General features: G+C 42.0%; 52 protein-coding genes and 2 pseudogenes (2 of these 54 only partly in view). 26 read left to right on the plus strand and 28 right to left on the minus strand.

Annotated features, from left to right (window positions below; translation table 11 throughout):
• Positions 1-2,624, minus strand: the 5' portion of a protein-coding gene (locus CSQ79_RS18225) for an EAL domain-containing protein (RefSeq protein ID WP_099702578.1). The gene continues 406 nt to the left of window position 1, outside the view; only the first 2,624 of its 3,030 coding nucleotides appear in the window; its start codon is at positions 2,622-2,624; the stop codon falls past the left edge of the window.
• 689 nt (positions 2,625-3,313) lie between these two features.
• Between CSQ79_RS18225 and CSQ79_RS18230 the strand changes: the two genes are divergently transcribed.
• Together CSQ79_RS18230 and galE are read left to right on the plus strand one after the other, a co-directional pair.
• Positions 3,314-3,829 carry an SET domain-containing protein gene (locus tag CSQ79_RS18230; RefSeq protein WP_099702579.1) on the plus strand — a complete coding sequence of 172 codons (516 nt, stop codon included), beginning with the start codon at positions 3,314-3,316 and terminating at the stop codon, positions 3,827-3,829.
• Positions 3,830-3,978: 149 nt separating this feature from the next.
• Positions 3,979-4,974, plus strand: coding sequence for a UDP-glucose 4-epimerase GalE (gene galE / locus CSQ79_RS18235; protein WP_099702580.1), 996 nt, complete (start codon positions 3,979-3,981; stop codon positions 4,972-4,974).
• A gap of 108 nt (positions 4,975-5,082) precedes the next feature.
• On the opposite strand, the gene CSQ79_RS18240 is transcribed toward galE, so the two are convergent.
• Positions 5,083-5,751: a sugar transferase gene (locus CSQ79_RS18240; protein ID WP_099702581.1), complete on the minus strand. Its 669-nt coding sequence runs from the start codon at positions 5,749-5,751 to the stop codon at positions 5,083-5,085.
• A 403-nt stretch (positions 5,752-6,154) separates the two neighbouring features.
• Between CSQ79_RS18240 and pgsA the strand changes: the two genes are divergently transcribed.
• Complete coding sequence (pgsA, locus tag CSQ79_RS18245; RefSeq protein ID WP_099702582.1) at positions 6,155-6,733, plus strand: CDP-diacylglycerol--glycerol-3-phosphate 3-phosphatidyltransferase; 579 nt, start codon at positions 6,155-6,157, stop codon at positions 6,731-6,733.
• On the opposite strand, the gene CSQ79_RS18250 is transcribed toward pgsA, so the two are convergent.
• Entirely contained in the window at positions 6,652-7,596 is a 945-nt protein-coding gene (locus CSQ79_RS18250; RefSeq protein WP_099702583.1) for an NAD-dependent epimerase/dehydratase family protein, read from the minus strand. The two genes, pgsA and CSQ79_RS18250, sit on opposite strands and share 82 nt — an antisense overlap.
• A gap of 153 nt (positions 7,597-7,749) precedes the next feature.
• Between CSQ79_RS18250 and CSQ79_RS18255 the strand changes: the two genes are divergently transcribed.
• From CSQ79_RS18255 to CSQ79_RS18280, 6 genes are all read left to right on the plus strand, one after another.
• Complete coding sequence (locus tag CSQ79_RS18255) at positions 7,750-8,907, plus strand: glycosyltransferase (RefSeq protein ID WP_099702584.1); 1,158 nt, start codon at positions 7,750-7,752, stop codon at positions 8,905-8,907.
• 132 nt (positions 8,908-9,039) lie between these two features.
• Positions 9,040-9,816, plus strand: a complete 777-nt coding sequence (locus CSQ79_RS18260) for an undecaprenyl-phosphate galactose phosphotransferase family protein (RefSeq protein WP_099702628.1) — start codon at positions 9,040-9,042, stop codon at positions 9,814-9,816.
• 386 nt (positions 9,817-10,202) lie between these two features.
• Positions 10,203-11,279 carry a GDP-mannose 4,6-dehydratase gene (gene gmd, locus CSQ79_RS18265; protein ID WP_099702585.1) on the plus strand — a complete coding sequence of 359 codons (1,077 nt, stop codon included), beginning with the start codon at positions 10,203-10,205 and terminating at the stop codon, positions 11,277-11,279.
• 25 nt (positions 11,280-11,304) lie between these two features.
• Complete coding sequence (locus CSQ79_RS18270; RefSeq protein WP_099702586.1) at positions 11,305-12,246, plus strand: GDP-L-fucose synthase family protein; 942 nt, start codon at positions 11,305-11,307, stop codon at positions 12,244-12,246.
• Positions 12,247-12,683: 437 nt separating this feature from the next.
• Positions 12,684-13,235: a 5-formyltetrahydrofolate cyclo-ligase gene (locus CSQ79_RS18275; protein WP_099702629.1), complete on the plus strand. Its 552-nt coding sequence runs from the start codon at positions 12,684-12,686 to the stop codon at positions 13,233-13,235.
• 477 nt (positions 13,236-13,712) lie between these two features.
• Positions 13,713-14,516, plus strand: a complete 804-nt coding sequence (locus tag CSQ79_RS18280; RefSeq protein WP_289501302.1) for a carbohydrate ABC transporter permease — start codon at positions 13,713-13,715, stop codon at positions 14,514-14,516.
• A 3-nt stretch (positions 14,517-14,519) separates the two neighbouring features.
• Here CSQ79_RS18280 and CSQ79_RS18285 read toward each other — a convergent pair whose 3' ends face one another.
• From CSQ79_RS18285 to glyA, 6 genes and pseudogenes are all read right to left on the minus strand, one after another.
• Positions 14,520-15,353: an ADP-ribosylglycohydrolase family protein gene (locus CSQ79_RS18285; protein ID WP_289501292.1), complete on the minus strand. Its 834-nt coding sequence runs from the start codon at positions 15,351-15,353 to the stop codon at positions 14,520-14,522.
• A gap of 162 nt (positions 15,354-15,515) precedes the next feature.
• On the minus strand, positions 15,516-15,959 hold the full coding sequence (gene aroQ, locus CSQ79_RS18290; protein ID WP_099702589.1) for a type II 3-dehydroquinate dehydratase: 444 nt from the start codon (positions 15,957-15,959) through the stop codon (positions 15,516-15,518).
• A gap of 30 nt (positions 15,960-15,989) precedes the next feature.
• Complete coding sequence (locus CSQ79_RS28065; protein ID WP_193930083.1) at positions 15,990-16,130, minus strand: hypothetical protein; 141 nt, start codon at positions 16,128-16,130, stop codon at positions 15,990-15,992.
• A gap of 299 nt (positions 16,131-16,429) precedes the next feature.
• A pseudogene (locus CSQ79_RS18295) lies at positions 16,430-17,682 on the minus strand (competence/damage-inducible protein A).
• A gap of 63 nt (positions 17,683-17,745) precedes the next feature.
• Complete coding sequence (locus tag CSQ79_RS18300; RefSeq protein ID WP_099702590.1) at positions 17,746-18,789, minus strand: glycosyltransferase family 4 protein; 1,044 nt, start codon at positions 18,787-18,789, stop codon at positions 17,746-17,748.
• A gap of 285 nt (positions 18,790-19,074) precedes the next feature.
• Positions 19,075-20,358, minus strand: a complete 1,284-nt coding sequence (gene glyA / locus CSQ79_RS18305; protein WP_099702591.1) for a serine hydroxymethyltransferase — start codon at positions 20,356-20,358, stop codon at positions 19,075-19,077.
• A 252-nt stretch (positions 20,359-20,610) separates the two neighbouring features.
• Between glyA and CSQ79_RS18310 the strand changes: the two genes are divergently transcribed.
• Entirely contained in the window at positions 20,611-20,808 is a 198-nt protein-coding gene (locus CSQ79_RS18310) for a hypothetical protein (RefSeq protein WP_099702592.1), read from the plus strand.
• A 121-nt stretch (positions 20,809-20,929) separates the two neighbouring features.
• Entirely contained in the window at positions 20,930-21,424 is a 495-nt protein-coding gene (locus CSQ79_RS18315; RefSeq protein ID WP_099702593.1) for a Tic20 family protein, read from the plus strand.
• On the opposite strand, the gene CSQ79_RS18320 is transcribed toward CSQ79_RS18315, so the two are convergent.
• Positions 21,421-22,227 carry a fumarylacetoacetate hydrolase family protein gene (locus CSQ79_RS18320; protein ID WP_099702594.1) on the minus strand — a complete coding sequence of 269 codons (807 nt, stop codon included), beginning with the start codon at positions 22,225-22,227 and terminating at the stop codon, positions 21,421-21,423. The genes CSQ79_RS18315 and CSQ79_RS18320 overlap by 4 nt on opposite strands.
• A 295-nt stretch (positions 22,228-22,522) precedes the next feature.
• On the opposite strand from CSQ79_RS18320, the gene rpsF reads away from it, so the two are divergent.
• A complete protein-coding gene (rpsF, locus tag CSQ79_RS18325) occupies positions 22,523-22,867 on the plus strand; it encodes a 30S ribosomal protein S6 (protein ID WP_099702595.1) in 345 nt (114 codons plus the stop codon).
• A 423-nt stretch (positions 22,868-23,290) separates the two neighbouring features.
• On the opposite strand, the gene CSQ79_RS18330 is transcribed toward rpsF, so the two are convergent.
• Entirely contained in the window at positions 23,291-23,641 is a 351-nt protein-coding gene (locus CSQ79_RS18330; protein WP_099702630.1) for an STAS domain-containing protein, read from the minus strand.
• Between the two features lie 784 nt (positions 23,642-24,425).
• On the opposite strand from CSQ79_RS18330, the gene CSQ79_RS18335 reads away from it, so the two are divergent.
• Positions 24,426-25,058 carry a DedA family protein gene (locus CSQ79_RS18335; RefSeq protein ID WP_099702596.1) on the plus strand — a complete coding sequence of 211 codons (633 nt, stop codon included), beginning with the start codon at positions 24,426-24,428 and terminating at the stop codon, positions 25,056-25,058.
• A 150-nt stretch (positions 25,059-25,208) separates the two neighbouring features.
• Here CSQ79_RS18335 and CSQ79_RS28070 read toward each other — a convergent pair whose 3' ends face one another.
• Both CSQ79_RS28070 and CSQ79_RS18340 read right to left on the minus strand, forming a co-directional pair.
• Entirely contained in the window at positions 25,209-25,331 is a 123-nt protein-coding gene (locus tag CSQ79_RS28070; protein ID WP_289501293.1) for a hypothetical protein, read from the minus strand.
• Between the two features lie 62 nt (positions 25,332-25,393).
• A complete protein-coding gene (locus CSQ79_RS18340; protein WP_099702597.1) occupies positions 25,394-26,596 on the minus strand; it encodes an argininosuccinate synthase in 1,203 nt (400 codons plus the stop codon).
• Between the two features lie 237 nt (positions 26,597-26,833).
• On the opposite strand from CSQ79_RS18340, the gene CSQ79_RS18345 reads away from it, so the two are divergent.
• From CSQ79_RS18345 to CSQ79_RS18370, 6 genes and pseudogenes are all read left to right on the plus strand, one after another.
• Positions 26,834-27,784 (plus strand): glycosyltransferase family 2 protein, encoded by a 951-nt coding sequence (locus CSQ79_RS18345; RefSeq protein WP_289501294.1) that lies wholly within the window; start codon positions 26,834-26,836, stop codon positions 27,782-27,784.
• A 115-nt stretch (positions 27,785-27,899) separates the two neighbouring features.
• Entirely contained in the window at positions 27,900-28,709 is an 810-nt protein-coding gene (rpsB, locus tag CSQ79_RS18350; RefSeq protein WP_099702599.1) for a 30S ribosomal protein S2, read from the plus strand.
• Between the two features lie 61 nt (positions 28,710-28,770).
• A pseudogene (tsf, locus tag CSQ79_RS18355) lies at positions 28,771-29,429 on the plus strand (translation elongation factor Ts).
• 165 nt (positions 29,430-29,594) lie between these two features.
• Positions 29,595-30,443 carry a hypothetical protein gene (locus tag CSQ79_RS18360; RefSeq protein ID WP_099702600.1) on the plus strand — a complete coding sequence of 283 codons (849 nt, stop codon included), beginning with the start codon at positions 29,595-29,597 and terminating at the stop codon, positions 30,441-30,443.
• 140 nt (positions 30,444-30,583) lie between these two features.
• A complete protein-coding gene (recG, locus tag CSQ79_RS18365; RefSeq protein WP_099702601.1) occupies positions 30,584-33,079 on the plus strand; it encodes an ATP-dependent DNA helicase RecG in 2,496 nt (831 codons plus the stop codon).
• 237 nt (positions 33,080-33,316) lie between these two features.
• On the plus strand, positions 33,317-33,733 hold the full coding sequence (locus CSQ79_RS18370) for a hypothetical protein (RefSeq protein WP_289501295.1): 417 nt from the start codon (positions 33,317-33,319) through the stop codon (positions 33,731-33,733).
• Positions 33,734-33,889: 156 nt separating this feature from the next.
• Here the strand turns inward: CSQ79_RS18370 and argB are convergent, their stop codons facing one another.
• The 3 genes from argB to CSQ79_RS18385 all read right to left on the minus strand — a co-directional run bounded on the left by argB (position 33,890) and on the right by CSQ79_RS18385 (position 37,099).
• Positions 33,890-34,783, minus strand: a complete 894-nt coding sequence (gene argB, locus CSQ79_RS18375; protein WP_099702602.1) for an acetylglutamate kinase — start codon at positions 34,781-34,783, stop codon at positions 33,890-33,892.
• Positions 34,784-34,869: 86 nt separating this feature from the next.
• The gene (locus CSQ79_RS18380) at positions 34,870-35,448 is read right to left on the minus strand and encodes a shikimate kinase (protein ID WP_289501296.1); all 579 of its coding nucleotides are present in this window, start codon (positions 35,446-35,448) and stop codon (positions 34,870-34,872) included.
• A 130-nt stretch (positions 35,449-35,578) separates the two neighbouring features.
• Positions 35,579-37,099, minus strand: coding sequence for a helix-turn-helix transcriptional regulator (locus CSQ79_RS18385; RefSeq protein ID WP_099702603.1), 1,521 nt, complete (start codon positions 37,097-37,099; stop codon positions 35,579-35,581).
• 348 nt (positions 37,100-37,447) lie between these two features.
• Between CSQ79_RS18385 and CSQ79_RS18390 the strand changes: the two genes are divergently transcribed.
• Entirely contained in the window at positions 37,448-37,660 is a 213-nt protein-coding gene (locus CSQ79_RS18390) for a hypothetical protein (RefSeq protein WP_099702604.1), read from the plus strand.
• A 93-nt stretch (positions 37,661-37,753) separates the two neighbouring features.
• Here CSQ79_RS18390 and CSQ79_RS18395 read toward each other — a convergent pair whose 3' ends face one another.
• The 3 genes from CSQ79_RS18395 to CSQ79_RS18405 form a co-directional block, all read right to left on the minus strand.
• Positions 37,754-38,434, minus strand: a complete 681-nt coding sequence (locus tag CSQ79_RS18395; protein ID WP_099702605.1) for a LapA family protein — start codon at positions 38,432-38,434, stop codon at positions 37,754-37,756.
• Between the two features lie 38 nt (positions 38,435-38,472).
• Positions 38,473-39,126 carry a flavin prenyltransferase UbiX gene (locus tag CSQ79_RS18400; RefSeq protein WP_099702633.1) on the minus strand — a complete coding sequence of 218 codons (654 nt, stop codon included), beginning with the start codon at positions 39,124-39,126 and terminating at the stop codon, positions 38,473-38,475.
• 91 nt (positions 39,127-39,217) lie between these two features.
• The gene (locus CSQ79_RS18405) at positions 39,218-41,602 is read right to left on the minus strand and encodes a ribonuclease R family protein (protein ID WP_099702606.1); all 2,385 of its coding nucleotides are present in this window, start codon (positions 41,600-41,602) and stop codon (positions 39,218-39,220) included.
• A 755-nt stretch (positions 41,603-42,357) separates the two neighbouring features.
• Between CSQ79_RS18405 and CSQ79_RS28075 the strand changes: the two genes are divergently transcribed.
• A complete protein-coding gene (locus CSQ79_RS28075) occupies positions 42,358-43,191 on the plus strand; it encodes a slr1353 family protein (protein ID WP_289501297.1) in 834 nt (277 codons plus the stop codon).
• 1 nt (position 43,192) lies between these two features.
• On the opposite strand, the gene clpP is transcribed toward CSQ79_RS28075, so the two are convergent.
• A complete protein-coding gene (clpP, locus tag CSQ79_RS18415) occupies positions 43,193-43,840 on the minus strand; it encodes an ATP-dependent Clp endopeptidase proteolytic subunit ClpP (protein ID WP_289501303.1) in 648 nt (215 codons plus the stop codon).
• 186 nt (positions 43,841-44,026) lie between these two features.
• Between clpP and CSQ79_RS18420 the strand changes: the two genes are divergently transcribed.
• Positions 44,027-46,138 carry a thioredoxin domain-containing protein gene (locus CSQ79_RS18420; RefSeq protein WP_099702608.1) on the plus strand — a complete coding sequence of 704 codons (2,112 nt, stop codon included), beginning with the start codon at positions 44,027-44,029 and terminating at the stop codon, positions 46,136-46,138.
• 47 nt (positions 46,139-46,185) lie between these two features.
• On the opposite strand, the gene CSQ79_RS18425 is transcribed toward CSQ79_RS18420, so the two are convergent.
• Positions 46,186-48,042: a peptidoglycan D,D-transpeptidase FtsI family protein gene (locus CSQ79_RS18425; RefSeq protein WP_099702609.1), complete on the minus strand. Its 1,857-nt coding sequence runs from the start codon at positions 48,040-48,042 to the stop codon at positions 46,186-46,188.
• Between the two features lie 141 nt (positions 48,043-48,183).
• A complete protein-coding gene (locus CSQ79_RS18430) occupies positions 48,184-48,720 on the minus strand; it encodes a hypothetical protein (RefSeq protein ID WP_099702610.1) in 537 nt (178 codons plus the stop codon).
• Positions 48,721-49,154: 434 nt separating this feature from the next.
• Between CSQ79_RS18430 and CSQ79_RS28080 the strand changes: the two genes are divergently transcribed.
• From CSQ79_RS28080 to glgB, 3 genes are all read left to right on the plus strand, one after another.
• Positions 49,155-49,310 carry a hypothetical protein gene (locus tag CSQ79_RS28080; protein WP_289501298.1) on the plus strand — a complete coding sequence of 52 codons (156 nt, stop codon included), beginning with the start codon at positions 49,155-49,157 and terminating at the stop codon, positions 49,308-49,310.
• A 421-nt stretch (positions 49,311-49,731) separates the two neighbouring features.
• Positions 49,732-50,043, plus strand: a complete 312-nt coding sequence (locus CSQ79_RS18435; RefSeq protein ID WP_099702611.1) for a hypothetical protein — start codon at positions 49,732-49,734, stop codon at positions 50,041-50,043.
• A 163-nt stretch (positions 50,044-50,206) separates the two neighbouring features.
• Complete coding sequence (glgB, locus tag CSQ79_RS18440; protein ID WP_099702612.1) at positions 50,207-52,498, plus strand: 1,4-alpha-glucan branching enzyme; 2,292 nt, start codon at positions 50,207-50,209, stop codon at positions 52,496-52,498.
• Positions 52,499-52,829: 331 nt separating this feature from the next.
• On the opposite strand, the gene accD is transcribed toward glgB, so the two are convergent.
• Positions 52,830-53,762 (minus strand): acetyl-CoA carboxylase, carboxyltransferase subunit beta, encoded by a 933-nt coding sequence (gene accD / locus CSQ79_RS18445; RefSeq protein ID WP_099702613.1) that lies wholly within the window; start codon positions 53,760-53,762, stop codon positions 52,830-52,832.
• A 181-nt stretch (positions 53,763-53,943) separates the two neighbouring features.
• On the opposite strand from accD, the gene CSQ79_RS18450 reads away from it, so the two are divergent.
• Positions 53,944-54,489, plus strand: a complete 546-nt coding sequence (locus tag CSQ79_RS18450; RefSeq protein WP_099702614.1) for a protein-tyrosine phosphatase family protein — start codon at positions 53,944-53,946, stop codon at positions 54,487-54,489.
• A gap of 113 nt (positions 54,490-54,602) precedes the next feature.
• Here the strand turns inward: CSQ79_RS18450 and CSQ79_RS18455 are convergent, their stop codons facing one another.
• From CSQ79_RS18455 to leuB, 5 genes are all read right to left on the minus strand, one after another.
• On the minus strand, positions 54,603-54,833 hold the full coding sequence (locus CSQ79_RS18455; protein ID WP_099702615.1) for a putative signal transducing protein: 231 nt from the start codon (positions 54,831-54,833) through the stop codon (positions 54,603-54,605).
• A 169-nt stretch (positions 54,834-55,002) separates the two neighbouring features.
• Positions 55,003-55,455 carry a DUF29 domain-containing protein gene (locus CSQ79_RS18460; RefSeq protein WP_099702616.1) on the minus strand — a complete coding sequence of 151 codons (453 nt, stop codon included), beginning with the start codon at positions 55,453-55,455 and terminating at the stop codon, positions 55,003-55,005.
• Positions 55,456-55,471: 16 nt separating this feature from the next.
• Positions 55,472-56,293, minus strand: a complete 822-nt coding sequence (locus tag CSQ79_RS18465; protein ID WP_502693940.1) for a prepilin peptidase — start codon at positions 56,291-56,293, stop codon at positions 55,472-55,474.
• 80 nt (positions 56,294-56,373) lie between these two features.
• Positions 56,374-56,604: a hypothetical protein gene (locus CSQ79_RS18470; protein WP_099702618.1), complete on the minus strand. Its 231-nt coding sequence runs from the start codon at positions 56,602-56,604 to the stop codon at positions 56,374-56,376.
• A gap of 75 nt (positions 56,605-56,679) precedes the next feature.
• Positions 56,680-57,671 carry the 3' portion of a 3-isopropylmalate dehydrogenase gene (leuB, locus tag CSQ79_RS18475; protein ID WP_099702619.1) on the minus strand. Its footprint extends 100 nt past the window's final position, so the window shows 992 of its 1,092 coding nt (coding positions 101-1,092); its start codon lies off the right edge, out of view — the gene reads right to left on this strand; the stop codon is at positions 56,680-56,682.

A 57,671-nucleotide genomic window follows, 5' to 3' on the forward strand; every position in this document is an offset into this window, starting at 1 on the left:
CTCTGCCCAGGCAAGCTAGTCTCCTGTAAAATTCGGTCAATTTGTTTAATTAAATCTGGTTGAGCAAATTGTTTGCCAGAAAAATTAATATTGATTGATAAAGGTGAAGCTGTGAATTTTTCTTGCCAAATATGTGTTTGATGACAAGCTTCGTGTAGCACCCAGTAGCCAATAGGAATAATTAAGCCAGTTTCTTCAGCTACAGGAATAAACTCTAGTGGTGAAACAATACCATGAACTGGGTGATGCCACCGCAGTAGTGCCTCAAATCCAGTAATTTGGTTGCTACGTAGTGAGACAATTGGTTGGTAGTAAATTTGCAACTCCTGGCGTTCTATAGCACGTCTTAGGTCATTCTCTAATTGCAATAATGATACTGCTCGTGTATGCATTTCTTTATCAAACACTGCATGACGGGCTTTACCAAGTGATTTAGCACGATACATAACGGTGTCAGCATCACGGAGGATATCTTCGGGTTGATTGTATTCACTTGTACTTAGAGCAATACCAATACTTGTTGTAATGAACACTTCGTAACCATTAAGATTAAACGGCGATGTCAGTTCTTTTTGAATTCGTTCTGCTATTAAAGTTGCATCTTTAACATCTTTTATATCATCAAGTAAAATTACAAACTCATCGCCACCTAAACGGGCGACTGTATCTGTAGAACGTAAGCAAACTTCTAACCTACGGACAAAAGCAATCAGTAATTGATCTCCAACTAAATGCCCAAGACTGTCATTAACTAATTTGAAGCGATCTAAGTCTAAAAATAGGACAGCAAATAAGTAACTATGACGCCTTTTAGTTCGTACTAAAGCATGCCCTAGTCGCTGCATAAATAGTGCTCGATTAGGTAAACCTGTCAGAGAGTCATGAAAAGCTTCGTAGAGTAATTTTTCTTCAGCTAAGGTTCGTTCAGTAATTTCTGCTTGCAACTCTTTATTGATTTGTGCTAGTTCTGCAGTTCTTTGTTTGACACGAATTTCCAAGTCATCGTGGGCTTTGCGTAATGCTTCTTGCGATCGCTTGCGTTCACAAGCCTCAATTGAGACAGAAACCAAGTCAGCAATTGAAGCTGCAAAATTCTTCTCTTCAATACTCCAATGACGGTTAGAGCCTAGGTGTTCGTGACAGACTACACCTACCATAGAACCTCCTAGCCAAATTGGTGCATCCAACATTGATGTAATGTTATTGGCGTAAAGATACAGTTGGGTTAGTTCTTTTGTTCTAGGATCAGTGTGAGCATCATAAGCTGCAATGGTTCGTTCTTCTTGTAGTGCTTCAAAGTAGGTAGGATAGTGGGCTGCTGCTAATTCTGCACCTTGAGAATGCTCGTCTGTACTTTTGCGATATAAGTCAACACAAAGTAATTTTTTGTACAGTTCATCGTCGTATAACCATACTCCGACACGTTCTACTTCTAAAGTATGTGCTGCTGCTTCTGTAATTTCCTGTAAGTTAGTGTGTAAATCGCTACAGTCTAATATTTTATGTTTTGCGAGTTCAGCGAGGACTCTATTGTATGTGTGATAGCGTTCTTCGCTTTGGCGTTGCTCTTCAATCGAGTGTTCCAACGCTTCTAACATTTCATTAATTGTACCAGCCAAGCTAGAGAGTTCATCTTGTCCACTAATGGAAAATACTCTTGCTGCAAGATCGCCACTTCTACCAATTCCTTGAACATCAGCGCTTAATCGAGATAGTCGTGACAAAATGAGTTTTTCAATCAACAATAGCGTGGCAACAACAAACACAACACCCACAATCAACAAAGATGACAGCAAATGACGAATACTAGCTTGACCTTGTTGATAAATTAATCTTGGTGTATCTACGCGCAGTAGCAGCGCTGGTTTGTTATAAATATCCTCAATGACAGTGTATCCAGCAATTTGTTGATCTAACGGTCTGACGAAGATTGATCCTTGAGCCGAAGAACTGAGGGCAAAACGCACTCGGTGAATATCCTGCGGTAGTTGTGTATCATCAAAACGATACACCTTTACAGATAAATGAGTTTGTTCAGCAAGTTTGGCGATCGCTGAATCATTCAAATAACGACCCATGATCAATGTCCCTCGAATCGGACCACGACTCTCACTATTGAGAATTGGTCTTGAGGCAATCATCATTGGACCTTCTGGTAGCATTACCAGACCTGATATAGAACTTTTTATATTTGAGTGCTGTAAAACTGTTTTAGCTGTAAGATGCTTCTGAAAGTTAGGCAAAAGAGAAATTTCTTGTCCGCGTTCTAAGTCATAGCCTTTATCAAAAACAATCTTCCCAGAAGCATGAACATAAAGCATCAAATTTAACTTTAATCGATTAATGCTGACATTACTAAGATATGCGGTAATGTATTCTTGATTAGAATTTTCTACGAACGAATAAGTTTCATCCCATTCAGCCCAATCGCGTGTTGTTAATCTCAATTTGGCAATTTCATCAGACAAGGCATCATGAACTCTTTTAACATTAGAACGACTATCTTCTTGCTCTAATTTCGAGAAACCACGTAACAAAATAGTTGACGAGGTAGCGTATATAACCCCAATTAAACTGATAAGAGTGACGCCGATTAGTAACAGTGTTTTCTTTCGCAGTGTCATGTGTGCAATCTCAGGGGTTAAATCAAACGCTGGTAAAACACATCCTCGTTTTCCAATATAATTTTGAAACTTCTAATACTCAAAGAACCATCAAAGCTTCTTCTTTACTACCGTACATCCACTACAATTCTCTCAAGCTTGCATTTGAGCTTAATCATATTTCCGTAGAATTACGATTGTTCCTCTCGGTACCCGATTTGTTATACTTGCATGACTTATAGTATTTAATAATATTTTAATATTTACATGACTTTATAGCTTACTCTGGCTTAGATGTAGGTGAAGTAGGTACGAGTAGCTCTGCATTATCACTCGGCGCAATAAATTAGACAAATCTTTATTAATCAACAGTAAATACACTGAACCGAGCTAATACTGAGTTCACCTCTATCAGTGAAACTACCATAGCACCTCAGTAAAGTTAGCGTTAAATTAAGCTTGTTTAGCAAAAATACTTTGTAAAGCATCCTAGCTAAATCTGAAATATGGTTCTTTCCAACTTTTTTGGGTTGATGTAGAATCATTAATTTAAAGTATGAAAATATTTCTACTATTGCTTTTTAGTTAGTGAAAATCAGTAAAAAAATTGATAACTACAAATCTGCAATCAAAGTACTTTATAAGGTTTGTACAAGCTGTTTTTGCTAAATAGAGTACGCACCTAGCTTAGAGTGTTTTTTGGAGGAAAAATGTTGGCATTATCTGAATCTTACTTATTAACTCATGAAAAGTTTTACATAGACAATAGTAAATTTGGTCAGGGTCTATTTGCCAAAAAAGACATTAGAGTAGGAGAAAATATTTTAATATTTACTGGTGGCATTATTGATTTTGACCAAGCAGTCCTAAAGGCACCACCATATGAGGGTGATGCTTTGCAAATTGGTAAAAGTGTTTATGTAAACCTAGAGCCTCCTGGTCGTTTTGTCAATCATTCTTGCAATCCTAATGCTGGTATTAAAAATGATATTGAATTAGTAGCGCTGAGAAACATTGAAGCAGGTGAAGAGATCTACTTCGATTATTCTACAACTATGGATGAGGATTACTGGAGCTTACAGTGTGGTTGTGGAAGTATAAATTGTAGAAAAGTTATTAAAGATTTTAAGCATTTACCATATCATGTTAAACGCAAATATTTAGATTTAAATATTGTGCAAAAGTTTATTGCTGTGCAGTACCCAACTACGGCTAAAGCTAAGTAATTAAAATAAATGCTGTAGTGATATCAGTCAATCTATGTTGAAGTGTTTATCAATTTGCACAGCTCCGCTGAAAATGTAATGTGTAATGACACTACTGTTTCAGGTATACTCACCATCAGCAAGAGGTAATTATCGAGTAAGAAAAACCAATGCCAGCAGTCAAGCAGACAATTTTAGTTACTGGAGGAGCAGGGTACATTGGCTCCCACGCAGTCATGGCACTACAACATGCTGGATATGAAGTAGTCATCCTTGATAACTTGGTATATGGACATCGAGACTTAGTAGAAAAGTTAGAAGTAGAGCTAATTGTCGGAGATACTAGCGATCGAGTGCTACTAGACGAACTGTTTACCACCAAGAAAATCGCAGCCGTGATGCACTTTTCTGCTTATGCTTACGTAGGGGAGTCGGTTACAGAGCCTGCTAAGTATTATCGCAATAATGTGATTGGTACTTTAACTCTATTAGAGGCAATGGTGGCAGCATCAGTAAATAAGTTTGTGTTTTCCTCGACTTGTGCTACCTACGGTGTACCACATCAAATACCTATTACTGAAGAGCATCCCCAAAGTCCAATCAATCCCTATGGTGCTACCAAATTAATGGTGGAACGCATTCTGAAAGACTTTAGTCCAGCATATGGGTTGCAATCTGTATGTTTTCGCTATTTCAATGCTGCTGGTGCTGATCCCAATGGTTTGCTGGGAGAAGACCATAATCCAGAAACACACTTGATCCCACTAGTACTACAGACGGCTTTAGGTCAACGAGAGTCGGTGTCAATTTATGGAACAGATTATGCAACCCCTGATGGAACTTGTATCCGAGACTATATCCATGTAACAGATCTTGCCGATGCACATATTCTTGGTTTGGAATATTTAATGCAAGGAGGAGAGACTACAGTATTTAACTTGGGGAACGGCAATGGCTTTTCAGTCAAACAGGTCATTGATACTGCTCAAACTGTCACGGGTAAGGAGATTAAAGTTGAGAGTAGCGATCGCCGTCCTGGAGATCCGCCAATACTAGTTGGTAGTAGCGAGAAAGCTAGAAAAATTTTAGGTTGGGAACCGCAATATTCTGATTTAAAAGATATCATTACTCATGCTTGGCGTTGGCATCAGCAGCGACATGGGTAGAACTTAGAGGAGCGAGGAGCGAGGGGTTAGTGATTGAATGGCAAAACAACGAATACAAATAATAGTTAATATTTACCTTAGATTTAAGGCTATGGACATTAACTTTCTCTAACAAGCTCCTACTTTGGCAAATATTACATATATTGTCTTGACAATTATTACTAAATCATATAAAGGATACCATTGCTGTTGATAGCGAAGATCGAGGTTGACAACTTCTTCAAAATCTTTAACGCTAGAACGACCGCTAACTTGCCATTCGCCCGTCAAACCAGGTTTGACATTTAACCTTTGCCAGTGACGTTCGTTGTATTGAGTTACCTCATCCCTTGTTGGCGGTCGAGTTCCTACCAAACTCATTTCGCCGATTAAAACATTCCAAAATTGAGGTAATTCATCTAAACTAGAGCTTCTTAAAAAACGTCCCACACGGGTAATTCTGGGATCGCGTTGATTTTTAAAGATAAGACCTGAGGCTTCGTTACTGACAAGAGATTTTAACTGCTCAGCATTCACAACCATCGAACGAAATTTATGGATATAAAACTTACGTCCGTGGAGTCCGTAGCGTTCTTGGCGAAAAAAAATAGGACCTGGACTGTCTAGCTTAATAGCGATCGTCACTGGAACAAATACAATGGCTAAAATGAGCAGCCCAACAATACTGCCGATAATATCCAAGGAACGTTTAAAAACTGAGTTAACAGAGGGGTGAATTTTCTGTACTGACAGCGTGGATGTTGGCGGTTGACATGCAGGAGATTGGGCTTGATACATTGTCACAACTACTTTGCACTCTATTTCAGTAGAATTACGTAAACTACTTTCAAATATAGTTGCTCGAAACTACTCTGCCGATGTTTTGAGGAAGCCTTTGGTGAATCTTCATTAATTAGTCAGGTAAATTCACCTAGTTTAAACTTTGCATGAAGCGAGCCTGATCTGAACTGATGCTTAGCTTTCTTCATTTTCAAGAGGTTTGAGTTAACCCTGCAGGTAAGTAAGTGGGTAAAAACAAACGTCACTGAAAGGCTGTTATTGGTCAATACTCAACGATTAGTGAAGCAACAATTAACTATTAACCATTAACCAGCATAAATAGAAAAAATTGTATTTTTTGTACCCTTAGGCGAGCATCATATACTACCCTAGCCTTGACATCTCATTTTTTACCTTTGTGATGACTTTGCCTACTTGGGTGACTCTATCTCGTTTATTAGTGTTACCAATATTACTATACTTTTTGGAAAATCCCACATCAGAAGCTCGTTGGCTGAGTGTAGTCATTTTTTTGATTGCAGCAATGACTGATTGGGTTGACGGCTACCTTGCCCGCCGACTGAATCAAATTACAGAACTGGGAAAATTTCTTGACCCCTTAGTCGATAAACTACTGATACTTGCGCCTTTGCTAGCTTTGAATAAACTAGGACAAGTTCCTACATGGGGAGTATTTCTGATTTTGGCACGGGAGTTAACTATAGCAGGTTGGCGAGTAACTCCTAGTTTGACTGGTAATACCGCGATCGCCGGAGCCAATTTTTGGGGCAAACTGAAAACGGTTAGCCAAATAGCCGCGATCGCGCTTTTAATTGCGCCTTTACCTATGAGTTGGCAGCTTTTTTCCCTGATCGCCTTCTGGGTTGCGGTTGCCCTGACACTGATTTCTGGTGTTATCTACTTACTACCGACAACAGATAAAATTTCATCGTCAACCGAAAAATCGACTTCTGCAGGATCGCGACCTGAGGTGAGATAATCATTTTGAAACGAATCTTGTAAACCAGCAATCAAATCATATTTTGGCTGCCAGTTGAGTTGAGCTTTTGCCTTATCTACTGCCGCAAAAAAGTGTTGTACGCGGATGGGAAAAGCTTTGCGCTTACCAAAATCGAACTTTTTAGGATCGTAATGCACAATTTGTAGTGCTTCACCTGATTTTCCAGCTGCCACAGCACATGCTCTTGCCAGCCCATCAAAAGTCACATAGCGATCGCCCGATACATTGTAAATTTCACCGATGGCTTGCGTAGAACCTAAGATTTGACACATCGCTTGTGCTAGATCGTAGACGTGACCAAATTGAGTTATGTGTAATCCATTGCCAGGAATAGGAATTGGGCGATTGCGAACAATGCGATCAAAAAACCAACTTTCTAAGTCATTATAGTTTTGCGGACCATAAATATAAGTTGGACGAATTGCAGTAAAAGGTAAACCTCTTTTGGCAAGAAAAGCTTCTGTCTCGTGTTTGCCCCGATGGCGGCTTTTGGGATCGACAGCATCACCTTCTTGATGTGGCATTTGGTCAGCAGGCAAATACACTCCTGCTGAACTCATATAGACGAAATGCTGCACTCGGTTTTGAAAGATTTCTGCTAAGGGTTGAGTATCGCTAAGTTCTCGCCCATTGTTATCAAAAATAGCATCAAAATTTTCTGGAAAAAGTTTTTCCTTGAGGTCATTGGGTTGAGTGCGATCGCCCGTAATTTGCGCAACTCCGGAGACTGGTGCTGGTCGATTACCACGATTAAACAACACAACTTCATGCCCTTGGGCAACAAGTAGTTGTGTGAGGTATACACCAATAAATCGCGTACCACCCATAATTAAAATTCGCATTGTTATTGGTTCCTTGTGCTTCTAGGGTCATTTTCTATGAGATTATCAGGTTGCGTCATTTGCTTGGAACTTATTTTTGAGTGAAAACGTCATGGCTTCGATTGCTCAATACAAAGCAGCACTCAAGCTCCAGTATTCTTCAATTAGTTATTAATGCCTTTACAATATGCACTTGTCCATGAGTGGTTAACGCCCAAGGCTACTGGTGGTTCAGAACTCGTAGTTAAAGAAATCCTCAAACACATTGATGCGGATTTGTATGCTTTGATTGACTTTGAATCAACTAACCCCAACAGCTATTTATTTCAACGTTCGATTGGAACGACATTTTTGCAGCACCTACCTTTTGCTCGTCATGGCGTACAGAAATATCTACCTTTGTTACCGCTAGCGATCGAACAGTTAGATTTGCGTGCTTATGATGCGATCATTTCCTCTTCCCACACTGTCGCCAAAGGAGTTTTAACTAGTCCAGAACAGATGCACATTTGCTACTGTCATACTCCGATGCGGTTTGCCTGGGAACTGACTTTTGATTATTTACGCAGTAACCGTATTGGTCAGGGATTGCCAGGAGTTTTGACACGATACCTACTCCACCAAATGCGCCAGTGGGATGCATTGAGTGCAAATCGAGTTGATTACTTTGTTGCCAACTCACAAAATACTGCACGTCGCATTTGGCGATGCTATCGCCGCCCTGCAACCGTGATTTACCCACCGGTAGATATCGAACGGTTTCCCTTTGTCAGTGAGAAACAAGACTTTTATGTAACGGTTTCCCGCTTAGTCAGTTACAAGCAAGTATCTTTGATTGTACGTACTTTTAACCAACTCAAAAAGCCTTTAGTCGTTATTGGTACTGGACCAGAACTCAAGCAAATTCGCAACTTAGCACAATCGAATGTTCAAGTACTAGGAGCACAGCCGAATGAAGTTGTTGAGCAGTATATGGCTGCCGCCAAAGCATTTGTTTATGCAGCTTGTGAAGATTTTGGTATAGCTCTTGTAGAAGCACAAGCTTGTGGTACTCCGGTCATTGCTTATGGAGCAGGCGGAGCGTTAGAAACTGTACGTTCGATTTGGCAATATCCAGACACAGGAACTGGTATATTTTTTTCAACCCAAACAGAAGCAGCCTTAATGGAAGCTATCGAAAAGTTTGAAGTCCATCACAAAGCATTTCAGCCTGAGTGGATTCGTACTCATGCTCATCAGTTTGCTGCTGATGTGTTTAGTGAGAAGTTTCTCGCGTTTTTGCACAACTCGTGGCAAGACCGCTTGACAAACAACCAAAGTTTTTTGGATTGAAGTACTATGCTTGTTCTTGGTTTCCCGATCTCCAATTTCTATTTTAGGATTGTCGGGATCGCATTCGAGCTATCTTGCATCATCAGGCTTTAAAATCATGACTAAATGTGGTGTGGATTGTTAAGGAGTAAAATGACTGCCCATTCGCTCCTCTCAGGCAAAAGATTACGGGCTTTCGTGCAATCTGGTTTTCAGAAACGATCGCCCAGCGATAAAAGTAGAACGTTATTGCGATCGCTCTTATTCTCATCTGCTAAAAAGCTGTTCATCACAATATCGCTTGATTTTGTCAGCCGAGAGTTTATCAAAAGACTGTTTGACGTTATCTTCTCTCTGTCGGTTCTGATTTTATTTTCTCCGGTTTATCTGCTGTTAGCATTGCTCATTGCTTATAATTCAGAAGGGCCAGTGTTTTACATCCAGGAACGAGTTGGAAAAAACTATCAGTCGTTTGGGTGTATCAAGTTCAGAACAATGGTCACGAACGCTGATGAGATGTTACTAGAACTAATGGAAGCATCGCCTCATCTACGGCAAGAATTTGCCGACAATTTTAAGCTAAAACAGGATCCAAGAATTACAAAAATAGGTCGCTTTTTACGATTAACTAGCCTTGATGAATTTCCCCAATTTTGGAACGTTCTTAAAGGAGATATGAGTGTTGTTGGTCCTCGCCCTTTAGTAGCTCAGGAATTGTATATGTATGGTTCTCATATCGACAAGGTTTTGACAATTAAACCAGGAATTACCGGATTGTGGCAGGTATCAGGGCGTAACGATATTCCTTACAACCGGAGAATTCAGATAGATCTTTACTACGTCAAGTTCCACAACTTTTGGCTTGACTTATGGGTAATTGTGAAAACAATCGGAGTCGTTATTGTCCCAAAAAATAACGGTGCTTACTGAACATATGTATATAGAGAACTGTGCTACAGGACTATGCTAGCTATTGCTTAGTGGTTGGTAAGCCAATTAGCCAAAAGCCTTGCCTGTTTGTTATAAGTAAGCGAGATACTTACGACAATCTTGAGGCTAATGGCTAATTGCAAGTTGTTTTAATTTCCGCGAACTTAAAAGCTGATTCGCCCATCAATCCATATCTAGATTGTGCCAAACTAAACTGACACTTTGATAGTTTCTTGGCAACAGATGTTAGTTAGCGTAAAGTTTAATTTAACAATTATTGTAGTGTCCAGCCAACACCAAACAAGATATGGTGAACCGCTGGTGCCTATGTTAAGTTGTAGCAGTTTTACTGTACCCAATTTGAAACAGGTTATCAACCACCGAGTATGACGCAACGTAAACGAGCGCTAATTACAGGAATTACTGGTCAAGACGGCTCCTATTTGAGCGAGTTTTTACTAGAACAAGGCTACGAAGTTCATGGCATAATTCGGCGGACATCAACATTCAACACAGATCGGATTGACCATATCTACGAAGATCCCCACAAAGAAGGGGTGAGGTTATTGTTACACTATGGCGACCTTACCGATGGAACAACTCTACGTCGGATTTTAGAAGAAACCCAGCCGACAGAAATTTATAACCTTGGTGCGCAATCACACGTACGCGTAAGCTTTGACTCACCAGAATATACTGTAGATTCGGTTGCGATGGGAACACTACGGCTACTTGAAGCAATTCGCGACTACCAGCGACGTACTGGTATTGAAGTCCGTTTCTATCAAGCAGGTTCGTCAGAAATGTTTGGCTTAGTACAAGAAGTTCCACAGAAAGAAACTACACCGTTTTATCCACGTAGTCCATACGCTTGCGCCAAAGTCTACGCGCACTGGCAAACCCTCAATTATCGCGAATCTTATGACTTGTTTGCGTGTAATGGCATCTTATTTAATCACGAATCACCACGGCGTGGAGAAACCTTTGTAACACGCAAAATTACTCGGGCAGTAGCACGGATTGTTGCAGGAAAACAAAAGAACATCTACATGGGTAATCTTGATGCTAAGCGTGACTGGGGGTACGCAAAGGACTATGTGCGTGCGATGTGGCTGATGCTACAACAACCCGAACCTGATGACTATGTCATTGCAACTGGAGAAACACACTCTGTAAAAGAATTCCTCAAATTAGCATTTAGTTATGTCAATCTTGACTGGCAAGATTATGTCGAATTCGACGAGCGTTATTTACGCCCAGCAGAAGTTGAATTATTGATTGGCGATCCGACAAAAGCTAAGCAAAAACTCGGCTGGCAACCGTCAGTTACGTTTGAGCAGTTGGTTGCACTCATGGTAGAAGCTGACTTAAGAGCTTTGGGTCAAGAATCACCTAATGGTAACGGTGCGCAAGTAAATGATTTGGCTACAATTCGTCAAGAGCTGGGTAGTTTACACTTTTAGGCAAAACTGACAAGGAATTAAACAGATGGCAGCCTTAGATTTAAACGACAAACACATTCTTGTCACTGGTGGGGCTGGATTCTTGGGTCGTCAAGTGATTGAACAGCTGTGTCTAGCAGGAGCCGAACAGCAAAAAATTACTGTACCGCGATCGCACGAGTGTGACTTACGCAGTTTAGAGAATTGCCAACGCGCAGTCGATCAGCAAGATATCGTCATCCACCTGGCGGCTCATGTTGGTGGTATTGGTTTGAATCAAGAAAAACCCGCTGAACTTTTTTATGACAATCTGATGATGGGTGCACAATTGATTCATGCTGCCTATCAAGCTGGAGTAGAAAAATTTGTTTGTGTTGGCACAATTTGTGCCTATCCTAAATTCACACCAGTGCCCTTCAAAGAAGATGACCTTTGGAATGGATATCCAGAAGAAACAAATGCTCCTTATGGTGTCGCCAAAAAAGCCCTTTTAGTACAACTTCAAGCCTACAGGCAACAATATAATTTCAATGGTATTTATTTGCTACCAGTAAACTTATACGGTCCAGAAGACAACTTTAATCCTCAAAGTTCTCATGTAATTCCTGCACTTATTCGTAAAGTATACGAAGCTCAACAAAAAGGTGACATGGAAATTCGAGTATGGGGTGATGGCAGTCCTACCCGTGAGTTTCTCTATTCAGAAGATGCAGCACGGGGCATAGTTATGGGAACATTATCTTATAACCAGCCTGAGCCTATTAACTTAGGTACGGGCTTTGAGATTTCCATCCGTGACTTGATTTCTTTAATTTGTGAACTGATGGAGTTCGATGGCGAAATTGTTTACGAAACCGATAAGCCAAATGGTCAGCCACGTCGTTGTTTAGATACAGAACGAGCGAAAAAATTTGGCTTTACTGCTCAAATTGATTTTAGGCGAGGATTAAAAAATACTATTGATTGGTATCGGCAACACGCAAACTAAAATGTGAGAGGGTGAGGTGGTTTCGCCCTCTTTTTTAGAATCAAGCTCTTAGCTCTAAATTCAGAACTTAATTGCGTTCATAGACGGAAATTAAGCTTATGAAAAAAGATTTTTTCTTCGCAAAACAGTCAGCGATAGGTGCTTTGGCTGTAGTAGCATTTCTTTGAGCTGCAGAACTCTGTAAATTTATATAGTTAGAGATTTTAGGAGGAACTCACAGCTAAATGGTGAGCAAATGAACCAACATAAAACGTAGTGAAATAATCGCTCCTGACTTTAAATAAATAGTCTCACTTTAACTGCTATACCTAATTTAATTAAGTTGAATTACTAGTTCAGTAGTCGCTGAGACTAAGCCTATCATAATGACTAATGGTAGTTAACTTACTAAACACCAAAACATATACTTTACGAAGCTAATAGTGATTAGTCAGCATATAAACAAAATAGAATTGCGCCGTTTACTGCTTCACAACCGGCAATCTATGAGCATCAAAGAGTGGCAGGAAAAAAGTCGTCTTATCTGCTCTCACTTACAAGCATCATCACTATTTACTCAAGCAAAGACCATTCTGACCTATTTTAGTTTTCGTCAGGAACCAGATCTAAGTGCATTATTTACAGCCAAAAAAAATTGGGGTTTCCCACGTTGTATCAATCAATCATTAAATTGGCATTTGTGGCACCCAGGGAACGATACCCGAATTGGAGATTATGGCATTCTAGAACCTCTCCCTTGTGCCCCACTAATCAAAGCTAATGAAGTAGATTTAATTTTGGTTCCTGCTGTTGCTTGTGATATTCGAGGCTATCGTTTAGGTTACGGAGGTGGTTTCTACGATCGCTTACTCAGTTCTGCCGAATGGAAGTCAAAGCTTACAATTGGCATTGTTTTTGACTTTGCTTACTTACCTCAGTTACCTGTTGAGACTTGGGATATACCTTTGCATATTGTTTGTACAGAAACTGGCTTGAAAATGATGCAATAAAACTTCCTCAATTTGATTACGCCAGCGCAGAGGACTATTGTCCCCTGCGCTCTAACTAAATACTTTCAAGAAAGTATTTAGTTAGAAAAATACACTTACTATAATATGGTATTTTAAATACAAAGTCAATGTTTTTACTAAATAAAATGCTGGATTTAATAACGATTTTATAAAATAAGTAATCCCTTAAATTAAGAGAATAAAATTAAGATTATTATGTCCTAGAAGTTGTTCATAAATCTTCTATAAGTAGAAGGGGATTTAAATCATGAAAATCATACTTTGTTTAGATAAATAAAGCATAATGCACAACAATACCAAATTAAAGGCAATACTAAAATCTAATTCTTCTTTTCTTACCTAAAGGATGGTATTTTTATTTTCATGTGTCAGTAGAGTTACAGATTTTGACAGCAGATGAGTAAAGTTAAAACCCAAGGACGAGTTAAGAATCAACACATATGGGCGGGAAAGTATATGTTGATGTATGGGTTATTAGGGGCGATCGCGCTCATCATGCTATTTCCCTTACTTTGGCTAATTAGCACTGCCTTCAAGTCATCAAGCGAAAACATATTTCAATTTCCGCCACAGCTGTTACCTAGTCAGCCTACAGTAGAAAATTTTGTACAGGTTTGGCAGACGAATCCATTTGGACAATATTTATTTAACAGTACGTTAGTTGCTATCTTGACAGTCACACTTAATTTACTTTTTTGTGCACTAGCAGCATATCCGTTGGCAAGACTAGAGTTTCGAGGCAGAGACTCAATGTTTACCGCGATTGTCGCGACGATTATGATTCCTTTTCAAATTGTCATGATTCCCTTGTATATTCTCACTGTTCAGTTAGGCATGAGAAACAGCTATTTAGGAATCATTTTTCCTGCACTTGCTTCAGCATTTGGCATCTTTCTACTACGACAGGCTTTTCAGGGCGTTCCCAAAGAGATGGAAGAGGCAGCACGCATTGATGGCTGTTCAGAATTAGGTTTATGGTGGTTTGTGATGCTTCCTGCGATTCGCCCTGCATTAGTCACTTTAGCGATTTTTGTTTTTATTGGCTCTTGGAGTGATTTCTTGTGGCCTTTAATCGTTATTGATCGACCAGAACTCTACACTCTACCTTTAGGAGTCGCAACGCTAGCAGGGACGTTTTCTCTCGATTGGCGCTTAATTGCTGCAGGTTCTGTAATCTCGATTGCTCCTGTGTTAATAGTATTTTTACTACTACAGCGCTACATTGTGCCAACCGAAACCGGAAGTGGAGTTAAAGGCTAGAAATTAACGCGGACGAATAACTTGAGGAGCTGCGATCGCCATTGCATCAAAAGTACCATTCTGATTATATGCTCCTGACCATACTGCAACCAACGAGTCACATAACTGTAGCATTTCAGCTTCACTGTGCATACCCCATACGGCAAGTGGTTTGCGAGTAGAATGAGACAATGCTAGTCGCCAGTTAATAGGAATACTAGGGGCAGCGTTATAGGCACCTGATAAAGCACCAGTGATTGAGCTGACATGCGGTTGACATGCTGCTCGCTTTACAGAAAGCTGAAAGTCTTCTAGGCTACTTAAGAAACAGTAAAACGCCAAAGCAACCGCACTACTGGGTTGTCCTAACACTGAGACAGCTTTTGCTAGGCTAGCTTGATGTTCTAATAAACTTTTTACCTGCATCAACTGTTGAGTTAGTGATGATTGAGGCGCTTCTATAAAATAAACGACTGATGAAATTAAGCTAGCTACCTGGAGTTTTTCTTTCAAAGACAATGCGATCGCATATCCAACAGCTAAAACTCCAGCAACTATTTCTGGATCGTCCTGCCATGATACAAACTGCCGCAAATTGTGTTTCAACTGAGTTTCGTTGTCGTGATAGAAAAGTGCGATCGGTAATGCCGCAATAATAGCTTTAACTGGATTAATAGGTATACTTTGGCTTGAGAAGTAGGAATGACTTGCACCCACATCCACGATCTCTTTTTGAATCAAACTTTGCGCTACTGCAGTTCCTAGACGTTCCCATAAAAAATCTTCTGCAGTAGAGCTTGAGACATCTGAATTTATTTCGGTGTTGACGAGGGAAAATCGACTCACATGTGTTAGCATGCCTCCAACCGCCGCGCCTAATAAAGTGCCGCAGAATCGACTACAGAGTGAGTAACGCATTGCTGCAATTTTTTGAGTATGACAACTGAGTCGTTTGTGATAGATAATTGCTCAGCTAATTTAATATTGTGTGTAATATCGTATCTTTAGCAAGTACAAGCCTCAGGATGACTTACTAAGATAATTAACTAACGCCTGTAGCCCCAAGCGATAGCTCTCTGCTCCAAAACCACTAATCTGCCCTAACACCACTGGCGCTATATAGGAATGATGACGGAAAGTTTCTCTTTGATAGATGTTGCTGATATGAACCTCCACTGCTGGTAGCATAACTGCAGTAAGTGCGTCTCGCAAAGCGACACTAGTATGCGTATATGCACCTGCGTTGATCAGTATACCTTGATGCTTATGCCTTGCTGTATGGATAGCATCTACTAAAACACCTTCGTGGTTTGACTGAAGGGCTGCAATAACTACATTTAGCTTCTTGGCTTCTTCTTCTAAGAGGCTATTAATATCTTCTAGATTGGTGAAGCCATAAACCTCTGGCTCGCGTTGCCCTAAGAGATTTAAATTTGGTCCATGTAGTACAAGAATACTGCTCAATTGCTACAGCTTAAAAATAAGTTTTATGAACTACTGATAGCGACGTTGTCTATCATCAACTGGAATAGGAATTGGCTCTGGTTCTGGTTCAGCTTCTGGTCCCAACAAAGTTTCTATTAGCCTACGTGCCCATTCCTTTAATTTTTCCAGTACTTTTTCTAAGTAGTCCATTGAATCGATTGCTCCTAAAATACGACCTAGATTGCTTCGCTGACCTAAACGAGAAAACTTTGCCTATGGCTGAATTTTAAGCTTGTAACTTTTACTTAATATTAAACTTATCATATCAGCTGAAACTGGACTCATGACACCATAGACAGATATCTTGCTAAACATGCCAAGTACGTGGGAGTATTTATCCTAGGATTTTAATTATAGTGGCAAGCAATACAAATCTGTAAGCGTATAGCAACTCTTAATTTTTTCTTTATGAGTAGCATTAATTACATGCTCTAATATTTTGTTGTCTATTAATGATCTTTTTCAAGTAGGTTTCGCCGTAGCAAGTCGAGGGCTGTGCAAGCACTTAAATGACGAATGAGAGATCGAGAACGATCTTGACCATAGCGGTGTTCAAAGACTTGCACTTTTTCATTTGATTGAGCCAATCCGATGTAAACAAGACCAACTGGTTTAGTAGAAGTACCGCCATCAGGTCCAGCGATACCAGTAATACTTAATCCCCAAGTTGTTCCGAGACGCGAGCGCACGCCTTCTGCCATTTGAGCTGCGACTGTTCTACTGACGGCTCCTTCTTGTTGGATAGCTTGAAGATTTACACCTAACAAAGATACTTTGACTTGGTTATCGTAGGAGATAACTCCGCCCATAAAGTAGCGCGAACTTCCAGGAATATCAGTCATCATTTGTCCCAGCCCCCACCAGTACAAGATTCAGCAACACTGAGCGTCGCATCTTCACGTTGTAACAATTGTCCTACCACAGAAGCTAACGAGTCCTCATCTTGACCGTAATAATTTAGCCCTGCAATTGCTTGGAGTTGTTGCTCAATGGGAGCTATGAGTTGTTCCGCTTCAGCTTGGGAATTGGCTTTAGCTGAGACGCGCAACTTTACTTCTCCACGGCTAGCATAAGGAGCTACTGTAGGATTTGGTAGGTTAAGAAATGCAGATGCTTTTTCTGCCAAAGCAGACTCAGCAATTCCCCAAAACTTTAACGTTCGACTGTAAATAATTTCTTGACCAAATCCTAAGTTTTTGAGGTATGGTACGGCATCTTGCCACATTCGTTGCATTTCTGATGGCACACCAGGAAAAGTAAGGATATGCAAATTAGAAATTGGCGACCAGATAATGCCAGGTGCAGTACCGGAAGAATTAGGCAAAACTTCGGCTCCTTCAGGAATCAATGCTTGCTTGCGGTTACTCGGTGTCATAACACGACCGCGAACAGCATATTTTTGAGCAATATCTTCTAGAATTTCTGGTTTTTCGACAAGAGGAACACCAAAAAAATCTGCGAGGGTTTCAGTTGTTAAGTCATCAGGAGTTGGACCAAGACCGCCAGTGAAAATGAGAACATTTGAGCGATCGCTAGCAATTTTGATGATCTGTTTGAGTCGCTCTGTATTATCTCCAACAACAGTTTGATAGTAATGAGGAATTCCTAGACTCGCGAGTTGCTGGGCTAGATATTGAGCATTTTTGTTCAAAATATCGCCCAATAGTAACTCGGTACCAACACAAATAATTTCAGCAGTCATATGATGAGCTTTTAACAATTAGCGTTTAGCTATTAGCTATGAATTAGTTTTTACAGTTTACGCTTATTGTCGAGCGTGCTTCCAAACTTGCCAGCTGGTGTAACTCAAAAGTGAGGTTGCAGCACAGGCGTAAGCAATACCACTAGGTATACCTGCAAAAGCTAGTGCTAACGTTCCAACCCAGAGAGTTAATGAGTAAATGAACAAAACTGCTAACCTGTGTGACAGCCCAGCACGTAATAGCCTGTGATGTAAATGACGCTTATCTGCATTAAAAGGCGATTTTCCCTGTCGCAGTCGTGCCAAAATGACTGCAGACATATCGACAATTGGTACTGCTAAAATCAGGTAAGGTAACACTACAGCGGTAACGGCTGTAGTCTTGGCAAGTCCAATGACACCCACACCAGCTAACGTAAAACCTATAAAATAAGCTCCGCCATCTCCCATGAAAATCTGAGCTGGATTAAAGTTATAGCGGAGGAACCCTAACGTACCACCGGCGAGAGCAGCTGCAATCAAAGCTGCTGCTGGTTGCTGCATAAACAGTGTCACGAATAGCATGACAGTGGCTGCTATTCCTGAAACTCCGGCAGCTAAGCCATCAAGTCCATCAATCCAATTAATGGCATTGACCATCCCAACTAGCCAAATCACCGTAAAAGGTAAACTCAGCCAGCCAAGTTGAATCAATCCAACAAAAGGAATACTCAAAAAGTCAATGTGTACGCCCATCTGCCAAACAACTCCCGCAATGATAACTTGCATCAGGAGGCGCAAGAAAGGCGATAAGCTAAACAAGTCATCTGCTAAACCAATCAAGAAGAATGCGATACCCCCAAGAGTGACACCCCATACTTCCCACTCTTTTGTTGGGGGTAAGATTCCAAAGCCACCAAGCGCCCAAATAATTAATAAAGCTACAACCGTCCCAGTAAAAATGGCAACTCCTCCTAGGCGTACCATAGGACGCTGATGTACTTTACGTTCGTTTGGTCGATCAACTCGTCCACTTTTGATTCCAAAAGTCTTAACAACAGGAGTCATCCAAAGGACGACTATGGCAGAGAAGAAAAAGGCAATTAGATGGTATAGCTGAATAGGCATCTGCAGATACTCAGTTGCAAGACAACGTCTCAGCCAAAGTTTACCTGCATTTGCTGTATTTGTGTGGACATTCAGTAGAGAAAAGTTGAAGAGGGGTGAGGGGTGAGGGGTGAGAGGTGAGTGGTGAGTGGTGAGTGGTTAGAGGAAGAGTAGGAGTGTGTGAGCGTTGTAGAGTAGGCGAGTTGTAGAGATTGAGAGATTTAATTGCTATTTTTCTCTCTTACGCAACCACTTGCCTACCCAACTACCTTCTGCTTTGCTACCCTTGTACTTGACCCCTTTTAATTATGCTAGTGCTGGTACTGAGATATTAAGATGTGGATAAAGTGGGAAGCGATCGCACAGTTGTGCTACTCTTTCTCGACAAGTTTGTGCTACTGTGTCATCTTCTGAATGCAGTAGGCGATCGGCGATAATATTACCAATTTCAGTAAATTCAGCATTTCCCATACCCCGCGTTGTCATGGCTGGCGAACCAAGGCGTAAGCCACTCGTCACAAATGGTGACTCTGGATCAAAGGGAACTGTATTTTTATTAGCAGTGATGTTCACACCGCTGACTAACTGATCGGCTTGTTTACCTGTCATACCGATGCTGCGCAAATCAACAAGCATCAAATGATTGTCTGTACCATCAGAAACAATCTTAAAGCCTCTCGATTGCAGCCCAGTTGCCAACACACGCGCGTTTTCAATAACTTGCGAGCTATAAATCTTAAATTCTGGTTTAAGTGCTTCTCCGAAAGCAACTGCTTTACCTGCAATGACATGTTCTAATGGTCCACCTTGACTACCAGGAAACACTGCCTTATCCAGCTTTTTCCCTATTTCTGCGTCGTGGGTTAGAATTAATCCGCCGCGAGGACCGCGCAGCGTTTTATGTGTAGTTGTAGTGACAACATCACAATAAGGAATTGGGCTAGGATGCAAGCCACTCGCTACTAAACCAGCAATGTGGGCAATATCAGCTAATAAGTAAGCACCAATTTCATCGGCAATACTTCTAAATTTCTCAAAGTCAATAATTCGTGGATACGCTGAATAACCACAAATCAATAATTTAGGACGGTGTTGTCGTGCAAGTTCACGAATTTGGTCGTAATCAAGTTGCTCGGTTTGTTGGCTAACACCATAATGACAAACTTTAAACCACTTACCAGAGACATTAACAGGAGAACCGTGAGTCAAGTGTCCTCCATGGGATAAATCCATGCCCATAATTGTGTCCCCAGGTTCCAGCAGTGTCAGAAACACAGCAAAATTAGCTTGTGCGCCAGAATGTGGTTGGACATTGGCATGCGCCGCACCAAATAGTTGCTTAGCACGCTCAATTGCGAGTTGCTCAATTTTATCGATGTACTCACAACCACCGTAGTAACGCTTTCCTGGTAAGCCTTCGGCGTATTTGTTAGTCAGTACTGAACCTTGGGCGGCTAAAACTGCTGCGGAAGTAAAGTTTTCGCTGGCAATTAACTCTAAATGATCGCGCTGACGCTGCAGTTCTGAGTTAATCAAATCTGCAATAGCAGGATCTGTTTGTGCGAGAAAGTCTAAGTTAGTGCGAGTCACTTGCTGATATCCCTAAAAATAATTTAGAACAGTGGTTATCTACCATCATCAATAGATTTTGCTAGCTAATTTTAGCGTTGATTGCACTTGTCCGGTTTCTTCATGCACGATCGCACTACTCTGTTCTTTGTAGCGGTCGATTACCTCAACTGCTCATCAGTATATTAAGCTGTGTATGAATTCTTACAGTATTTCTGAACTCCTACCATAAAATGGAATTAAGTCAATTGGGGGTTTTAAAGGAGGCAGCGGATGTTAGTGGTTTTGATAGAAGATCAAATCCTTGCCCCACATCAGGTTTGTCAAAGTTGTTTGCTTGCAGATCAAAGTGGACAACCCCGCTGGCGTCAAGGTCAACTACGCTGCGGTCAAGCACTGCATAAATTGGCAGCAAGTCAGCCAGATCAGTACCAATGTATAATGGGCTTCAGAATTGCCAATATTGAATAATCCATCAACCTTGTAGCGTGGAAATCTTCTCGTTCACGAAATTGATGTCAGTAATCTTAAGAGGACTATAGACCTGCGTTATCCTGTAGCTTAGTGACAGCACAAATTTAGGAGGAGAATAATGGCTTGGCGCGGGTCAACGACTGTTTGGGATAGAATTTTTGCTAGTCTTGCTTATTTATTACCATTAGTTGATGTTGTTGGGCTTCTACTACGTGTAGGTTTACAAAATACTATTTTTGGGGAATTTCCTGCACTGAGAATTGTTTTAGTGCCTTTGCTACCTTTGGTGCAAATCTACTTTGGTATACCATTTGTAGGGCTTATTGTTTTCTTTGTCTTGTTCTTACTAGTTGTCAGGAACGAACGGGTTAGTCACTTTATCCGCTTCAACACAATGCAGGCAATATTAATTACAATTGCGTTGTTCTTGTGCAGTATTTTGGTGCAAATATTAGCACCTGTGCCTGGTACGACTTTCGCAGTTGCAACGCTCGCTAATACTATTTTTCTCGGTGTAGTTATAGCGGCTGCCTACGCAGTTGTGCAGTCTTTGCTTGGTCGTTATGCAGAAATTCCTGCGCTCTCTGATGCAGTTTATATGCAAGTCCGCTAGGACTTCTCGAATGGTTGAACTACAGTGTATTCTCTAGAAATCACTGTATTTTCCAATCGACCAATTCCCTCAATTTCTACAACAACAAGATCGCCTAGTTGTAGCGGTCCTACACCGACAGGAGTTCCTGTCAACACGACATCACCAGGAAGAAGTGTCATGATCTGACTAATATACGACACCAGAACATCTGGTGAAAATACCATTTGATCAATACTGGCAGATTGTACTGGCTGCACTTGTTCATTGATAAACGTCTGTAAACGCGCTCCAGGACTGAGTTCTCGGACAATCCAAGGTCCCAGGGGGCAAAAGGTATCAAATCCTTTGGCGCGCGTCCATTGACCATCGCGTTGCTGTAAATCGCGCGCAGTAACATCATTGGCGATGGTATAGCCCCAAATTTTATTTTGTGCTTGCGCGGCTGTACAGCCGAAAGTGCGATCGCCAATAATTAATGCTAATTCTCCTTCGTAATCGACTCGCCGCGTTTGGGATGGATAAATAATCTCACCGCTAGTAGGAATAATTGCTGTAGATGGTTTGAGGAATAACAATGGCTCTCGCGGGACTTCTGTCCCCATTTCTGCAGCATGATCGGCATAATTTTTTCCAACTGCAACAATTTTAGAGGGAGAACACGGAGCTAGAATCTGGTAGCTTTCTGGTTCTAAATGTAACTCTGTAGGCTGACCTTGTAACCACGGAGGAGCATCAAGTACCTGAACGCTTTGGCTAGGTTTGAGTAACCCGTAGTAAATCCGTCCCTCTTGATTTTGAACTCGGACGTAGCGCTGCGCCATAAAGTGCCGTTATTCTATGTTTTGAGCTTAACGACTGCCAACTGTTGAGGCAAATCGCAATCTATCATAATCACACCTCAGCATACATTGCATAGGTTGATTAAGTTTGTAAGATATCATCTCATCTGTAGTTAACTTAGTCTTTTTTAGCAGCGATCGCTCACTACATAGGTTATGGCATAAATGACTAACTTTGCTAGAATTATAATTCCTTGTTGCTTGGGAAATATTTTGATGGCAATACAAACCATTAAAAGGCGCTCAAGCAGCCACGTTGTCCATAAGGAATATCGCTATGGCTTATACTTACGAAACAATGTACATTTTGCGTCCTGATCTAGGAGAAGATCAGGTGGCACAAGCTGTGACAAAATATCAGAACATGCTTGAAGAACAAGGAGCAACACAGCTTGAAGTTCAAAACCGTGGTAAACGTCGTCTTGCTTATGAAATCGCTAAGCATCGTGAAGGTATTTACGTTCAGATGAACTACCAAGCTCCTGGACGTGTTATTGCCCAGCTAGAACGAGCAATGCGATTGAGTGATGAGGTCATTCGCTATCTCACTATTAAGCAAGAAGTTGAAGTTATAGAAAGTACAGATTCACAGCAATTACCGGAAGAAGCAGTTGTTAGTTAGTATCTGACTAGATATACGGTATAAATCCCGCTTAACCGTATAGAAAGCGGGATTACTTTTTATGTATTTAAATTCTGCGATCGCGCAATGCTGCTATTAGCCACTCAGCTGAATAATAAGAAATCTTTTGCTAAAGGCTAATACAAGCTCATAAAAACTTATTTTAATTAAGTTAAATTCTGGACTCATCAACTGCATGGCTTTCCAACGCGCAGTAAGAGTAGATTGATAAGTTAACGGATTCTCTCAAAATAGCCACGCCTTATTGGCACGCATTCTTAATCCAAGGTTTTGTCATCAAGCGATGAGTTCAAATAATTGCAATTTAACACTCCTATTGCAATTGCTTATATTAATAAGCAAGACTAAATAATTGTCTCTTTTTGGTCGGGTTCTTGCACTGATTACCCTTAAGGAAAAATCCTAAGCTGCTAGGACAGCAGGCTCAGTCAAAGTCAAAACAGCATCATAACTTTCACAGATTTCAAAAACAGAATCAAGTTGAGTCAGTTCTAAAATTAACTTGATAGGCTCAGGTAAATGACATAACACTAAGCGACAATTGTTTCCTCGCGCAGCTTTCAACCCTGTAATTAAAGCTACTAAACCGGAGCTATCCATGAAATCAACTTGTGCAAGATCGACTACCCAAAGAGTACCGCGTTGTAGCATCAGCCTCATAAACTGAGCCTCTAATAGTTTGCTACCATCACAATCTAATCTTCCTTGTGGTTGAAGTACGAGCATTGGGCAATTTTCGTTTGTAATCGTCATATAGTTTGTGCGTGTAATTAACATTTGATAAAAATACAAAAATAGAAAATTTCATCTTTCAGAAAAGCAACTTGTAGAATCGCCCAAAAATATGGGTCTATTACACCTATGCAATCTTTAGATGAAACTGGTAATTACGTCTATTTATCTAAGTGGAAAAGACAAACCTTTGAATTAATCCAGTAACTGATCGACCTTAAAAGTCTATAAAGTTCGATTGTATTAATCATGTTTTCTCTACAGTTTTATTAACTGAGCAAAAAGCATGAGATACTGCTTAGACTGGATGAGAGGAAGTATGCCACTAAAAACCTCTATTAATTTGTTACTTTTGTAACATTACTTCAACTAATGTTTTTATTATTTGAACATATTGACTGTTTTCGTAGTTAAGTTTATGGCTTGTGGTCGTTAATGAAGTACGATCCTAAAGCTATACGTTTGAATCCCCCTACTATAAAACACTGACACAAAATGATCTCAGTAGATTTGGGGAGCTTTACGAAATCTTTATTAGGTAAAGCTGCTTTTTTAAAGCTTTCATAAAGTAAAAACGAAAAATAAAATATTCAACGATAATAGAGGTTTGTGTTTCTGGGCGATGTACCTAACTAAAAGTCTTTAATTGCCAGTTAGCAACTTTTAGAGTATGCATCCAAAAGGGATATATAACTTTAGATAGATTAACTAGAATCTTAAAAGAAAAACCGTATCTCCTATTTGACAGCCCTAGCAAAACCAAGCCAAGATGGAGAAAACGTAAATCTTTGTAAAGGCTGCGGGAATGTCTCTGGAGTTTGTATCACTGGAGAAGATCCAGGAGTTTGCACATTATTACGGCTACTGGGCAATATTTATCGGTATTTTGCTAGAGAACTTGGGAATTCCCATCCCAGGAGAAACTGTAACCTTAATTGGAGGTTTTCTAGCTGGTAGTCAAGAACTCAATTATTGGTTTGTTCTAGGTAGTGCAATCTTGGGCGCTGTTCTTGGTGGCACTTGCGGATATTGGATTGGCAGATATACGGGTTGGGAATTTATTCTTCGTACTGCTGGTTTTTTTCGTATTCCCGCAGTGCGGTTAGAGGAACTGAAAGACAAATTTAGTCAAAATGCAGCTAAAGCAGTATTCTTTGGGCGATTTATTGCTTTGTTACGCATCTTTTCAGGGTTATTAGCTGGAATAGCTGGGATGTCTTTTGCCAAGTTTTTTGTATACAACTTAGCTGGGGCAGCCGTATGGGCATCTGTGATGGTTACTTTAGCTTTCTTTGTAGGACAGGTTGTGTCTTTAGAACAGTTAGTGTCCTGGGTAGGTGAATTTGCCATCTTAGCCTTAGCTATTGCTACTGCTTGGATTGTTGTTCCCTTGTGGTGGGAGTCACGCCAAGTTAAGAAAATTGCCAGTGAAGACTAAGAGCAGAGGAGCAGAGGAAGCAAGGGAGATAGAGGGCTTTGAGATTTGAGTCGTGAAGTGTTGAGTTTAAGAGAGTGATGAGTTATGAAGAGTCTTTTAATTCAAAACGTGCTAACGCACCGCTACGCTAACATAACTCATAACTAACCACTAGCCACTCAACGCCAGTTCGACGCCACTTGCTACAACGAGGGGCGACGAAGTCCGCGATAGCGCCACCCCCGCAACGCAGTGGCTCACGCGGAGTTCTACAGGGCGCGGGAACCTCCGCAACGAATCCGCTCCTCAACGGAGGATACCTCCGCACACGACTGGCTCCTCCTCACCCCTCATTCCTAACCCCTAACGTGCTTTGACCAAATTCGAGTTGGTAGTCCCCAAACGTAGATGAATCCTTCTGCAGCTTTGTGATCAAATTGATCGTCAGCACCGTAAGTTGCTAAATCTGGAGTATAGAGAGAATTATCAGACCAGCGCCCGACAATCGTTGCGTTCCCCTTGAAGAATTTAAGACGCACAGTACCAGATACACGCTCTTGGGTTTTTTGCACAAAAGCATCGAGTGCACCTTTGAGCGGACTGTACCACAACCCGTTATAAATCATTTGGCTGTAAGTTTCTTCAATACCACGCTTGTAGTGGGTGACATCTGCTGTTAAGGTGAGGCTTTCTAAGTCGCGGTGCGCTTGAATTAAAACCAGCAAAGCTGGTGTTTCGTAAATTTCCCGTGATTTGATCCCGACTAAGCGGTTTTCTACCATATCAATGCGCCCAACACCGTGATTACCAGCAATTTGGTTGAGTTGAGCGATCAGTTCTACAGGTGCGATCGCATCTTTATTTAGTTTGGTAGGAAGACCTTGCTCAAAGCTGATTTCAATGTATTCTGGCGTGTCGGGAGTATCAGCGATCGCCTTTGTCATCAAATAAATTTCTTCAAGTGGTTCGGTGCGGGGATCTTCTAAAGGTCCTGCTTCGATGCTGCGACCGAGTAAGTTACGGTCAATACTATAAGGCGAGGATTTTTTGACTGGCGCTGGAATACCGAAGCGCTCGCCATACGCAATTGTTTCCTCACGGCTCATTCCCCATTCGCGTGCTGGGGCTAGCACTTTCAAATTTGGGTTAAGTGCAGCAATAGAAACATCAAACCGGACTTGATCGTTACCTTTACCAGTACAGCCATGCGCAACCGCATCTGCACCGTACTTTGCTGCCGCTTCTACCAGAAGCTTCGCAATGAGGGGACGCGCCAAAGCTGTTGACAGCGGATAGCGATTTTCATATAAAGCATTTGCCTGAATTGCAGCAAAGGCATAATCTTTAACAAAGCTTTCTTGTGCATTGATGACAAGCGATTCGCTAGCACCTGATTGCAGTGCTTTTTGTTTAATTGGTTCTAATTCATCTCCCTGCCCTAGATCTGCGGCTAAGGTAATAACTTCTGCAACACCCCACTCCTGTTTAAGATAGGGAATACAGACGGAGGTATCTACTCCACCGGAGTATGCTAGTACAACTTTGGTAGCACGACCCATTGATTCCTCGATTTAGCAAAACAACGAGTGATTATTATCTAACTAATTTATGCGCATTCTTGTCAGCCATGGCACAGATTTATTTATCATTCTGTCATAAGTCATGATGAGTTATGAATGAATAGGGATTTGCGGCAATAGTATTAATGGGTAAAATCCGTGACGATCAAACCATTCGCCAATTGCTAACAGCTAATCGCTTTATTATGCCTTTTGTAGGTGGTGCTAGGGGGAAGCGTGTTTTTTAGTATTGTGATTCCAACTTACAATCGTCAGCCGATTTTAGCGAAATGCTTAATAGCCCTCGAACAGCAACTTTTAGCAGCTGATAGCGCCATTGAGGGTTACGAAGTTGTCTTGGTAGACGATGGTTCGACAGATGGCACTTTAGAGTGGTTGCAAGACAATGCTGCTGAGTTTCCTCATGTGCGATCGCATGTGCAAGATCATCAAGGACCAGCAGCCGCGCGGAATTTGGGTGTAGAGCGCGCGCAGGGAGATACGATTATTTTTATTGATAGCGACCTCGTTGTTACAGAAAATTTTCTCCAAGCTCACGCTGACGGGCTACAGCAAGCACAGCAAACCTACGGTAGCGATCGCGTTTTTACCTATGGTCTTGTCATTAATACTTGCAATTTTGCCGATCCTACGGCAGAGCCGTACAAAATTACCGATTTTTCCGCGGCTTATTTTGCGACAGGGAATGTGGCGATCGCCCGTCAGTGGCTAGAAAAAGCAGGGTTATTTGATACTCGATTTCAACTTTATGGCTGGGAAGATTTGGAGTTGGGAGTACGCTTAAAACAATTAGGCTTAAAACTTATCAAATGCCCTGCAGCAGTAGGCTATCACTGGCACCCTCCCTTTAACCTCAAGCAAATTCCTAACTTAATTGAAAAAGAAATTCAGCGCGGGCGTATGGGAGTTTTATTTTATCAGAAACACCCCATTTGGGAGGTGCGCATGATGATTCAAATGACTTGGTTGCACCGTTTGCTTTGGGGACTGCTTTCACTCGGTGGTAATCTCAACGAACGTAGCTTGGCTCCTATGCTTCAGTGGTTAATCGATCAGGGTAAACCGCAGTTAGCCCTGGAAATTGCGCGGATTTTTCTAAATTGGTACAACGTTCAAGGTGTTTACTCGGCTTACTCTCAAATGCAGTCTGCTTCCCGCGCCAAGTAGGGATTTTAGTGTGATACACTAGGAGAGTTGACAAAAATCGCACATCCAGTTTTTTCGGGTGTTTCCTGTAAGGAAATACACCTGGATGGAGGATTAACCCGAAATAGGAGAAAATATGCCGGTTGTCTCATTGGCGCAAATGATGGAGGCAGGAGTTCACTTTGGGCATCAAACCCGACGGTGGAATCCTAAAATGGCTCCATATATCTATACCTCCCGCAATGGAGTGCATATCATTGACTTGGTACAAACTGCCCAGTTAATGGACGATGCGTATCAGTATACGCGTACTGCCGCAGAACAAGGTAAGAAGTTCCTCTTTGTCGGTACAAAAAGGCAAGCAGCCGGAATCATCGCTCAAGAAGCAGCACGTTGTGGTTCGTATTACGTTAATCAAAGGTGGTTGGGCGGAATGCTGACTAACTGGACAACAATTAAAACGCGTGCAGAGCGGTTAAAAGAATTAGAGCGCCGCGAAGAAAATGGAGCACTAGATTTGTTACCCAAAAAAGAAGCTTCGGTACTGCGCCGCGAGATGGCAAAGCTACAGAAGTATTTGGGTGGAATTAAAACAATGCGGAAAATTCCTGATGTAGTCGTGATTGTAGACCAACGTCGGGAGTACAATGCCGTACAAGAATGTCAAAAGCTAGGGATTCAAATTGTGTCAATGTTAGATACTAACTGCGATCCTGATGTAGTTGATGTTCCCATTCCAGCTAACGATGACGCAATTCGCTCAATCAAGCTAATTGTCGGCAAATTAGCAGACGCAATCTATGAAGGACGTCACGGTCAACTAGAAGCAGAAGAGGAATACGATTACGAAGGTGCAGAGGAAGATCTCGAATACGACGAAAGCGAAATCGAGTATACTGACTCATTGCTACCAGATGAAGAAGAGGAACAAACCGAAGAAGAATAGAATATAGCTTTCAGGTAATTCCAGAAAGCTCTAATTTAGTTAAGTAGGAAATTGAGGCAAGATGGCGGAAATATCTGCACAAGTCGTCAAAGAGCTACGCGAAAGAACCGGCGCTGGCATGATGGACTGCAAAAAAGCGCTGAAAGAAAACGACGGTGATATGGACAAAGCCATTGAATGGCTGCGACAAAAAGGTATCACCTCTGCTGACAAAAAAGCTGGGCGCGTAGCAGCAGAAGGACTCGTAGGTAGCTACATTCACACTGGCGGTAGAGTTGGTGTATTAGTAGAAGTCAACTGCGAGACAGACTTCGTGGCTCGTCGTGAAGAATTTCAAACGCTGGTGCGGAACATCGCCATCAAGTCGCGGCTTGCCCGAATGTCGAGTATGTCAAAGTAGAAGATATCCCAGCTGATATCGCCCAAAAAGAAAAAGAAATCGAAATGGGGCGGGACGATCTGGCGAAAAAACCAGACAACATCAAAGAAAAAATCGTTCAAGGTCGAATTGAAAAACGCTTGAAAGAAATGACTTTGATGGATCAACCCTATATTCGCGATCAGAATATTTCTGTGGAAGATCTAGTGAAACAAGCGATCGCTCAATTAGGTGAAAATATCCAAGTGCGTCGCTTTGTCCGCTTTGTCTTAGGCGAAGGTATCGATAAGCAAGAAAGCAATTTCGCAGAAGAAGTCGCTGCGCAAATGGGCAGTAAGTAAAATTAGGGGTTAGGGTGATAGCGATTAGTGGCTAGTGAATAGTAATTAGTTTTGAGTTTTGAGTTTTAAGTTTTGAATTAAAAGAATTTTGAACTTTGAGTTTTCGTAACTCATAGCTCAACACTCAAAACTTCCCCTCGCCCCTCACTCCTAGTTTTTGAGGCAATGGCAACAATTGAACAAATTAAACGAGAGATTGCAGCTTTAGAAGAAGCGTGTCGCGTTCTGGCAGAAGAACTTTATGCGGCTTACACTAGTTATTTCATAGCCTTAGCGAAAGCTGTGCGACAACAAGCAATCTTAGCTACTTATCACTTGTGTACGCAGGGCTATCCAGAAGCGTTTTTGAGTTTATCTTTTAGCCAGCGGCAACAATTGCAGCAAGATGTACGTAAGGTAATACGAGAAGCAATTGATCAGTTATTAGCGATAACACAGGTTGAGGAAAAAGAAAACTTAGAACAAGAAATTAGAGAAGATATCAAACTGGAAGCTACAGAAGAGGCATTATTAGAATCTGTTAGTCCTCCTACATCAAGTTTTAGTACTCTGGTGAGATTTCCAACAAATCCGATAGATTTGCTCAAGTGGCAGCAAAATATTGAGCAGGCGATCGCCTCGCAACTGAAAACGATTTCGCGTGAAATTAACTATCTACTTCAGCAAGCAAAGATTTTACCAGAGAAACTCCCCTTTCCATTGCTCGATGCAGCATTAAACGCACCGGAACTTCCAGCTGAAGCGACTGCTGGACCGCCAAATTTATTAAACTTATTAGTAGAAGCAGAAAGCAATAGCAATCAAGAAGAATCCAGCGTCACTACGCTTGTTGCTATCTATCTACGGCTAGGCGAAATTGAGTTTGCTGATGCGACAATAAGAACTGAGCGCAACCACATTCGTCATCTAGAAACCCGAAGCCGCACTTTATTGAAAGAATATTACAAGAAACAGCGCGAGCAAGCCATTGCAGAAGCAGAAGCAGCGTGGCGTGCTAGCTGGTTTGAAGATTAGCATTGTATTACCGCTGTGCAGAGTTAAGAATAATGAATGAAGTTAACTCAAAATTCAAAACTTTGAAATTACCTAGTCCAAATTTAAGTATTAAAGTTATAAAGAGAACCGATCGCTCTCGGCTGACTTGCTAATCACTTATGACATCACTAGATTTAGGGCGATTGCAAAAAGCATTGGCAGTAGAAGCAGAACGCGGCTTTGCTGATTTAATAGGTAAGCAATATCGCTTTAGTGAATTTCTCTGTCTTAGTTTTGGTAAACCTCCGGTAACTCTGCCGTTAGATGAGCGTCAACGGTGGCAAGAAATAGCAGCACAATTTGCCAAATATCCAGAATTGCCATTAGAAGAACGACAACACCTCGTAGCTGAAGCACGAAGATGCGTGTATCATACACAACGATATCAGCGTGGGGACAATGTCACAAAGCAAAGTACAAAAGAGCGATCGCCCCACTCAACAAAAACGAAACTCCCGCCGACAACACCCTTAGTACAACCGCTACAGACAGAAGCCGCAATCCGCATTGCACCGAATCCAGAGCAACCTTTAAAAAGCTTACCCGAAGTAGGAGTGAGAAGAAGTGGTTACTTAGCAAAACTGGGGTTGTATACAGTACGCGACGTTCTATTTTATTATCCCCGCGACCACATTGATTATGCACGACAAGTCAATATCAAAGAATTGCAAGCAGGAGAGACAGTAACACTATTAGGAACAGTCAAACGCTGTACTTGCTTTAATAGCCCGCGCAATCCTAAATTAACGATCCTGGAACTTGTCCTTAAAGATAATACTGGTCAAATTCGGATTAATCGTTTTTTTGCAGGGGCGCGATATAGTCATCGTGGTTGGCAAGAACAACAAAAACGTCGCTATCCTGTAGGTGCAGTTGTTGCTGCTTCTGGATTAGTCAAAGAAAGTAAATATGGTTTAACGCTAGAAGATCCTGAAATTGAAGTTTTAGCGCATCCAGGAGATACGATTGATTCGCTGACAATCGGTCGAGTCGTACCAGTGTATGCTTTGACAGAAGGCGTAGGTGCAGATATGGTACGCAAAGCAGTTACGGCAGCTTTACCTGCGTGCGTACATCTCAAAGACCCCTTGCCATTTCGCCTGCGCGACAAGTATGGTTTGATGGAATTAAAAGCGGCGATCGCAAATATTCACTTTCCCTCAGATAGCACTTCTTTAGAACTGGCTCGACGTCGCCTTGTCTTTGATGAATTTTTCTATTTACAACTTGGTTTACTACAACGCCAACACAAAGCACGTCAAATTCAAAACGGTGCAGTTTTAGCGCGTACTGGAAAACTTATTCAAACATTTTACCAACTACTACCCTTTGAACTGACTAACGCTCAATCGCGAGTTGTTAACGATATCCTCGATGACTTACAAAAACCAGTACCGATGAACCGTTTGGTACAAGGAGATGTGGGTTCGGGGAAAACTGTAGTTGCTGTCATAGCAATCTTGGCAGCGATTCAATCAGGTTATCAAGCAGCGTTAATGGCTCCGACAGAAGTGTTAGCAGAACAACACTATCGCAAATTAGTCAGCTGGTTTAATCTGTTGCATTTACCCGTAGAACTGTTAACAGGTTCTACAAAAACTGCAAAACGCCGCCAAATTCATGCTCAACTAGAAACAGGTGAATTACCGCTATTGGTCGGTACTCATGCTTTGATTCAAGAAAAAGTCAACTTTCAACGTTTAGGTTTAGCTGTGATTGACGAACAACATCGTTTTGGTGTAGGACAACGGGCACAGTTACAGCAAAAAGGCGAATCTCCCCACGTCCTGACAATGACAGCCACTCCCATTCCCCGTACGCTAGCGCTAACATTACATGGCGATTTAGATGTTAGTCAAATTGACGAACTACCACCAGGAAGACAACAAATTCAGACAACAGTTCTATCAGCAAAAGAACGCAGTCACGCCTACGACTTAATTAACCGCGAAATTGCTCAAGGACGTCAAACTTATATCGTTTTACCTTTAGTAGAAGAATCAGAAAAGTTAGATGTACGGGCGGCTGTCGAAGAACATCAACGACTCCAAGAAAGTATTTTTCCGCAATATCAAGTAGGCTTACTTCATGGTCGGATGAGTTCAGCAGATAAAGATGTTGCTATTAATCAATTTCGTGACAATCAAACACAAATTTTAGTGTCAACAACCGTCATTGAAGTAGGAGTTGATGTACCCAATGCAACTGTGATGATGATTGAAAATGCTGAGCGTTTCGGTTTATCGCAACTGCATCAATTACGCGGTCGTGTCGGTCGGGGTGCAGCAAAATCTTACTGTCTTTTGATGAGTAATTCTAAAGCAGAAACTGCAATATCGCGGTTAAAAGTCTTAGAACAATCGCAAGATGGCTTTTTCATTTCAGAGATGGATATGCGCTTTCGCGGTCCTGGAGAAGTCTTAGGGACAAGACAATCAGGATTACCAGACTTTACTTTAGCAAGTCTTGTAGAAGATCAAGGAGTTTTGGAATTAGCAAGAGCCGCCGCAGAAACAGTAATTGAACTTGATGCAACTTTAGAACGCTGGCGTTTGATGAAAGCTGAGTTGGAATATCGCTATCAAAAATTGATGGGTGGTGCTATCTTGACGTAGGTAATAGGTAATGGGTAATAGAGAGTCGTGAAGTGTTGAGTGTTGAGTTTAAGAAAGTTTAATTCAAAATTCAAAACCCTTAACCACCCTGAAGTTATGTTTATTTTTACCCACTTCCTTAACTACTTATATATTGAGTTGGTAAAACCGATAGAATTTTAATAGAGGTATATAGTTAGACATTGCTACGGGTTGACGAAATCGACAACCTAGTAAAAATTTATTGGCAATAAAGTTATGATTCAATTCAGAAAAATATTGAGTGCAGCTAGTGCAATTACACCTTTAGTTTTTGGTGCAGTACTTGTCACAATGCCATCAGCACCAGTCGCGGCGCAATCAGTAGTATTTGGTCAAGAAGCTCCTGACAGAGTCAGTCAACCGCAGATGGTAGGTTCTTTTATCTACGGTAGTCCTATTCCAACTCCTATGCCTGTAGATCCTGTCACTGGATTTTCTGTTCGTCGGACTCCAATAAATTCATGGAATTCTACTCCTACGAGGAGAACAGGTACAGTTGTTAACTCTACGCTAGTTAATCCTGTTTTAGTTAATCCCACCATTCGCGATTCCACACTAATTAATCCAGTTATTCTCAATTCAGGATATCGCCGTGTTGACATACCTTCACGCGTTATTGTTGTCCCCTATTAGAGCTAGGGGAGCAGAGAAGATAGAGAGTCGTGAAGTGTTGAGTTACGAAAACTCAAAGTTCAAAATGTGCTAAGGCACCGCTACGCTAACAAAACCCAAAACTAATCACTAGCCACTAGTCACTAGTTACCCTAACCTCTGACCCCTCACCCCTTTCTACCCCATAAACTCAGAAGCTACAATCATTGAGCCAATACCACTATCGGTAAAGATTTCTAGCAGTAAAGCGTGAGGAATTCTCCCATCGATGATATGGGCAGCATGAACGCCTTGGGCGAGCGATCGCACGCAACAGTTAACTTTTGGAATCATTCCACCGCTCACAACGCCTTGTGAGATTAGTTCTCGCGCTTGTTGAATGTCTAGTTTATGCAGCAAGCTAGAAGGGTCTTTATACTCTTTCAAAATTCCTGGCGTATCAGTCAGTAAAATTAATTTTTCCGCACCTAATGCGGCAGCAAGTTCACCTGCGGCAGTATCGGCATTGATATTATAAGCTTGACCTGTTTCGTCTGCCGCCACACTTGACACAACAGGAATATAACCGCTCTTAACTAGCGCCTCCAAAATATTGACATCCATACTCGTGACTTCTCCGACAAAGCCAATACCTTCTTGACCTTGAGGACGTGCTTTGATCAAATTACCATCTTTACCACACAATCCAACCGCAGAGCCGCCAGCACGGTTAATTAGAGAGACAATTTCTTTGTTAACGCGACCAACTAACACCATTTCTACGACATCCATTGTTGCCGCATCCGTGACGCGCAAGCCATTTTTAAATTGTGGTTCAATTCCCAACTTATCTAACCAGCTATTAATTTCTGGTCCACCACCGTGAACAACGATTGGTCGTAGCCCTACATAAGATAAAAATACAATGTCGCGAATAACTTTATCTTTAAGCGAACTATCTTTCATTGCCGCACCGCCGTATTTTACAACAACGGTTCTTCCGGCAAACTGTTGAATATAAGGCAGTGCTTCACTCAGGACTCGAACACGGGTGGCTTCAGTTTCTCTAATATATTCGCTATCGTTGAACATAAGCAGGTTTTATAAAGCAAAAAGTATGCATTGCAGTTTAAAAGAATTTGTGTTTTTCAACAATCTCAATTGCAACAATTTAAAATCTAAAGTTGTGTTGTAGGTGTCTCGCCCGCCTTCTTCAAGACTTGAGGAATTGCTGCTAATATTCGCGTAGCAAGTTGTTCTGGCGTTTCTTCCAAATTTACATTAACTCGGAGATCTGCTTGTGAATAAAGCGGTTGTCGTTGTTGCAATAGAGTTTCTAGCTGTGTGCGCAAGTCACCTGCTTGGAGTAATGGTCGAGTTTCATCAGTATTTAAACGGGTATAGAGCAATTCTATCGGTGCATCAAGCCAGACAATTAAACCGTGGTGCAAATAACTCCAATTTTCGCGTCGCAGGACAATACCACCACCCGTGGCGATCGCTAAATGTGTATAAGCACAAACTCTTGCTAAGACTTGAGTTTCTATCTGCCTGAACGCTGATTCACCAGTTGTCGCAAATACTTCGCTTATTGATTGCTGTGTTACTTGAGTAATAATCTCATCTGTATCCACAAATTTATAGCCGAGTTTGGTTGCTAAGACACGCCCTACTGTTGTTTTACCAGTTCCCATCATGCCAACTAAGTATAAGTTGACTCCTTTCAATAAATTATTTTGCTCAACTGACTTGTTCACAACCTTATCGTTCAGTTACTTACTATTGATTAATATTAAAACTGTAATATAAAAATCTTAAACACTTCATAAATTTCTTTTTTCTCTGTGCTTGCTGCACTGAAGTGGTTCATTAAAGAGTTGTTCTAACTCAAATAAATTTGCTATAAAACTTGTCAGTTTTGGCTACTGTGCTCAAATAACTTTGAATATTTCCCTTTTTTAGAAAAGAGATATCTTGATGATTTTTGATACTTTGATAGATGCGATCGCTTAATTGTTCAACTATATAAGCAGTGAAACACTTTTTTTGAATAATCTGAGAAGCATTACTATCTACAATGTTTCGTCGTTGTAGAAAAGCGATCGCATCCAAAATTTCTAAGTTTGAAGCGTCGAGTGGTATTTTGCTTTGTAGATTCGAGACTAAATTAAACTGAGGATTTAGTGTTAGCCAGTACAAAACTTGTTCTTCTAGCACAGATAAACGAGATAACTGCTGAGCAATAACTTCTCTCATCTCGCTAAAATTAATACTTTCCTGTGCTATAAGTTTGGTAATATTATTAGCAAATACGTCTTGAATTACTGTCGCAGCAATTTTAATAAATAAGGGATTACCAGAATAGTAATCAACAAGAAAGTCACATTCTTCTTCGGAGAAATTGACAACTCCTTTAACTTGCAAAATTGAAGCAACCTCAGTACAACTGAGTCCTGAAATTTTTAATACTCGCACTGGTAAGGCGGTACCTTGGATAGCTGCAATCTCATGAGGTTGTTCTCGGCTAGTAAAAACTAAGCAGCTTTGATGTGGCGATTCTCCAAGACGTCGAATGAACTCGGCATAGCCTTGGTAGCCTTCGATATATTGAAAAGAGCGATCGCCAGTATCTAAAATAGCCTCAAGACCATCAAGTACAATCAGGCAACGAAAAGCGCGGAGATATTGTAAAAGCTGCGAAATTTGAGCGTGGGTATCTTTAGCAGGGGAAATTGATTCAGTCGCAAAAAACTGCAGCAGTTGCTCTAATATATCTTCTATGCGTGGTGCGAAGCAAAGCGATCGCCAAATAACATATTGAAAATGTCCTTGAACTTGTTCAGCAATTTTTACTGATAAAGCTGTTTTACCAATCCCACCCATGCCTAGCAGGGCAACAATGCGACACCGATCGTCAACAATCCATTGCTGTAGCGATCGCAGTTCTTGATTTCGTCCGTAAAATATTTGAGCATCAATTGCTTCGCCCCAATCTTGTTTGGGCGTTGTCACGATATTATCTAAGTGTTGATTTGGCAGCGGAGTAGATGCATCATTTATCTTGGCAGTTAAATTTCTATATCCCGCCTTTTCTAGTAGTTGAGCAACGCGACTCCAATTTTGAATTTTAACCGAGTCTCCTGTTTGAAAACTCAACATCTCTTCTATATACTTATATAATCCATTTGATAAATAAACTCTGACTGTACTGCTACTACGGTTTTGATAAATAATGCTGGCTATCTCTGCTGGACTGTAGCCACACAGTAATCCTCTAAGCAATGATCTTTCTACAGCAGTCAAAGACTTTTCCTTTGCTTTGGCTAAATCCATGTACAGCTTGTCTAAATTCCAGAGTTCCTCTGCGGCTGTAAATTGTGACTCCACTAGCTTTGTTTTAGAGTGCATTTTTTCATTAACTTTTAATTTTTGTTGCTACACAATAACAATGTAGTTGATTTTTTTTTAACGATTAACAGCGTTAAGCTAACGATTTACATAACGATTGTTAGGTGATAAATTACTTATAACTTAGTTATCTTTGGCTTAATTGATTATCTGATTATTGAAACTTTATCAATTCTTGTACGTCACAACATGATAGGGTTTGCCTTGCGCTCAAGCAAAGTCTAACTTTAATTACTTGTGTTGCTAACGCTACTATGCCTAACTTGAACTCCAACGATCAATAAGTACAAATCTTTGTTAGTTCGTAGGTAGTTCCACCCTTCAGGTGTTATGGATGAGGTTTAAAGCATGGCTTTGATTCGTGAACTAGTGCAGAAGACACTAAAAACTGGCTACTTAACTATTGAGGCAGAGGAACAACTGCGACAATTACTCACAACTCAATACGACCTAGAAGACTTCAATGCTTTCATGGCATTACAGGAAGCTGCCATGATGGGTCAAGTCAAGCAAGAATCTCGCGAACGGTTTCAATACGCAGCACTTGAGCAATTCACTTAGTGCGCTATCTAGCTAAAATTGAACATTAAATTAAGTAAAATTGTGTTCTAGTAAGATGGGCGACGCTGTCAACTGCGTCTGACTTAGCATATTTTATTTCAAGGGTGAATTATTCTCATCCTCAAACTCGTCATCCTCAAAGCCCCAATCCTCGTCTTCCTCCGTTGTATTTGTCCTACTACCATAAGGTGGCGTAATCACACGATAGTCAGCATCATAGATTGATTCAGTCTTACCAACACTGGAGTTTTTTGGTTCGTTAGAACTATACGAGTAAACAGAAGATTGATTGCTGCTAGGATTAGGTCTGACTTCGTAAGTTTTAGAGTCTTGGATAGTTGTGTCTGGGCGAGATTCTTGCGGTGTTGTGTTTTCTGCAAAATCCCAGTCATCGTCTGTAGAATTATCGCTACTCCAATCATCAATTGTGTCACTCGTTGTAGACGCGGATGCTGATGAAGATGTAGCACTCGCTGCTGTTGTGTATTCTTGCTTGACAGTACGTTGATTTTGACGTGGTGAGGTGCGATCGCCAATACTACGCCGCTTTACTTGGCTTTGAGCGAAATAATTTGACGTTTTGAATAAACCCGCGATTAGTAATGCAGAAAATGCTCCAGCAGCTATGCTGAGTAAAATCCACACCGCTAGTGGTAGCGCTAGCGATCGCCCACCCAAAAAGACAAGTGGAAGGACGGGGGACCAGTTTTGCAACAGCAACAAAGTTAGTCCTCCCAACACCACCAATAGCAAAAGTAGTCGCAAAACAGGCATAGTTCTAGGTGATAGGGTACTACCCTTCTATTTTCGCTCTAATCACGTCCCTGCCATCGTTGAATGGGAATACAATCAATATCAAGCTGATCCAAAGCACGGGCAACAACAAAATCAACTAAATCTTCAATTGTTTGCGGTTTGTGGTACCAAGCAGGAATTGCCGGAACAATTCTTGCACCAGCTTCAGCCAGCATTGTTAAGTTTCTTAAGTGAATTAAACTAAAAGGAGTTTCGCGCGGTACAAGAACCAATTTGCGTCCTTCTTTTAGTTGCACGTCTGATGCCCGCTCAAGCAAGTCTGAACTCAGCCCAGCCGCAAGCTTAGCTACAGTACTCATACTACAGGGAATGACAACCATACCGAGAGTGCGGTAGGAGCCGCTGGCAATACTCGCTCCCACATCGCCCCAGTGGTGACAGTAGAGTTTTCCTTGTTCCACACCAACACCAGCTTGCTGCCGCCAGAACTGCTCTTGCTGCAAGGGTTCTACTGGCATCCGGATATTTTGCTCAGCTTGCCAAACCATGTACGTTGATTTAGAAGCAACGAGTTCGACTGCGTATTCAGCAGCTAAGAGAAACTTGAGCGCACGAACAGCGTAAATTAACCCTGATGCTCCAGAAACTCCTAAGATCAGGGGTGAGGGAGAGCCAGTGTCGTGCGGAGGTGTCCTCCGTTGAGGAGCCACTGCGTTGCGGGGGTTCCCCTCGTTGTAGCAAGTGGCGTCGGACTGGCGTTGAGTGGTGAGTGGTGAGTGATTAGACACAAGATTATTGGGTTTACTCCTCGTCAAGATAAAAATCAGAATCGGAATTAAGATCTTCCAAATCAGAATTAAAATCGTCGTCGTTATCTTCTAGCAAACCCTCATCTTGGAGTAGATCGCCTTCGGCGTCACCATTGACTGTGACTAAATCAATTTGTTGGCGATAGTAGTCTACATTTTTCACTTGGACAGCAACGCGATCGCCTAAGCGGTAAGCAGTACGACTTTTACGACCAAAGAGTGCTTGTTGCCGCGCGCGATACTCATACCAATCGTCTTTGAGCGAGCTAACGTGAACTAACCCTTCAACGCGTAGTTGTTTACCATTAGCATCTGGAACCGTAATTTCTACAAAAAAGCCGTAAGATTGAACACCAGTGATCAGCCCTTGAAAAACTTCTCCAGTCCGCTGTTTCATTAATTGTGCTTTTTGCAACCCAGCGAGATCTTCTTCGGCTTCTTGTACTTCTTTTTCGCGATCGTTCAGTTGCACAACAAGTCTGGCAAGATCTGTTTCTAACTCTTGCTGAATATCTGGTGGTAAGACATTCCACGTGACATTACCGTGAGCAGAACTATGTCGTAGGTTCACCCGCTCTTTGGCTCGTGTTGTCCGGCGATCGCGTCCTTGCTCAAATAAGGTGTGTAACACGCGCTGCAATAGTAAATCAGCATAACGCCATAAAGGCGAATTTCCTCGAGCGTAAGTTGGTAAGGCTAAACCAAAGTGCGATTGGGGAGCAACGCTGTAAACACTTGGCTTAAGTGTCGCTTGCAGAAGATATGTCAGTACTTGCTCAGAGTCAGGTACTTGCGCAAATTGCTCGGTAAACGCTTGAAAGTCAGCCGATGAAATATTGTCTTCTTGCTCAAGTTGCAGTTCTACACCGAGATTGCTTGCCAACTTGATCATCTCCTGCACATCTTCAGAATCAGGAGCAGGTTGAGTGCGATAGATTGCAGGAATTTCCAAAGTTTGTAGATGTTGTGCGATCGCCTGATTTCCTAACAACAGCAACTCGGTTAGTAACGATTTCACTGGTGCGTCATCGGCGACAACCACTCCCAATGACCCCTCATCATAGTAGGGGTAATCTTCTTGAGGTAGTTTTAGTTCAAAGCTACCACGTTGATGCCTTTGGGTTTGTGCTGCTTGGCTAATAGCAGATAGCTGGCGGATCAGTTCAACAACTGCGGTGGGTAACTCATTAGACGTCGGCTCAGTTGGTTCCTGTTGACCATTGAGTGCTGCTTGTTGTGCTTTGATAATGGCTTGTGTTTGTTGTTCGCTGATGTGTTGATCGACCGCGATTACCGTAGGTTGAATCTCAAACTCAACAATTTGTCCAGTATTAGAGTCAAGAATAAGCAGCACAGACATCGCTAATCTGTCGCTACCCGCTATCAATGAGCAGCGTTCTTGAACAGCTTCAGGAAACAGTGGTAATACTGTGTCTCTTAAGTAAACACTGCTACCTCGTTTGAGGGCTTCTTTATCTAAAGGTGAATCGGTTAAGATGTAATGGGCAACATCTGTGATGTGAATTCCTAAGCGCCATCTTCCTTCTGAAGTTTTTTCTAAAGTCAAAGCATTTTCAATGCAGGCAGCGTCTGCTCTTTCTTGGGTGACGATCGCTATTGTGAGGAGCGATCGCAAATCGAGTCGCTGTTTAATTTCAGTTTTGGTGATTTGACTCGGCAAGTTGGCAGCTGCAGCTAGTAAGCTTTCACTAAAACTGCGTGGCAGATCGTGTTTACAGCAAACTAAGTCAATATCCGCAGCTGCTTCTGCACTTCCGCCTAGAACCTGTACCACTCGACCTAGTGGTGGCGACTGTCCTAATGGATAGCGCAAAATTTCGACATGGATGAGGTGTTCAATTGCTTCTGTTAAGTTGATATCGCTTGGTGCTAAGTCAATTTCAAATAATAAGCGGTCATCTAGAGGAACGGCACGAAAACCTTTTTCAGTTTGTTTTAGCCGTGCGAGTAAGCTGTGATTGGCGCGTTCTAAAATTAAGCGAACTTCTCCTTCAGGACTGCGACGACGGCTACCTTCTTTTGTCAGTCGAACTAAAACGCGATCGCCATTCCATGCCGTACTTAAATGGCTTTCGCGGATATAAATATCTTCTGCGCCCTCTTCGTCTTGGATTGCAAAGCAAAATCCCTTACTCGAACAGCGGAGTTTGGCTTCAATAACTCCTTCTTCGGGTAGGCGTCGATACTTACCACGTTCTTTAGCTAAGATGCCAATTTTTTCGAGGACTTCCAAGGTGATATGTAGCTTCGTTAGACTAGTGTCTTCGAGACAATCTAGTTTTTTCTCTAGTACCTTGGCAGCAACTAATTTATCATCATGAAAATTCGCAAGTAATGTAGCGATTGAAAATTCCATTGAGAAAACCGACCTTTGGTCAAAAAATTATTTGTGTTGTCCTTTGGTGTCATGTGTCGTTGCCTACGCAACTGTAGCAGCGCTGAGGGAACTTAAGAACAAACTGCAGTTGTTTTACCTAATTGATAAATACAGGTTCTCTACCCACTTTCTGCAGCTTATGCCTTGATTTCGATTTGCTTGCGGCAGAGTAGCGTTGACATACCATATCAGTGTATTCCTCTTTGTGAGGAACAGCAGGTACTCCACACATTGGATGCTACAACAATATTACTGTTATTCACATCCTTAATATCTACAGATAAACTGTCGACAGATAGCAAGCAACACTAACTGCGATGTGAGTTGGCGACGCTTGATGTCTTAGAAGTGAACGGTACACCGGAATTAAACTCCGGGGAAAAGCGTTCACCGCATTCCGCGGTCACTGTTTGTTAGACTGCAGTTGTGAGTTTAATGATACTGCCGAGCATCGTTACCTTATTTGTAGGATTGGTAACACTAAATTCAGCAGCAAGCAGACACCAAAAGAGTGAACCCTACTATATTTTAGATAAGAAATGTACTTAGGCAAAGGATTTTTCCGGCGATCGCCAAAATAAAATAGTAAATAAGGTAATCCGTGCATACTTGGATGAGGTTAAAAGGAAAACCTACAGGACTTCAAGTGAATTTTTAATCAGACTCAGTTCCAAAGCATGAATTTACTCTCACAAGTTAAACTCTCCCACCTCAAGCAGTAGTTAATCATACTTATGTTGGCGCAATTGTTTTTTGCTCGCTATCCTACGGGCAATCTCCTGTCTGAATTAGTCGAGATTTATGAAGGAAAATTTATTGTACAAGCAACCATTCAAATAGATGGCACAACTCGTGTTACAGGTATGGCAGCCGCAGAAACAATTGAACTTGCGGAAGATCAAGCCCGCGAACGAGCTTTACTTGTATTGATGCAACCTGCTACTACGACACCAGTATCACCAAGCCTGCTGCAGACGACACCGGACACCGCATCCAAACATCAACCAGAAGCCAAATTAGAATTATCTAATTTATTACACTCCCCGCAGCACAAAACTGATCGCGTTTCTGTAGACTCTCCTACTGCTGCAACAAGCGAATCAGATATAGACGTATTGAGCCTCTCAAATATTGACAGCGAGCAAGCACATCCAGTGTGGAATAATGCTACACCACTGCGATCGCGCGATCAAGAATTTCAGGATGAAACAGCAGTTGCCACAGTCGGGTCGCCGATCGATTTATCAGACGCACTGTTAAAAATCGATGTTTTTCTGAAGCGCTTGGGCTGGAGTACAGAGCACGAAAGCGAGTATCTAGAAAGAACTTACAAAAAGCGATCGCGTCAGTTCTTGACAGAGTCCGAAGTCGTAGAATTCCAAAACTATTTAGAATTACTGGCTAAAACAGGTGATGAAATGAAGCGTCTCAAGTGGAGTGTGCAACAAGGAAGAGATTATTTACTTCAAACATACAACAAGCGCAAGCGGACTTCATTGACGCATCAAGAGTTACTGGAATTCTTGCAATATTTAGAATCCCAGCCTTCCTCTCAAGATGTAACTTAAACTAACTCGCAACTGCTACAGGACGATTACCAACTGAAGTACGGTTAATGACTTGATCGATGAGTCCGTAGTTTTGAGCTTCATCGGGAGACATAAAAAAGTCCCGTTCTGTATCTTGCTCGATCCGCTCCATTGGCTGATTTGTGTGCGCTGCCAAATACTCATTAAGACGGCGCTTGTGGTACAAAATCTCCTTAGCTTGGATTTCAATATCAGTTGCTTGTCCTTGCGCACCTCCCAAGGGTTGGTGAATCATGATGCGAGCATTTGGTAAACTCATTCGCTTACCTTTCGTACCAGCACTGAGCAGAAAAGCCCCCATACTTGCTGCAAGTCCAGTACAAATCGTACAAACATCCGGTCGAATGTGATTCATCGTATCAAAAATTCCCATTCCTGCCATTACAGAACCACCAGGAGAGTTGATATACAGATAAATGTCTTTTTCTGAGTCCTCGGCATCAAGAAATAAGAGTTGGGCAACAATTAAGTTTGCTAAATTGGCATCGATTTGTTGTCCCAAAAAAATAATCCGCTCGCGCAACAATCGAGAGTAAATATCGAAGGCGCGTTCACCGCGACCTGATTGTTCAATAACAATAGGAATCATGCTAAATTTGCTCGTTGTCTTAGCTTTTCTTAATTTTATCGAGAAGATGTCTAAATTGGAGCAGAGGAGCGAGGGGCGTTAGCGTAGCGGGACGAAGTCCGGAGCGAGGAGCAAGTTAAAACAATTCTTTTAATTCAAAACTCAAAACTCAAAACTCATAACTCATAACTATTCACTCCCTCCTCTCCGCTAGACTAAGCAAAGACGGCAAATGCAAATAGAATTATGACTAATCGCCTTGCCCAAGCTCAAAGCCTTTACTTACGCAAACACGCAGAAAATCCGATTGACTGGTGGACTTGGTGTGATGAAGCTTTGGCAACAGCAAAAGCAGAAAACAAGCCTATTTTTCTTTCCATAGGCTATTCTAGTTGCCACTGGTGTACTGTCATGGAAGGGGAAGCCTTCTCAGATGCGGCGATCGCAGAGTATATGAATGCTCACTTTATCCCCATAAAAGTAGATCGCGAAGAACGACCTGACCTCGATAGCATCTACATGCAAGCTTTACAAATGATGGTAGGTCAAGGGGGATGGCCATTAAATATTTTTATTGCTCCTGATGATTTAGTTCCGTTTTATGGAGGTACTTACTTCCCTGTAGAACCGCGCTATGGGCGTCCAGGTTTTTTACAAATATTACAAGCAATTCGCCGCTACTACGACACTGAAAAACAAGACTTACTGGCGCGTAAAGCTGCGATCTTAGAAGCAATTCAAAAAAGTGCGGTCTTACCTCAAACTCAACAATCTGCTGAAGATCTCCTGCGTAAAGGAATAGAAACTAATACTAGTGTTATTACACCGCATGATTATGGCACGCAATTTCCGATGATGCCCTATGCCGAGTTAGCGCTACGTGGTACTCGGTTTCATCATTCTTGGCGTTATGACATTAAACAAGTGTGTCAACAGCGTGGCTTAGATTTAGCCACAGGTGGAATTTTTGATCATGTTGGTGGTGGATTTCATCGTTACACTGTCGATCCGACATGGACAGTGCCGCATTTTGAAAAGATGCTCTACGACAATGGTCAAATCGTGGAGTATCTCGCGAATTTATGGGCTGCTGGAGTTCAAGAACCAGCAATTGAGCGAGCGATCGCATTAACTGTGCAATGGCTCAAGCGAGAAATGACAGCTTCTGAAGGTTACTTTTATGCAGCGCAAGATGCTGATAGTTTCACTCATCCAAACGAAACTGAGCCAGAAGAAGGCGCTTTCTACGTTTGGACTTATAATGAGTTGCAACAGATCCTCTCGCCAGCAGAATTAGCGGAGGTGGAGCAACAATTTACCGTAACTCCCCAAGGCAATTTTGAAGGGCAAAATGTTTTACAGCGGCGACACTTTGATCAGTTAAGTGAGAGCGTAGAACAGGCGTTATCCAAGCTTTTCACTGTACGTTATGGTGCAGCATTAGAGTCGTTGGATGTGTTTCCACCAGCGCAAAATAATCAAGAAGCAAAAACTCAAAATTGGTCTGGTCGTATTCCTGTAGTAACAGATACAAAAATGATTGTTGCTTGGAATAGCTTAATGATTTCTGGGCTAGCAAGAGCGTATGCAGTTTTCAAAAAAGCGGACTATTTAGAGGCTGCGCTCGCAGCGGCTCACTTTATTTTGAATCATCAGAGTGTGAATGGACGCTTTCACCGTCTGAATTACGAGGGACAAACAAGTGTGATTGCTCAATCTGAGGATTATGCTTTGTTTATTAAAGCCTTGCTAGATTTGCACCAAGTCATGCAGGAAAAAGACGAACCAGCTGCTTGGCAATTTTGGTTAGAGAAGGCGATCGCGCTGCAAGCTGAATTTGATGAGTATTTGTGGAGCATAGAGCTAGGTGGTTACTATAACACCGCGAGTGATGCAAGTCAAGATCTCATTGTCCGCGAACGAAGCTATGCTGATAATGCGACTCCAGCAGCTAACGGAGTGGCGATCGCAAATTTAATGCAGCTAGCCTTATTAACCGAAGACCTGACTTATCTTGACAAAGCTGAGCAAGGGTTACAAGCTTTTAGTAGTATCATGGATTCTGCTCCGCAAGCCTGCCCAAGTTTATTTTTAGCTTTAGATTGGTATCGCAACTGCACTCTCATTCGCAGTACTCCAAAGCAGTTAGAGAGTCTTCTGGGTGAGTATCTACCAACAAGTGTCCTTGCCGTAGCAACAGATTTACCAACCAATGCTTTAGCACTAGTCTGTCAAGGACTATCTTGTTTACCTCCGATCTCCAGTCAAGCTGAACTATTAGAGCAAGTTTGGCAAAGTCAAATCAGGGGTGAGGAGCGAGGGGGAGCCAGTGCATTGCGGAGGTGTCCTCCGTTGTAGCAACTGGCGTCGAGGGGCGAGTGAAAGAGTGGTTGGTCGTTTCTTAATTATGGACTAGGGGATACTTCAGGAATTGGTTGACTAGGGGGAATGCGTTCAATAGAAATTAGCGAATCCATGACTAACTTAACAATGGGGGCTGCAACTGTAGAACCGTAGGCAATTCCTTTTGGTTCGTCTACAATTGCTAGGACGACGTAACGCGGAGCTTCTATCGGCATCATTCCCACAAAACTGGTAATGACAGCACCACTACGATAGCCGCGACTACTTGTGTTAGCTTTTTGCGCTGTCCCAGTTTTGCCACCAATGCGGTATCCTGGCACCTGCGATGCTTTGCCGCTTCCTTGAAGCACTACTGTTTCTAGCATCTCAACCAGAGTTTGTGTTGTTTTTGGAGAGAAAACTGTTCTGGGTTGCGGTAAACTAGGTTGTTGAAGCCGACCTTGGCTATCTATTAATCCCCTGACAACATGAGGTGTGACTAACTTACCACCATTAGCTAAAGCAGCATGAAGTTGTACAAGCTGAATTGGTGTGAGTGAAAATCCTTGACCGAAAGACGCAGTTGCCGGTTCAATTGGAGAAGAAACAAATTTCGCTTGATTTTTTAACTGACCTCGTGCTTCAAAGGGGAGATCTATGCCTACAGTTTTTCCTATCCCCAGCTTTTGCAGCCAGTTGTAGTAAACATCGGGTTTGAGGCGTTGCATAACTTGCACCATGCCGACGTTGCTGGAGTGTTGCAAGATACCAGTAATAGAGAGAGAGAGATTGTCTTCTTTTTCTGCATTGCGGATCGACCAACCGCCAACTTTAATGGTGTCAGGATCGGGGAAGACATCATTGGGTTGAATGACTTGCTCTTCTAGAGCGATCGCGATATTTATTGGCTTAAAGGTAGAGCCAGGTTCATAAAGATCTGCCAGTAACCAATTTCTAAAGGAGTTGACGTCAGAGTTGAAATACTCATTAGGATTATAAGAAGGCTCAGAAACTAAACTCAAGATCGAACCATCTTGAACATCCATCACAATCACGCCACCACGCTGGGCACTAAACTTTTGCATTTGTTCTCTCAACGCAACTCGTGCAGCGCGCTGCAATCGGGTGTCGAGTGTGAGTTGCAATTTCCAATCCTCACCATGAACAAAGCCCTCAGGAATGCGACCGCTGAGTAATGCCCCGTTACCAGTTTTCCTAAACTCTATTGTTTGTGCTGAGCGCTCAAGTAATTGTTCCTGACTGTACTCTATCCCTGCCTGACCGCGACGGTCGATATCAACATAGCCAACTACATCTGCAACGACATTCTCTTGAGGATACAGACGCGAGTACTCTCGAACTAAATCTAAGCCGTTTGCTCGCAGCTTTCTAAGCTTGTCTGCAACTTCTTCTGACAAAGCTGGGGCTAGCCGAATACCACTTTTCTTGTTCTTAAATCCATCGATGAATAAATCCGTAATATCCGCCGTCGGACGAGCCAAAATTTTAGCAACATCAGTGGCAACGGTTTCTGCTTCTGAGTCACTTTTAAATTGATTGGGATGAACGTATAGCGTGTATACCTGACGATCAATCGCCAAGACGTTATCGTTACGATCGACAACTTGACGGCGAGGAATATACGGATTTACATAGGTGGTCTGTTGCTGTCGCGCCCTTCTCAGCAGTTCTGATGAATGCACAACTTGGAGATGATACAAGTTGCCCGCAAGTACTAAACTACTAGCAAACAATACACCCCACACAAGGATCAAGCGAAAGTAAGGTGTTGTTCCACTTTTTTGGTGTTTATTCAGCGTCTTCCTGGCTTTCTGCTGAGATTTTGTGCTCTGAGTGTTCATTGTTACTACTGTACGACGCCTGCGGTCAAAGCTACCAGGAGGGACTGAAGTAGGCATATGGCAAGATTCTTAAAGTTATGAGTGTTGAGTCGTGAAGTGTTGAGTTTAAGCAAGTTTTGAGTGTTGAGTTAAGAAAGTTTTTAATTCAAATTTCTTTCACTAGCTACTAGTCACTCATCACTCACTCCTCACTCTTATTTAATAACCGGCGGGGTTCGTATCAGACTTAGAATTTTTACGAGTCATAGTTGCCGAAGCAATCGTTTCATCAGGGCGTGCTGGGCGTTGAGGCGCTGGTTTGAGGAAAATTGCCTGCGTGGGATCGGCAGGAGCTAAGCCTGTTTCTGGTTGTTCGGCTTGCTGGGCAATTTTATTTTTAAGCACTTCACTTGCTGTTGTAAGCTGCCTTTCTTGACGTTGTAAATTTTCTAGTTGGCGATACGCTTGGTTCCATGCCCGTTGAGAATACACGGTTCCACTGTAAAGTCCTAGCACCGATGCTATTAAGCAGAAAATTAGCACATTAGAACTCCGTTGTAAAAGACTCAGGCGGAGCAACCATAATGGTTTCCTAGCACTGGGCAGAATTGGCACGCTATGGTTGCGAGTTCTATCTTGAGGTATTTTATTTTGCTTGGCTCGCTTGTCAGGATAACTTGCGGGAACAGCATATGTTGATTTCACAGCATCTTTCCGCTGATAGTTGGTTTCACTTGATTTATAAGCAACACTCATAGACTTTATTGCTTAATAGAGTTATTTAGATATCAAATCAGTCGATTCTGTCTGTGGCTAGCAACTGAGTAGCGCTAGCAACTCATATCAGAATCGCCCCTATCCTATCACCTAGATAGCTTTCAGTTGTCAACTTTCCCAAGGAAGAGATTTACACAGTAGCGATAAATCTCTATTGCTGATAACATCAATTACTACTCCAGGTTTGTTCGTGTTCGGTAGTTGGATATTAACATCCTCACTGACACCAGCAATTTTCTGAAAGTAGCATTGGTTAAAAACCTATGCCTTAAGAAGGAAGACGGTAGATCACTGATGTGATAGGTTATCAAGCTAATACAGTCACGATCGCACTTTTGTAAAAAAAGTCAACAAATGCGGTATCGTAATCAACGAGTAGATTGTTTCTATCGCAATTGGTGAAAAGAGGAGTTATGAACAAAAAAATCCTTGGTTTTGCTTTATTTCTAGGCTTGCTCACCACCTTGGGAGCATGTGACACAGCTGGTACTGGAGACGGGACAACACCTGGCGCTAGCCCAGAGGCTCCCGCTGCAGAACCTACAGTGACTCCAACGACATCTCCATAGCTATTCATTTATAGCTAACGGCATCTCACGGTTGGTCTGTTTAAATAGCTCTTTTCTCTCCTACAAAGCTAAAAGTCTGTTTCCGGTAGCAGTGCTATTTACTGCCTGTGCTACATAACACGACTTCTTTGCAGGAGAGTACTTTTTTGAGTTACTGTTAGCTAGTTCGTAGGAGAAAAGTGATGCATATCCGACTAAATTTCTTTTGATTAATAAAATCAAACAATTAAGAGACTTTTTAATAGAAAAAGTTATTAATTATAAATTATACTCTATGAGTGACGACTCAAATATCTAAACATTGAAATACGAGCAGAAACCCTACAATCCTACTGAGTCCGTTTTGCTAAATTTCCTCAGATTATTGACAATAAGAACAAGTCAGCCAAAGATGCATCATCCTGCAAACAGTTAATGGGTTATGCTCAAAGTTATCAGTAGATTAAGTCTGAGTACTAGTGTAGGTCTTGTGCTGGGATGGCAAGCTGCGTCAGTGTTGGCATTACCACCTCCAGAAGACATACCAGAAGAAGTGCTGCGTACAGAAATTATCACAGATGCGCGATCGCCTATTGATGGCAAACAACTGACGGCAGCAGAATATGCAGATTTGCAAGCTCAGTTGCAAAGCCGCCCAGTAACTCCCCCTCTTTCCCCTCAAGTGAGAGAAACAATTACCCTTCTGCGTCTGCGGCGCTTAATTCGGACATTAATTCCTTTTTTACCAATTTAAATATAAAAAGCTCTTGTGCTGTAGTTATGATGAGTACGGTTATTGAGGACTGCTGAGCAGTTGGTTGCTGATCTTGATACAGCAAAAGATTGCAAATAAATGTAAAGAATATGTATAAATATGACGATAGAAATAACAAATTTGTTTTAGGTAAGGTAGTTTCATGTCTATAACCATCGCCCCAGATCAGGTTGAGCGCATTGTTTGGAACCAACATCACGATCCATTTGAAGTGCTTGGTTGTCATACAGTAGAACAAGATGGCAAAACCGTGTGGGTGGTGCGAGCTTATTTACCGAGTGCAAGTGCAGCCTGGGTAATTCGTCCTGAAGAGCGAATTGAATATCAAATGCATCCGGTGCATCATCCCCATTTCTTTGAGTGTACGATCGACGTTCCCGAATTAGCAAACTACCAGTTAAAAATCAAAGAAGGCGAATACGAACGAGTCATTTACGATCCTTATGCTTTTCGTTCGCCACGGTTAACCGATTTTGACCTGCATTTGTTTTCTGAGGGCAATCACCATCGCATTTATGAAAAACTAGGGGCGCATCCGACAAGTATTGATGGCGTTCAAGGAGTTTATTTTGCAGTTTGGGCACCAAATGCGCGTAACGTCTCTATCTTGGGAGATTTTAATGAATGGGATGGGCGCAAGCATCAGATGCGTAAAGGCGCTACAGGAATTTGGGAATTGTTTATTCCGGAAATAGGAGTAGGCGATCGCTATAAATACGAAATTAAAAACTTTGACGGTCACATTTACGAAAAATCCGATCCCTACGGTTTTCAACAAGAAGTCCGCCCAAAAACCGCATCAATTGTTGCCGATCTCAATGCTTACTCCTGGAATGATGCACAATGGATGGAGCATCGACGTCATAGTGATGCTTTAACACAGCCAATTTCAGTTTACGAAGTTCACTTGGGTTCTTGGTTACACGCTGCTTCAGCAGAACCCGCAACATTGCCTGATGGAGCAACTGAACCTGTTGTTCCTGTTTCCGAACTACAACCAGGGGCGCGGTTTTTGACTTACCGCGAACTTGCGGCTAAACTGATTCCTTACGTCAAGGACTTGGGCTACACTCATATCGAACTACTGCCAATTGCAGAACATCCCTTCGATGGATCTTGGGGCTATCAAGTCACTGGTTACTATGCTTGTACCTCACGCTATGGCAGTCCGGAAGATTTGATGTACTTTATCGACCAATGTCATCAAAACAATATTGGCGTCATTATTGATTGGGTTCCTGGACACTTCCCCAAAGATGGGCATGGTTTAGCTTTCTTTGACGGCACACATCTTTACGAACACGCAGATCCCCGCAAAGGCGAACATAAAGAATGGGGAACTTTAGTCTTTAATTACAGCCGCCACGAAGTCAGAAACTTTTTAGTTGCTAACGCTTTATTCTGGTTTGATAAATATCACATTGATGGTATGCGAGTTGATGCCGTTGCTTCAATGCTATACCTCGATTATTGCCGCAAACCAGGTGAATGGCTACCTAACCAGTATGGGGGGCGAGAAAATATTGAAGCTGCTGAGTTTCTTCGGCAAGCAAATCACGTTATTTTTAGTTATTTTCCTGGTATTCTTTCCATTGCAGAAGAGTCTACCGACTGGCCTATGGTATCATGGCCCACATATACGGGTGGATTAGGCTTTAACTTGAAGTGGAACATGGGTTGGATGCACGATATGCTGGACTATTTCAGCATGGACCCGTGGTTCCGTCAGTTTCATCAAAATAACGTCACGTTCAGCATCTGGTATCACCACAGCGAAAACTTCATGTTAGCTCTGTCTCACGATGAAGTTGTACATGGCAAGAGCAATATAATTGGCAAAATGCCAGGCGATCGCTGGCAGAAGTTCGCAAACGTGCGCTGTTTGTTTGCTTACATGTTTGCCCATCCTGGTAAGAAAACGCTGTTTATGGGGATGGAGTTTGGACAGTGGAGCGAGTGGAATGTTTGGGGCGATTTAGAGTGGCACTTATTGCAGTATGAGCCGCACCAACAGCTAAAGCGATTTATGAAAGACCTCAACCAGCTTTACTGCACGGAATCTGCTTTACATACGCAAGATTTTGGACAAGCAGGATTTGAATGGATTGACTGTAGTGACAACCGCCATAGTGTGGTTTCATTCATTCGTCGCGGCAAAGAACCGGAAGATTTTGTTATTGCTGTTTGCAATTTCACCCCTCAGCCACATTCGCATTACCGCATTGGTGTTCCTGAATTTGGATTTTATACAGAAATCTTTAATAGTGATGCTCGTGAATATGGTGGTAGCAATATGGGTAATCTAGGTGGTAAATGGTCTGAGGAATGGTCTTACCACAATCACCCTTACTCAATTGACTTGTGTCTACCACCTTTGGGTGTACTTATTTTGAAACTCGATCAAGAGAAAACAGCAGAAGCTTTAAAGAGGTAGGAGCAAAAAATGCGTGGCGAATAAATTTGTAACTAAACAAACGTAGACGCGTAGCGGCTTCCCGCAGGATAGTTCACCTCCGTGGACTTAATAACAAGTGAATAAAACTTTTATTTTAGTGTGCGGAGGCACACTTTGTTTTGATAGCCCCGACTTCAGTCGGAAGGCGTCTGTGATTCATGCAAGATAATTTAGCGATCAGTTGTAATGACACACAAGGTTAGTCTGAAATTCTACTTTTCAATCGCTGTTAAGCAAAGAAATAGAATTGACTCATCATGTGTTAGTGCAACTAATCGCTAAGCCTAGCTTTTCATCCCTCTATAGTCGATTATTTGCCAGGATCAGCAATAGTGGAAGATAAAGCGATCGCTTCTAATTGCAATAGCTGGTGGTGGGTAGGAGTCACAGGTTGGTGTAGGCTAATGAGTTGAGCTAGCGTTTTTTTCAGTTGAGTTCTGGGCACAATCGCATCAACAAAGCCATGCTGCAATAAATCTTCTGCGGTTTGAAACTCTTCTGGTAACTTTTCGCGTAACGTTTGTTCAATAACGCGGCGTCCTGCAAAACCAATTGTTGCTTTGGGTTCAGCTAAGATGATATCTCCTAACATCGCAAAGCTAGCAGTGACTCCACCTGTTGTGGGATTAGTCAAAACCGGAATGTACAAAAGTTGAGCTTCGCGATGGCATTCTAACGCAGCCGAAATTTTTGCCATCTGCATCAGGCTCAGCATTCCTTCTTGCATTCTGGCTCCACCAGACGCACAGACAATAATTACGGGATAGCGCTTTTGGGTGGCGCGTTCAATTAAGCGCGTAATTTTTTCGCCAACGACAGAACCCATACTACCGCCCATAAACCGGAAGTCCATCACTCCCAAAGCGACAGGCTGTTTTTCAAGTTGTCCGAAACCTGTTTGCACAGCATCGATTAACCCAGTTTTTTCCTGAGTTTCGCGGATGCGATCGCTATAAGCTTTGCGATCGCGAAATTGTAACGGGTCGGTAGGACTGAGAGACTCATCGAGTGGTTGCCAGGTATTCGTGTCAATCAGCTGTCGGATGCGTTCATTGCTGTCTACCCGTACATGATATCCGCACTCTGGGCAGACCATTTGATTAGCTCTCAAGTCTTTGGTATATGCCAAGACTCCACAAGCCACACATTTACTCCACAACCCATCAGCAATGTCACGCTCTTGGCGTTCCTGGCTAATAGGACCAGATTTTCGCCGATTTGCAAACCAATCAAACAGAGACATTAAACTGTGCCATATTTTGTAGTAGCAATCTTTATCTTAATCAAGTCGGTAGTCGCTTGGAAATAAAATCATCCAATTTTGCATTTTAGATTGTAGAGATTTTATTAAAAAATGGCGCTTGAAGTTTATAGCTAACGTTCCCGTTTACCCTTAGCAGATTGAACAATTTGATGCACTCACTATGTATAAATTTGCTTCAGCCTCGGAGGACGAACCCATCGTGTTTGGTTCTGCTCGTCCTGGATATTGCAACGAGCAAGTGAAAGAGTGGATTGAATTTATGCAGCACCAAGACATAAAGCGTGTCTGCTGTTTGCTTCCTGAATCTCAACTCACTCGCTATTCCCATCTGCTTGATGTTTACCGACAGACATTCGGAATCGACCAAGTTTGTTGGACACCGATCGAGGATTTTCACTTTGCCGACGCTGAAATTCTGATCCGCCAAATTCTACCATTCTTAGCTGCCGCCAATCAGAATCATGAGAAAGTTGTTGTTCATTGCTCTGGCGGCGTTGGGCGTACGGGGCATGTTTTAGCAGCTTGGCTTGTGGCTGGACGAGGATTCTCCAACAAAGCCGCGATCGCAACCGTTAAACAAACTGGAAAAAACCCTTATGAAGCAGTCGTCGCTGCCCCTTTTAAGGGTCGCAATCCTTGGAAAGTTGCTGCGGAACTGAATATGTTGCTGGATGAGTGTAATCGATTTAGAGGGAAGTTAACTTGATGCCGAGCACTATATAGATACATTTCAACTACCGCTACAACCCAAAGCGCAAGCGACAGAACTAGCAAAGAGCAAGATCTAATAATGCTGTTTGCTTGAGTGCAGCAGCAATTTTAATCGCTAGGCTGTATATCGCTGTCCTCAGTTTCGATTGGACTAAGCAAGAGTAACGCAGCCCACCGATCTTGGGCATGGACTTGCACAGCAGCTGGGCTACCACTACCAAAATAAGAAGTGATACCTAAATCAACTATCCGCGCTGGAATATCGTGAGCCGTTAGTAGTTGACACATCAACTCAGCTTCCCAGCGCTTGCTTGTGGTTCTTAAGGTAATCCAAGACACGAGATAATTTTAGCAGAACAGAGAGAACTAAAACTAAAAAATCGTGGCTTTTGTGGCGCAGGTGTCTTCTTTAGGAGCAAGTGATGTCAAAATGGATTTCCTAAAAGCATCCATAGATAACTCTATTGAGAGCATCTTTTACCCAAAAAAATTTGGTCAATTAGACTCATTAAATGTTTTCCCAGAACTTTTGAGTTAACAAAGCATCTACATCTTGGGGAAATGGACAAACATTAAGGAACCTCACATCAGGATAATCTTCTCTCATAGCTGCTAAAGCATCCTGATAAGATTCGGTTAAAATCTCTAACATAAAGCTTTTAAGACTAGGAGAGTACTTAAATTCCTTTTTCAACTCTCCGCGAAAATTGCGAATTTCAATCTCCCAACCTCGAAAGCAGTTAGGAAGGCAAACATAACAACGCTTCAATAAATGTTCTAATAAACGAACTAAAAAACTGTGTACTGCTTTACGTTGACTTATTCCCAAAGATTCAACCTCTTCGATCAAATTCTCCCAATCCAAATCTTCTGTATTTCTTGCTTTCAATTTGCTCACTGTATCCTCAATCCAGAAAGCAAAATCTTGATCGTAGAGGTTTTTTATTTGTGATTGGGTCATAACTTTACCTCTGCTGCTAAAGGGCGGGAAAGATTAAACGAAAGTATGCAGTGAGAATTGCCTCACCACTAAAAATTGTAATTAATGCACCTAAAGCAAGAAAAGGACCAAAAGGCATTTTTTGCCGTCTAGAGAGGATACCCAAGGCGATCGCCCCACCACCAATAAACGCACCAACAGCACACGCTAGGAACCCTGCCAACAGAAGATATTTCCACCCTAACCAGGCACCTAACATTGCAGCTAATTTGGCGTCACCCGCACCCATTGCAGCTTGTCCTAAAACAATTGAACCGAAAAATGCGATCGCATCAAATATCCAAATTCCCAACACTGCGCCCAAGACACTCAACATCAACTGATGTACTACTTCATTGAAAGGAAGTTGTGCGATCAAACTTGCAACGACACCAAACATTAAACCTACAACTAATCCTGATTGTGTCAATGAATTTGGTAGCGTCATTGTATCAAGATCAATCAGTGACAACGCTAATAGCCAACCGCAGAATATCCAATATTCGACAGTTTGCACTGAAAACCCAAATCTCCAAAAAACAAGTAAAAATATTAAGCCTGTCACGGCTTCCACGAGTGGATAACGTATGGCAATGGGAGTTTTACAATGACGACAGCGCCCTTTTAACCACAACCAGCCTAGAACTGGAATATTTTCCCATTTACCTAAACGATGTAAGCAACGCGGACAGCGGGAAGGCGGCGAAACAATCGATAATTTAGCTGGTAAGCGGTAAACAACTACATTGATAAAGCTACCAATTGATGCCCCTAATGCAAACACAATAAAAGTAGCAAAGCTAGTAAAGAGAAAATCAATCATCAGGAGTGATTACAAATGAGTGTAGGGCTTTTTGCCTTCATTATTCCCTACTTCTTTTCAGAAGCACTCTCAATCAGTTAGTAAGAATTAGATTCATCGCTTTCAATTTCTGCAATGGGAATAAATTCCTCTAGAGGTAGAAGAATTGGTTTTTTAGAAAAAAGTAACCTACCACGACATGTTAATCGATGAATTGCTACACCAGTCGGTTGTTCTGCGGTGTCTGAACGCAATTCTCGATAGGTTAAATATATCTGGCGTGCCGATTTTAGTAATATGGGATCGCTCAATTTTAGTAGGTCGATCAAGTTCGTTTAGATTCTATCTCCACTTTAAGGAATTTTGAGTTTTGAATTGAGGACTTTTGTTAACACTCATAAGCGTTACTCGGATTGTTCGAGGACTTGAATTAAAGCTTCACCCATTGCACGACAACCTAAGAGATTCATTCCTGGGGACATAATATCCCCTGTGCGATCGCCGCGATCTAAAACTTGCAACACGGCATTTTCAATGCGCGAGGCAGCTACGGGTTGATTTAATGCGTACCGCAGCATCATTGCCGCACTAAGAACCTGTGCTAAGGGGTTGGCTTTATCTTGCCCAGCAATATCAGGGGCGGAACCGTGGACAGGTTCAAACACTCCAGGACCAGAAGCACCTAAACTAGCAGAAGGTAACATTCCGATACTTCCTGTCAGCATTGCCGCAGCATCTGAGAGAATATCGCCAAAGAGATTACCCGTGACGATCGTGTCAAATTGTTTGGGATAGCGTACTAACTGCATCGCGGCGTTATCGACGTACATATGCGAAAGTTCGACATCAGGATATTCGGCGGCTAATTGGGTGATGCGATCGCGCCACAACTGTGACACTTCTAAGACATTTGCTTTATCTACTGAACAAAGTTTTCCTTGCCGTTTTTGTGCGGTTTCAAACGCGACACGCCCGATGCGGTCAATCTCTGCTTCGGTGTATGCCATTGTATTGACACCGCGTTTTTCTCCGGTTTCGGTAGTGAAAATGCCTTTGGGTTGACCAAAATAAACTCCGCCGGTGAGTTCGCGGACAACCATGATATCGACACCTGCAACAATCTCAGGCTTCAAGCTAGAAGCATCGATTAGCTGTGGCAAAATTTTAGCTGGACGTAAATTGGCAAATAAACTTAAACCCGCACGCAGTGCAAGTAGTCCGGTTTCTGGGCGTAAATGACGCGGTAGATTGTCCCACTTATAACCACCGATCGCTGCTAGTAAGACAGCATCACTGTCCTTGCACATTTCTAGTGTAGTCGGTGGTAGCGGTTCGCCTGTTGCATCAATTGCTGCACCTCCAATGAGGGCTTCTTGAAATTCAAAGCGGATGTCTA

Origin of the sequence: Gloeocapsopsis sp. IPPAS B-1203 (genome assembly GCF_002749975.1) — a bacterium.
GTDB lineage: Bacteria > Cyanobacteriota > Cyanobacteriia > Cyanobacteriales > Chroococcidiopsidaceae > Gloeocapsopsis.

Excerpts from the sequence above, each read along its gene's own strand:
- CSQ79_RS18430 (WP_099702610.1), bottom strand. The coding sequence starts at position 48,720 with ATGAGTGTTGCTTATAAATCAAGTGAAACCAACTATCAGCGGAAAGAT.
- accD (WP_099702613.1), bottom strand. The coding sequence starts at position 53,762 with ATGTCTCTGTTTGATTGGTTTGCAAATCGGCGAAAATCTGGTCCTATT.
- CSQ79_RS18260 (WP_099702628.1), top strand. The coding sequence starts at position 9,040 with ATGACTGCCCATTCGCTCCTCTCAGGCAAAAGATTACGGGCTTTCGTG.
- CSQ79_RS18315 (WP_099702593.1), top strand. The coding sequence starts at position 20,930 with ATGGCTTGGCGCGGGTCAACGACTGTTTGGGATAGAATTTTTGCTAGT.
- CSQ79_RS18285 (WP_289501292.1), bottom strand. The coding sequence starts at position 15,353 with ATGCTAACACATGTGAGTCGATTTTCCCTCGTCAACACCGAAATAAAT.
- CSQ79_RS18460 (WP_099702616.1), bottom strand. The coding sequence starts at position 55,455 with ATGACCCAATCACAAATAAAAAACCTCTACGATCAAGATTTTGCTTTC.
- CSQ79_RS18390 (WP_099702604.1), top strand. The coding sequence starts at position 37,448 with ATGGCTTTGATTCGTGAACTAGTGCAGAAGACACTAAAAACTGGCTAC.
- CSQ79_RS18270 (WP_099702586.1), top strand. The coding sequence starts at position 11,305 with ATGGCAGCCTTAGATTTAAACGACAAACACATTCTTGTCACTGGTGGG.
- CSQ79_RS18450 (WP_099702614.1), top strand. The coding sequence starts at position 53,944 with ATGTATAAATTTGCTTCAGCCTCGGAGGACGAACCCATCGTGTTTGGT.
- CSQ79_RS18330 (WP_099702630.1), bottom strand. The coding sequence starts at position 23,641 with ATGACGATTACAAACGAAAATTGCCCAATGCTCGTACTTCAACCACAA.
- CSQ79_RS18425 (WP_099702609.1), bottom strand. The coding sequence starts at position 48,042 with ATGCCTACTTCAGTCCCTCCTGGTAGCTTTGACCGCAGGCGTCGTACA.
- CSQ79_RS18360 (WP_099702600.1), top strand. The coding sequence starts at position 29,595 with ATGGCAACAATTGAACAAATTAAACGAGAGATTGCAGCTTTAGAAGAA.
- CSQ79_RS18240 (WP_099702581.1), bottom strand. The coding sequence starts at position 5,751 with ATGTATCAAGCCCAATCTCCTGCATGTCAACCGCCAACATCCACGCTG.
- CSQ79_RS18310 (WP_099702592.1), top strand. The coding sequence starts at position 20,611 with ATGTTAGTGGTTTTGATAGAAGATCAAATCCTTGCCCCACATCAGGTT.
- CSQ79_RS18255 (WP_099702584.1), top strand. The coding sequence starts at position 7,750 with ATGCCTTTACAATATGCACTTGTCCATGAGTGGTTAACGCCCAAGGCT.
- CSQ79_RS18250 (WP_099702583.1), bottom strand. The coding sequence starts at position 7,596 with ATGCGAATTTTAATTATGGGTGGTACGCGATTTATTGGTGTATACCTC.
- CSQ79_RS18300 (WP_099702590.1), bottom strand. The coding sequence starts at position 18,789 with ATGCCTATTCAGCTATACCATCTAATTGCCTTTTTCTTCTCTGCCATA.
- rpsB (WP_099702599.1), top strand. The coding sequence starts at position 27,900 with ATGCCGGTTGTCTCATTGGCGCAAATGATGGAGGCAGGAGTTCACTTT.
- CSQ79_RS18335 (WP_099702596.1), top strand. The coding sequence starts at position 24,426 with ATGTCTCTGGAGTTTGTATCACTGGAGAAGATCCAGGAGTTTGCACAT.
- CSQ79_RS28075 (WP_289501297.1), top strand. The coding sequence starts at position 42,358 with ATGTTGGCGCAATTGTTTTTTGCTCGCTATCCTACGGGCAATCTCCTG.
- rpsF (WP_099702595.1), top strand. The coding sequence starts at position 22,523 with ATGGCTTATACTTACGAAACAATGTACATTTTGCGTCCTGATCTAGGA.
- CSQ79_RS18340 (WP_099702597.1), bottom strand. The coding sequence starts at position 26,596 with ATGGGTCGTGCTACCAAAGTTGTACTAGCATACTCCGGTGGAGTAGAT.
- CSQ79_RS18280 (WP_289501302.1), top strand. The coding sequence starts at position 13,713 with ATGTTGATGTATGGGTTATTAGGGGCGATCGCGCTCATCATGCTATTT.
- CSQ79_RS28065 (WP_193930083.1), bottom strand. The coding sequence starts at position 16,130 with ATGGACTACTTAGAAAAAGTACTGGAAAAATTAAAGGAATGGGCACGT.
- pgsA (WP_099702582.1), top strand. The coding sequence starts at position 6,155 with ATGACTTTGCCTACTTGGGTGACTCTATCTCGTTTATTAGTGTTACCA.
- glgB (WP_099702612.1), top strand. The coding sequence starts at position 50,207 with ATGTCTATAACCATCGCCCCAGATCAGGTTGAGCGCATTGTTTGGAAC.
- galE (WP_099702580.1), top strand. The coding sequence starts at position 3,979 with ATGCCAGCAGTCAAGCAGACAATTTTAGTTACTGGAGGAGCAGGGTAC.
- CSQ79_RS18405 (WP_099702606.1), bottom strand. The coding sequence starts at position 41,602 with ATGGAATTTTCAATCGCTACATTACTTGCGAATTTTCATGATGATAAA.
- CSQ79_RS18395 (WP_099702605.1), bottom strand. The coding sequence starts at position 38,434 with ATGCCTGTTTTGCGACTACTTTTGCTATTGGTGGTGTTGGGAGGACTA.
- CSQ79_RS18420 (WP_099702608.1), top strand. The coding sequence starts at position 44,027 with ATGACTAATCGCCTTGCCCAAGCTCAAAGCCTTTACTTACGCAAACAC.
- gmd (WP_099702585.1), top strand. The coding sequence starts at position 10,203 with ATGACGCAACGTAAACGAGCGCTAATTACAGGAATTACTGGTCAAGAC.
- CSQ79_RS18385 (WP_099702603.1), bottom strand. The coding sequence starts at position 37,099 with ATGCACTCTAAAACAAAGCTAGTGGAGTCACAATTTACAGCCGCAGAG.
- argB (WP_099702602.1), bottom strand. The coding sequence starts at position 34,783 with ATGTTCAACGATAGCGAATATATTAGAGAAACTGAAGCCACCCGTGTT.
- CSQ79_RS18370 (WP_289501295.1), top strand. The coding sequence starts at position 33,317 with ATGATTCAATTCAGAAAAATATTGAGTGCAGCTAGTGCAATTACACCT.
- CSQ79_RS28080 (WP_289501298.1), top strand. The coding sequence starts at position 49,155 with ATGAACAAAAAAATCCTTGGTTTTGCTTTATTTCTAGGCTTGCTCACC.
- CSQ79_RS18320 (WP_099702594.1), bottom strand. The coding sequence starts at position 22,227 with ATGGCGCAGCGCTACGTCCGAGTTCAAAATCAAGAGGGACGGATTTAC.
- recG (WP_099702601.1), top strand. The coding sequence starts at position 30,584 with ATGACATCACTAGATTTAGGGCGATTGCAAAAAGCATTGGCAGTAGAA.
- CSQ79_RS18230 (WP_099702579.1), top strand. The coding sequence starts at position 3,314 with ATGTTGGCATTATCTGAATCTTACTTATTAACTCATGAAAAGTTTTAC.
- CSQ79_RS18435 (WP_099702611.1), top strand. The coding sequence starts at position 49,732 with ATGCTCAAAGTTATCAGTAGATTAAGTCTGAGTACTAGTGTAGGTCTT.